The organism is Leptospira ainlahdjerensis, assembly GCF_016919175.1.
GTDB classification, from domain to species: domain Bacteria; phylum Spirochaetota; class Leptospiria; order Leptospirales; family Leptospiraceae; genus Leptospira; species Leptospira ainlahdjerensis.
The window spans coordinates 1-57671 of record NZ_JAFFPU010000028.1; the positions used below are offsets into that span (position 1 = coordinate 1).

Genomic DNA, 57671 nt, shown 5'->3' on the forward strand with positions numbered 1-57671 from the left:
AAGAAGTTCGTATAAACGCCACGCTTTACAAAAACTCAGCGCAAAACCTGCATCTTCACGAAGTTCGTATAAACGCCACGCTTTACAAAAACTCAGCGCAAAACCTGCATCTTCACGAAGTTCGTATAAACGCCACGATTTACAAAAACCAGCGCAAACCTGCATCTTCATGAACTTCGTATAAACGCCACGCTTTACAAAAACTCAGTGCAAACCTACATCTTCACGAAGTTCGTATAAACGCCACGCTTTACAAAAACTACTTTAACGATGCGGCAATACGAATTTCATCTCTGCAAAGTTAGTTATGAGAGAAAAAAATACTTTCCCTCAGCTTTTTCTCTTTCATTCTATCCGCTATACAACGGAAAAAAAAACATCCTTCCTACGATACGATAACTTTTGATTCCAAGAAGAAAGAAATTCCACGGATTCCTATTCTCGAATTACATCTACTTCGACCTTCAATTTATGTTTTCCCCCGCCGAATAAAATTCCTTTCAGAGGAGAGACATCCGCGAAATCGCGACCGATCGATGTGAAAATATATTCTTCGCTTAGCATTTTTCCGTTTGTTGGATCGTAATCCACCCAACCGATTCCTGGAGAATAGATTGAGAACCAAGCATGGGAGGCATCCGATCCCTGAAGTTTAGTTTGCCCCGGAGGAGGAAAGGTTTCTATATAACCGGAAACGTATCTGCAAGGAATTCCAACGCTTCGTAGAGCCGAGATGGAAAGATGAGTAAAATCTTGACAAACGCCTTTCCTATTTTTCAAAACTTGGGCAGGCGGAGTTTGTATCGTCGTTGCGCCTGCTTTGAATTCAAACGTTTGATAAAATCGAACAGTATAATCCATCACGGCTTGTAAAAGCGGTTTTTCAAAATCCATCATTTCCTTTGCAAAATTAGCAAAGAGGGGATCACGGACCGCAAAAGCCGAATCTGCGATATATTCCAGCGCTTCCAAATCCTCTCTTAAGTGCGAAGAGGCTAAAAGAGTTGGGATTTCGGAAACCCTCGGAGAATGAGTCAGATCTCCGTAGTCAATCGGATGTGTGCTCACCCGACTCTCCGAAACGATCTCCAAGGATTGATGAGAATCCTCAACAGAAAACGAATATACTAAATTTCCAAAATAGTCCTTCCTATAACCGGAGACCGACGGCCCCGGATGAACTCTGAGCTTGAGATCTTTACAATCCTGATGGCGATTGGTTCCAGGACACATATGAGCGAGATTATGACAGTGGGAAACTTCTTCTTGATAGCTGTATCGTGTAACGTGTTTTACTCTATAGTCAGCCATTGTTATAATCCCCAAGCTGAATCTGTTCTTCCACATAACGGAAATATCTCGCACCGATCGAATCGGATAAGGAAGCGATCTGATAGTTGATATCGTTCAGCCAGCGCACGATGCTCAAAGAAGGATTCACGTATTCAAAAAGACGTTTCGCATCCTCTTGGATAAATCGGTTTCTTACCTCCGAAACGATTCTTTCCTCTGCGGTCGCTTCCTCTTTTTCGGAGTGAGGAAGATACGAAATATATTCTCCGAGTTTACGCAATTGATACGCCAAAGATCTCGGGTTCGTCTCGTCAAAAAGGAGAATGTCCAAAACGGACTCGGCTTCGATTCGATAACGATATCTTCTTCTATATGTGATCTTGATATCGTTGATATTCAAAAGAGCTTCGAACATACTCTTGTTATAAAGCGTAGATTGATTCAAAACCGTGGTCACAAGTCGGATCGTGTACGAGGCTCTCTCGATTCTTTTTCCGATGTTCATAAAATACCAGCCGGTTTCCCGGGACATACTTTCGATACCGAGACCCGACATGGACGCAAGTCTGGTAATCAGAAGAATCAGATATTCTAAAATTTCATCGTAAGAGCCATATTTATATGCGTCGTCCGTTTCTATCATCGAAAGAATATATCTGCTGTCCTCCGAAAGTCGATCTCTCACCGACTTGGAGGCTCTAACATAAGCGTTCAAATCTGAGCGGATGCTTCCGTTCTGTTGTTGAGAGAAAACTTGGGAGAACATCTGCGCCCGAGCCCCGTTCAGAGGATCCTCCAAATTGAGTTGTAAAAATCCAGGATAAGTCGCGGTTACGTGTGTCGCGATCTGAAGAAGGAGCTGGACTTGATCTTTCTCATAAGGCTCGTCCATATGAATCATATTCAAGATGACCTCGCGTAACAATCTTGCCTGGTTTTCAGAACGTTCCGCATAACGTCCCATCCAAAACATATTGTCCGCGACCCGACTCGGAATACCCGCGCCGCTACGTCTGATCTGCATCCTTTCCGTCTTTCCGGGAAGCAGAGTTACGTCTTTTTTCTCCTCCGAGGCAAGGATCCAAAGATCCTTCGAAATCGCGCCAGTCTGATTGGTGACCACGAGATCGTTCACATTCTCTGTTACACGCACCAAACCTCCGGACATCGTCATATAACCGTTTTCCGAAAGAGTCGTAAACGCTCTAAAAACCGATCTCCCTTGAATAAAACTTTCTCCGGAAAGAACCGGACAGGTGGAACCGTTTACGATTTCTTGAGCTACGTATTTTTCAGGATGGGCAAAAAGTTTTTTCCAGATCTGTTCTCTTTCACTATTCGGAAGCGAAGAAAGAAAAACCCCCGGTTCCATAGGATCTCGAACCGCACGTTTGAACACGAATCGATCCGGATAATCCAAAACTTCTTGCCTGGATTCCGAATTTCCCATCCAAAGAGTTCTCACGTTAGGCAAAATGAGATCCTCGGATAAATAATATCTGCAAAGAGAGGATAAAAACGGATGGATCGCCCTATTCTCCAGAAATCCTGAACCGATCGGGTTCGCAACGCGGACGTTTCCTTCCCGGATCACATTCAAGATTCCTGGTACACCCAAAAGAGAATCTCCTTTGAGTTCCAGAGGATCCATATACAAATCCACAACTCTTCTAAAGATCACGTCGACTTGTTGCAAACCTTCGACCGTTTTGATAAAGACAAAATTATTTCTTACGGTTAGGTCTTCCGCTTGTGCCAGGGTAAAGCCCAAGTAACCGGCAAGATACGCGTGTTCAAAATAGGTTTCGTTTCCGGCGCCGGGAGTTAATAATACTATGATAGGTTCTCTTTCTTGAACCTTGGATAAGGACTGAAGAGCCTTTCTTAAAGAACGGAAATAAAGCGCGACTCTATGCACTTGAGAATCTCTGTAGATCGAAGGAAAAATTCTGGAAAGAACGATCCGATTCTCCAAAGAATAACCCGAGCCGCTCGGAGCTTGAATCCGATCTCCGATAACGACAAAACTTCCGTTCTCTTGTCTCGCCAGATCCGAGGCCATAAAACAAAGTTCGTTCGAAGTCGAATGACCGAAGCCGTTGCACTGTCTTAAAAAATCGGGGGAACTAAAAAGAATCTCGGGCGGAATTTTTTTATCATAAAGCAATTTGCGCGGCCCGTAGACGTCCTTAAAAAGCGCGTCGAGAAGTTCGGCTCTTTGAACGAGTCCCCTTTCTACCCCTTCCCATTCCTTACTTTCCATAAGAACCGGAAAAAGATCCAAAGACCAGAGACGTTCTACGGCTCCGGGCTCCTCATAGACGTTATACGTCACACCGTTTTCTTGAAGAATTCGAAGCGAATCCCTTTTTCTTCGCATCAACTCCTCTTGAGATAAGGACTCTAGAGAATTGATTAGGAATTCGTATTTGGACCTAAGTTTGCCTTCTCCGTCATACAATTCGTCATAGGTGGATGGATTCGGGTTGTATCCTTCCCGCAGATTCAATCTTGCGTTGGCTGGGTTGACCATAAAATTCTGAACCATTTTTCAAAGTCCGTACATTTTGGCGATTCTTTACGAAGTCTTTTTTTTCCAACCGGGACCTGGAGCCAGACGTAGATCCAAGGTATAAGGAGAATGCGGATGTGCAAGATTCTTCGGGCGACTAGTAACTCCTGCAGTATGTCCTTGATCGGAAAAACGACTGATTCTTCTGCTTTCAGCTTCGAAAGAGTTTACAGGAAAAGTATCGTAAGATCGTCCGCCCGGATGGGAAATAAAATATTTACAACCTCCGATCGATCTTTCGCTCCACGTATCCCAGAGATCAAACACAAGAGGATTTGTGATCGGAAGATTCGGATGAAGGGTAAAAACGGGGGCCCAAGCTTTAAACCGAACGCCGGCGACTGCTTCTCCGTTTTTTCCCGTCGATTTGAGAGGGACCTCGTAGCCGTTGCACGAAAGGATATATCGGCCTTCAGTCCATCCCTCCATTTTGACCTGAATTCTTTCCAAAGCAGCGTCTACGGCTCTCGATGTTCCGAAAGAATTGGCTTCCTCACCTAAAACTTCCCAAGGTTCCAACGCCATTCTAATTTCCATTCTGATCGTATCCTTTTGAATGTGACCATATTCAGGAAATCTAAATTCAAAAAATGGAATAAAGTCTTCTTCATAAAAAGGATAACCATGTTCCTTTAGATCCCTTAGGACGTCCTTAAAATCCTCCCAGACATAGAACGGAAGAAGATATTTGTCGTGGAGTTCCGTACCTCTTCGAATCGGAGCGTGTTTGTAAGGTTTCTCCCAAAAACGACACAACAAGGAAAGAACAAACATTTGCTGTACAACGCTCATCTTATAGTGAGGCGGCATCTCAAATGCGCGAAATTCCACAAGACCCAAACGACCCGTCGAACCCGTCGGAGAATAAAGTTTATCGATCGAAATCTCCGAACGATGTGTGTTCCCCGTGATATCCACGAGAAGATTTCTAAAAAGACGATCGACAAGCCAAGGAGGAACGCTCTCCAAGTTGTCTACTTGCCTACAAGCGACTTCGAATTCGTAAAGGATGTCCTCTCTTCCTTCGTCCATTCGAGGGGACTGCGAAGTAGTTCCGATAAACAAACCCGAGAACAAATAGGAAAGAGAAGGATGGTGTTGCCAATAAGTAGTGAGGCTTCTCAATAGATCGGGTCGTATCAGAAACGGACTTTCTTCCGGCGTCAAGGCTCCTACGGTGATATGATTCCCTCCGCCCGTTCCGGAAGCCCTTCCGTCCACTTGAAATTTTTCCGTACTAAGTTTTGTTTCCAACGCTCTTTCATAAAGAATTTTAGTCTTACTTTCAAGTTCCGCAAACGAAGTAGAAGGATGCAGATTCACTTCGATGACACCGGGGTCCGGGGTGATTCTAAAAAGACCGATCCTTGCATCGCTCGCAGGCTCGTAACCTTCAAGACGTATTTGAAAGCCCGAATCAAGAGTCGCTTGTTCGATGCTGGCGATGAGATCCACCCAAACATCCGAAGAAGGAACCGGAGGTAGGAATACATGAAGAATCCCTTCCCTCACCTCCACAACAAGAGTTGATTGAATCGGTAATTCCTTTTCCGCGAACATCTTAGGAGAAGAATTTGCCCTCTTTCGGATTTTTTCCTCTAACACTTTTCGGGAAGGAAGTTTGTCTTTTTTTTCAATCGAAGTAAATTCCGGAATCTCTCGAAAACGATCACTGATGGAAGAAAACGGGATTCGAAGACCCGCCGGAGAATCACCCGGAATCAAAAAGAGTTTTTCCCTTCTAAAATCCCATACCGAACTCTCCCATTCATTATTAACATAATTATAATATACTGGAATAGCAAAAGCAACTTCCTTTTTGAACCCCTTATCGAGTAGTTTCAACAATCTTTGTCTTTCCAAAGTGTCGAACGCGGTCGCGGGGTTTTTTTTGAGTTCAAACGGAAGATTGGCTTCTTTCCAAAGATAATAAAGATTATCCTCATACAACGGAATCATATACGAAAGATCGATTCCGAGAGTTCTACAGATCGCGCACGCGAGAGTCTCCGAAGCTTTGTGAGCGTCGATCTCTTCCTTTTTCTTTTTTGGAGAATCGGGAGTATCGACCAAAAGAGATTCGTCGTTCCAGAGCGAGGCCCCGTCCTTTCTCCAGAGACAATTCATACTCCAACGAGGAAGAGGTTCTCCGGGATACCATTTTCCCTGAGAGAATTGCAAGAGTGAACCTTCGGTAAAGTCCTTCTTCAAACGAAACATAAGCTCTTTGGAGAGTTTGAACTTCTCTTCTCCAAGAGCCTCGTGATTCCATTCCGCTGCTTCCCTATCTTCGTCGGATATAAACGTCGGCTCTCCTCCGATTGAAATTTTCAAACCGAGGTCTTGGATCCTATGATCGAGAGCCTTTCCTCTCCTGAGAATATCGTTCCATTTGGATTCGGAGTAAGGAAGAGTGACCCGGGGACTTTCCAGAATCCTTTCGACTTCCATTCTAAAACCGAAAGTAGTCTCGGCGGGATCCGCATAACCGAAGATAGGCGCCGCGCTCATGGGCTCCGGTGTGGCGGCTAACGGAATATGACCTTCTCCGGTGAGAAGTCCGGAGGTCGGATCCATTCCGACCCAACCCGCACCGGGAAGGAAAACCTCGGCCCAAGCGTGCAGATCGGTGAAATCTTTTTCCGGTCCCTGTGGACCTTTCAAGGGAGCCTGGTCCGCTTTCAACTGAATGAGATAACCGGAAACAAAACGAGCCGCTAAACCGAAATGCCTCAGAATCTGAACCAGCAAAAAAGAAGAATCCCTGCAAGAGCCCGTTCTTTTTTGAAGAGAATCCTCGCAGGTCTGAACACCCGGTTCCAAACGGATGATATAACCGATGTCAGACGAAATCCTTCGATTGAGTTCGACAATAAAATCGATGATCCTTTTTTTTTCGGTGATCCCGTCCGCTCTCAATGTTCTCAGATAGGATTGCAAGAGTGTTCCATTTTCGGAGGGAGTCGAATAAGGAGCCAATTCTAACTTAAGAATTTCCTCATATTCGAACGGATAATCCTCGGCATAAGCTTCCACAAAGAAGTCGAAGGGATTGATCACCTTCATATCGACTACGAGATCTACGAGGACGCTTAGTTTGTCCGCCTTTTCCGGAAACACAAGCCTCGCCTGAAAATTTCCGAAAGGATCCTGTTGCCAGTTTAAAAATTGTTTCTCCGGTTCCACTTTTAAGGAATAGGAAACGATATTTGTTTTACAATGCGGCGCCGGACGAAGACGAATCACATGCGGTGAAAGCGAAATCTTTTTATCATATTGATAGATCGTTTCGTGAGTAAGAGCAACTCGAATGGACATAGAATGTTTTCCGCCTAAGTTTCGATTCTAAAAAAATCGGTTACAATCGAAAATAACGTTCATCGATACGATCGTGAATCCCGTTGATCTGAAGCTGAAGACGATCCAGATATTCGTGCATTCCCGAACTGAAAATTTCGTCGACCGAAGTATAACTGAGTTCGGATAACAAAACCCCTACCCTTTTTTCGGCTTCGCAGGAATATTCGTCCATGTCGGTTCCGCTCAAAAGTTTCAAACTTTCGAATATTTTCCTTAGGGAAAAACGGACCGCTCTCGGAAACTGCCGATCAAGAATCAAAAACTCAGCTATGTTTTTAGGAGTGATCTTTTGATACATCCGATTGAACATCTCGTGCGCGCTCGTGGATTTTAAAAGAGAAAGCCACTGAAGAAGATCCAAATTCGAACCCACGTCGTGCGAAGGAAGAAGAATAAAATACTTCATATCCAAGATACGCGCGGTTTTATCTGCCCTTTCCAAAAATCTTCCGAGCTGGGCAAAATACCAGACCTCGTCTTGAGAGATCGTCGCTTCTTGACACCCGTAAAACAAAAGACATTGATTTCGGATTGTCTTAAAGAACTCGCCTAACGCGGAAAGATCCGTATCGGAAAAATGTTTTTTCGATTTAAAGTTGAGATAGAATTCGTTGATCACTTCCCACATCGGAGTGGAAATATTTTCACGGATCGTTCTCGCGTTTTCCCTCGCACGCACCAGACAATTGATAATCGAATTCGGATTGTCCGTCTCAAAAGTCATAAAATGAATCACGTTCTCTTTGGAAGCTTCCTCGAACTTTTTTTGAAAGAGTTCGTTGTCGCCCGTAGTAAATACGAGGGGCATCCACTGCCTGTTTACGTCTTCGTTTAGATCCAAGGACAATTGAAAATTCACGTCGATGAAGCGGGAATAATTCTCCGCCCTCTCCATATATCGGTTCATCCAATATACGGACTCAGCTACTCTGCTCAGCATAGCAACCTCTCTCGTTCTGATTTATGTGTATCTTTTTAGCCTTCGCCCATCACCCAGGTGTCTTTTGATCCTCCCCCTTGGGAGGAGTTGACCACAAGAGATCCCTTTCTGAGCGCAACACGAGTCAAACCGCCCGGCATCACATAGATGTCTTCTCCATAGAGAATAAACGGTCTGAGATCCACGTGCCTCCCTTCCAATTTGTCTTCGATCAGAGTGGGAACCCTGGAAAGACTGAGAACCGGCTGCGCGATATAATTTCTCGGATTCCGATCAATAAGATCGCAGAACTCTTCCTGTTCCTTTTTGCTAGAACGAGGACCGATCAACATCCCGTAACCACCGGCTCCGTTGGCCGCCTTTACTACGAGATTTTCTATATTCTCTTTTACGAATATTCTATCTTCCTCATTCGAACAAAGATAAGTCGGAACATTAGGAATGATCGCTTCTTCTCCGAGATAATACTTGATCATCGCAGGAACAAAAGTGTATAAAACCTTATCGTCGGCAACACCCGCTCCCGGAGCGTTTACGATCGCTACATTTCCTTTTTTATACGCTTCGAAAATTCCGGGAACACCCAAAAGAGAATCCTTGTTAAAAACAAGAGGATCCAAAAAAGAGTCGTCAATCCTTCTGTAGATCACGTCCACGATCTTGAGTCCGCGGGTGGTTCTCATATAAACCTTCTCGTCTTTGACTACGAGATCGTTTCCTTCCACGAGAGGAACTCCCATCTTTTGGGCGAGAAAAGAATGTTCGTAGTATGCCGAGTTATAGATTCCCGGAGTCAAAACCGTTATCGAAGGATTGGATTTACCGCTCATATATTCGAGCATTCCCCGGAGGCGGATCGGATAATCATAGGTAGGACGTACGGAGAGACTCGCAAAAAGTTCAGGAAAAGTCTTTTTCATCACTTCACGATTTTCTAATACATAAGAAACTCCGGAAGGACATCTGAGATTGTCTTCGAGAACGTGGACCGTGCCGTCTCCGTTGCGGACCAAGTCGGTTCCCGAAATATGAATCCAAGTTCCTTGAGGCGGATTAATTCCTTTACATTCTTTAAGATAGCCGGGAGAAGAATAGACGTATTCCGCCGGAACGATTCCATCCTTGATGATCTTTTCATCGTGATAGATATCGTTGATAAAAAGATTAAGAGCCCTCGTTCTTTGTTTGAGCCCTTCTTCCAGTTTTCTCCACTCGTGCGCGGTGATGATGCGAGGAATGATATCAAAAGGCATGATCCTTTCTTCCTCTTCTTCGTCCCCATAGACGTTAAAAGTGATTCCAAGAGAAAGAAGGGCTTTTTCCGCGCTCGTCTTTCTTCGAACCAATTCCCGATCGTCCATGGTTTCGATTCTCGATTTTAAAAAATGATAACTTTGGCGAATCCCGCCTTCCGGGGAAAACATCTCATCATAGAAAGATTCTGTCTGGTAATTGGTCAGAAGCATGGTCGTACCCTCAAAAAGAACCTCCCACACAAAGCCCATTTTGCAAGCAGTTTTTAATTTTATTGTTTAATATTTAAAATAAGAAAGCAATATTGATTATTTTTTAATCATTTTGCTAATTTTATGTTCTATTTTTCTTCAAATGCAGCATGTTTTCGGGTCTTCTTTGCTGAAGAAGCAAACCTTAGATTCTTAAGAAATGAAATTATCTTACGAAACTTCTATTTATAAAAAGAGATATGAAGATAGAAAGAGTGTTTGGAACAAATTTTTAAGAACCCACTTTTTTCGTTCCGTATCCGAAATTCGCGAAAATAAAAAAACAAAACGCGTAAAAGAGAAGAATGTTCGAGATTAGAAATTTCTTTCTGGAAATGGCATCCTTTCAACGTTACCTGATCACGCTTCCATCAGAACGGAACAGCGACTTTCAAAGCAGCGTGTTCAACGATTTCATTTCTTTTCCTTAAACATTTTCTCAAATTATATCGTATTTACTGTGGATTGACTTCAAAGCCCGGCTTGACGGACCTGTTACAAAAATTTTCCCAGAACCAAAAGTGTTTTTTAAAACAAGCATTCTCGTGATTTAAAATAGAATCGAAAAGGCCGTCAGTTTCCGATTCAAATCCGACTGGCAAATTGCAGTCGAACAAAAAATCCCGCGCGTAGGCTCTTTGAACCGACTAGGGAAAACTCGCCTCGGTTCTATCTTTTCCTTGGAATTAGAGGATAACGGAAATACAAACAATGGCTCGGAGATCTTTACAGGGCTCACTCTCTATGTGTTTCCAAGCACAGCGAGTGATCATTTCAAATTAACGCTGAATGTTTTGGATAGTAACGAGGCAAAAATAGGAACGGTTATCAAAGAAGAAAAAGTCGTTCTTTGGCAGCAACTCTTTCCGATCTTCGCACTTCCTTTTTACTACTTTCCCTCAGTCGTAAAACAGACTCAGGATGATTTGATCACATCCGTTTTTGCTGAGGCTTATCATCAAGGTTATTTTTTCAAAAATAAAGCTAAGAAAAAGTAGTTTTACATTCATGATCGACATCCACTTCTAAAAGTCAATGTTGATCATGAGAATATTCTAAAATGCGTGATTAAAATCCAAAAACATCTGTGTGTCTTCCTTTGATTTTGCAAAATCGAGGAGAATCACGGTGGCCTGGTTCCAGATAATTCTCAAACCCGTTCCCCAGGAATACTTGTAACCCGTCAAGCTCAGGTTTTTTTCCGAATTCCAAACCCTTCCAACGTCGAAAAAAGGAACTAAACTCATCGTAAAAAGTTGGTCTCCGATTTTAAAAGTTGTAAACCTCCATCGAAGTTCCACACTCCCAAAACCGACTACGGGCGCGACAAATCGATCCTGTCGATAGCCCCTCATCGTTTGAAGCCCTCCGATCCCCGTCATCGGGCCGTCCAAACTCCAAAGATAACGGACTTCGGAAAACGGAGCCCCCGAAGATGTGTAGCCTAACGCGCCTCTGGCTGCGAACACCAATTCTTCGAATAAGCTCGGAAACAGTTTATGAAAATACTTAGTTTGAAAAAAAAGTTTATTATAATCAAAGTCGGATCCCGTTCTTTTGGATACGTTTGCTATATTGAATTCTACTAATATACCTCGATCCGGATCCGGTTCGAAATCCCGGGTATCATACGCGATCCCAGCCCTTAGATAGACGATCTCGCCGCCGTTGTATCCTTTGATCCTTCCCGCGTGATAGTCTTCCGTGAGTTTCGATTCTCCGTTGGGAACCGAGGTTTCCCAGACATTCCCCGCGAGATATGGATCCTTGGACGGATTCCATTTTCCATCGGAATGACCGATGATGTTTTTAGAGATCTCGTTCGCTACAACCCATTTGAATGCTTTCCAGAAAGTAAAATCGATGCTGTTAAAAAAAGTTGTCGAATTGAATAGATATTGATTGTATCCCTGATCACTTATACTCGGTGTAATCTCTGAACCCGCCCTCGCCGGACGGATAAACGATTGGGAAGCTTCATAATCGTCGAAGTTTGCATTGCCCACCAGACTCATTCCCGGTTGATTTCGGGGTCGATAGGAAAGAGTATGCAAAGAGGATTCTCCGATTCCAAAGTATTGAGAATTGGGATTATAATCAAATCCGAGACTGCTCTTCCATCGGAAAGCGGTATTGGCGATATAAGGAGAATCGAACTGTATAAAATGATTCTTCACCCCTTGGTTCGTTTGGAAAAGTTGAATCGTGAGTTTTCTTCGATAGGGCTCGTATTCGTAATACGGTTCGTCTTTTTTTCCGTTAAAAAAGATGCTGGCTCGGATTCCTCCTCCTTGCCCGCGGACGGGATCCGAACTGAAAAGAGGAAGCGCCGTTACATACATCCCTTCCTTCTTTTCCGCGAGTTCTCCCGGATCGAGCCGTTTACTCTCATCCAAAGGGATTCTTGCGCTCGGCAGATTTTGTAACCCTTCCGCAAAGAGAGAATTGGTGTTTCCAAATATTACAAGAATCCAAGTAAAAAGAAAAATTCTAAATTTATAAAACATGGGCTCGGATTCTTTTACACCAAATGGGGAAAAGAATTTTGTTTGTATAGGTTATTCTTATCCGATTTCTACTTTCTTAAGGTTCCGAACCGCTCCCGTTCCGCAAGATTCCCCTCCGGTCTTTTTTTGAAAATTTCATTTTAGAGCCGATCCGCCGGTAAATCCAGTCTTCGAGAACAAAAACGGAATTTCTAAAATTTTTGATTTCGTTTAACAAAGAAATGGAAAAAAATTTCTTCTTATTTCTATTCCTCCTTCTTTGTTTTCTTGTGAACCCGAATCGGCGCTCCTCCTAAACAGAACCTATTTCTGGCGCATTTTCGATCCAGAAGAGAAGTTCGTTATCTTTCGATCTATTTTATCGAATTATAATGCAAGCAAGACTCTTCGTTATAATTGTGCTACTATATTCAGTCTCAAAACGCATTGAAAACATGTGCGGGGACTTTTCTATGAAACATTTTTTATTCTTATCTTTGATTTTCGTTTTATCCTTTTTCTGCCTTGTGGATTGTTTAAATCGAGGTTCCAACAACCTCCCTCCGATCTTTTCCTATATCGATCTCAAAAGTGGAAGCTCTCCGATTCCTTTCGGAGTTTCGCAAATCAGTCCGGGTTCGAGCATTAACGGCGTAAATCTAAATACTTCGATTCAAGTTGGCTTCAATCGTAATTTAGATTCTTCCACGATTCACTCGTCCACGTTTCGTTTGTTCCAGGGTTCGATTCAGATTCCCGGCTCCTTCCATCTGACAAACAACGGCGTCGTATTCACACCTTCTTCTTCCCTAGCCTCTGCAACCGTTTATACGGTCACTCTTTCCAAGGAAGTCAAAGCGGCGGACGGTGCGCCACTCGGAGAGGAGTTTTCCTGGAGCTTTACAACTTCCTCCACCGTGGACACGGTCGCTCCGATCGTTTCTCTTTCGGCCCCCTTCACTTCCGCAGTTTCGGTTCCAGTCAATACCTCGGTCAGCGTTGCTTTTAGCGAGACGATGAACTGCGCCACCTTAAACACTGTCTCGTTTCAGTTAAACAATGGAGCTGTCGTCGCGGGAACGGTTTCTTGTTCCGGATCCACGGCGACGTTCACTCCTAGTTCGAATCTTCTCTTTAACACGAGTTATACGGCAACGATTTCGGTCGGAGCACAAGATCTCGCCGGAAATTCGATCGTTTCTGCGTTTAGCTGGAATTTTACGACCGGATCGGCTCCGGATTCCACCCCGCCGACGGTTTCTTTTGCGAATCCTTTGAACAATTCTGTCGGTTTTGCGGTCAACTCTTCTCTCGGAGTTGCGTTTAGCGAAACTCTCAACTGCTCCACTTTGACTACGGCGAGTTTTGTTTTAAACGACGGCTCCGCCGTCGCAGGAACAGTCTCCTGTCTTGGAACCACCGCTACGTTTACTCCTGCTTCCGCTCTTTCGTATAACACTTCTTATACGGCTACGATCACCACTGCCGTCCAGGACCTCTCGGGGAATTCGATCGTTGGAAACTACATTTGGATCTTTACAACCGGTTCCGCTCCGGACGTTGCGGCCCCGAGCGTATCCATCGTCAATCCGATCCATTCATCAACGGGTATTGCGACGAACACGACGATCACGGCGGCGTTTAGCGAAGGAATGGATTGTATTACCTTAACGACCGCGACGTTTACGCTCAACAACGGAGCCGGTGTCGCAGGAAACGTTTCCTGTTCCGGAACGAACGCGGTTTTTACTCCGAGCGCGAGTCTTCTTCCGGGAACTCTTTACACGGCAACGATTTTAACCGGGGCCAAGGACTTGGCCAACAATTCGATTCTTACCAACTATAACTGGAGTTTTACCACGGGAGTCCTACCGGATACGACTGCTCCTTCCGTTTCCATTCAGAATCTTATGAACAAAAGTCTTTTAGAAACCGGATTTGTCATCGGAACCGCTTCGGATACCGGAGGGGTTGTTCTTGTACAAGTTTCCGTCGACGGGGGCGCATATACGACCGCATCGGGAACCACGACCTGGAACTTCAAACTTCCCTCCGGAGCTGCTACTTGGTCGACGGGGTCGCAACATACGATTTCGGTTCGAAGCACGGACGCGTCCGGAAACGTTTCCGTCGTAACTTCCGTACAGGTAAGAAAGGGAACCAACAAAGACGTAAACGGAGACGGTTATGTCGATCTCGTAAGCGGAGAATACGGACAAGGTCTCGTTTATATCTTTCATTCTTCCGGAACCGGAGGAATCACGGCGACGAATGCAAGTTTAGCAAATCGTTATATTGTTGGAACGGTAGCGGAAGAATTCGGTAGAACCGTTTCCTTAGGAGATCTCAACGGAGACGGATACTCGGACGTGATCGTAGGAGCGCCTGCGGCAAACACCTTTGCGGGAAGGGTGTATGCGTTTTATTCTTCGGGAAGTTCGGGAATCAATATATCCTTCGTGGCCTTCGCATCGGCAAGAATCGACGGCGCCGCCGCCGGTGAAAAATTCGGAGCTTCGGTCGATACGGGAGACGTGGACGGAAACGGCTACGCGGATCTCATCGTAGGGGCTCCGAACTCGACAACTTCTCGGGGAAGGGTCTATATCTTTCACTCTGCGGGAGCCGCGGGGATCGTAAATTCCAGTGCGACTACCGCGTCCTGCACTCTGACCGGAACGGCTTCCAACGATTTATTCGGAAATGCGGTTGCATCCGGAAATATCAACGGGGATATCTATGACGACATAGCCATCGGTTCTTACGGATACAACAGCCAAAGAGGAAGAATTTATATCTATCACGGAAGTTCCACGGGACTCGGCGCCGTTAGCACGACACTCACGAATGGAACCGGGGCCGTAGGAGATCAATTCGGATTCTCCCTCGCGGTTGCGGACGTAAGCGGGGACGGTTACTCGGATCTAATCGGAGGCGCCCCCTTTCTCAACAACGGCCGCGGTCACGTAGTCATCTACTCTTCCAGTTCTACACCCGCAGGAATTTCCACGTTCACAGGATTGGGGGCCGCGAATTATATCATCCAAGGAGTCACCGTGAATGATCATTTCGGTTATTCTTTGACGGCGCGGGATCTGGACAACGACGGAAGGGCCGATATCATCGCGAATTCCACTCCGAATTCTCCCGCACAAGGAATGGTTTCTGTTTTTATGACCCCTCTCGTGGGTTTTACGAACGCGGGAACCGCGACGCTGACGATGACCGGACCGATGAGTGACCTCTACGGATGGGGACTCGCGACGGGAGATGTGAACGGAGATGGATACTCGGATCTTTTGGTGGGTTCTCCGGGTTACAACAACGGAACGTTTCAAGGAAGGGCCTATATCTTCCATTCTTCAGCGACAGGATTGACAACGAATGCCCCCGCTTCCGCGTCGAGAATCATCGATGGCTCCGGACTCAATGGTGGAGCCGGGAACTGGTTTGGGATGAGCCTCTATTGAAACAACTTTTGCGAAGGGCTTTCGAAATTCTAAGAAGAATGAAAAAGCCTTTCCGCTTCCTCACGTAGAGGTAAAAAATAGAAAACCCTTTTCCATTCTTATCTTAGAATCCAAACGGATTTCTCAATCGAAATCATTTCGAACCTTTCTAAAAAAACAAAAATGGAAGGATGAATCTTTTTTCTTCGAGAAAAAAAACCGAAAGAAAAGAACGGATTTCCATTCTGCAAAAAAAAAGTTAAGAATCAAAAAACGAAACTTCCTTACTAAAGAATTGGTTCCATTCCGTTAGGCACTTTATCTTTCGAACAATAAATCCTTCGGTTTAAAATCAACAATGCTTTACAAATTCAAACCAAACGTGTCGTCGGTCCTTAAAGATTTCACGTTATAACGCAACCGGATTTTAACGTGTAAATTTGATATTCTTTCGGTCTGGTGAGCAGGAATCACAATTCTTGCAATGAGAGAGGAGAATATTTTATGCAACGTTCAACAAAACTAATTTTGGTACTTTTCTTATTCGTATTTCAAAATTGTGTGAAAGGTTCGAATTCTCAAAACCCACTTTATGCTTTCCTTACCTTCCCCGGCGGTGATGCTGTTTTTGGGGTTTCGCAAATCACGCCGGGTTCGGGAGTTACTGGAATTCCTCTGAATACCTCCGTCCAGGTCGGGTTTAATCAAGAAATCGATCCTTCCTCCATAAGCAATTCTTCATTTCGCATGACCCAAGGTTCGACGCCCGTTGTCGGAACTATCACAACAACTTCCACCACAGCGATGTTTACTCCTTCTAATCTTTTATCGTCTTCCACGATTTACACGGTAACCCTCAGCAAAGAAATTTTGGCAACGGATGGTTCCACGCTGACGGAAGATTATTCTTGGAATTTTACGACTGCCTCAACGGTGGATGGGATTGCCCCCGTAGTTTCTCTTGTGGCGCCGGCAAATTTATTCACCAATGTCGGAGTGAATTCGAATATAAGCGCTGTTTTTTCAGAGGTGATCAACTGCGCGACTCTCACCACGGCAAGCTTTACTCTCACTGGCGGAGCCGCCGTCGCAGGAACCGTAAATTGCTCCGGGACTTCGGCGACCTTCGATCCAACACCGACTCTTGCTTACAATACAAACTATACGGCTACGCTTACAACGGCGGTCAAAGACCTTGCTGGAAACTCGATACCTGCTACCTACTCTTGGTCCTTTACAACCGGTCCCGCTCCGGATTTGACTCCTCCCGTCGTTTCCTTAGTCACTCCTACAAACCTTTCCACGGGTGCTGGAATCAATACAAACATAAGCGCCGTCTTTAGCGAAGCCATGGATTGTACTACAATCTCGACCGCAAATTTTACGTTGAGCGATGGCGCTGCTGTTGCAGGAACCGTAAATTGTTCCGGAACTTCGGCAACCTTCGATCCAACGGCGGCACTTGCTTACAATACAAACTATACGGCTACGATTACGACAACGGTAAAGGATGTGGCCGGGAATCCAATGGCTGTAAATTATTCTTGGAGTTTCACGACAAGCACAGGACCGGAAATGATCGCCCCCGTAGTTTCTCTTGTGGCGCCGGCAAATCTACTTACCAATGTCGGAGTGAATTCGAATGTAACCGCAGTTTTCAGCGAAACGATGGATTGTTTGACTCTCAACGCCGTAAGTTTTACTCTCACTGGCGGAGCCGCCGTCGCAGGAACCGTAAATTGTTCCGGGACTTCGGCGACCTTCGATCCAACACCGACTCTTGCTTACAATACAAACTATACGGCTACGCTTACAACGGCGGTCAAAGACCTTGCTGGAAACTCAATACCTGCTACCTACTCTTGGTCCTTTACAACCGGTCCCGCTCCGGATTTGACTCCTCCCGTCGTTTCCTTAGTCACTCCTACAAACCTTTCCACGGGTGCTGGAATCAATACAAACATAAGCGCCGTCTTTAGCGAAGCCATGGATTGTACTACAATCTCGACCGCAAATTTTACGTTGAGCGATGGCGCCGCTGTTGCAGGAACCGTAAATTGTTCCGGAACCTTCGCGACCTTCGATCCAACGGCGGCACTTGCTTACAATACAAACTATACGGCTACGATTACGACCACGGTAAAGGACGTGGCCGGAAATCCAATGGCTGTAAATTATTCTTGGAGTTTCACGACCGGAAATACCCCGGATATCACTCCCCCTACGGTCGTCTTAGCAAGTCCTATCAACGGAGCCACTGGAGTTGCGACCAATGCAAATGTCATTGTTGCATTCAGTGAGTCCATGGATTGTACCACCCTGAACACGATCACATTTTCTTTGAGTGCCGGAGCCGCAATTCCTGGAACCGTGACCTGCTCCGGAGCTTCGGCCACGTTCGCTCCGACTGCTGCGTTTGCTCCCGGAACTTTAGTTACCGCAACCTTAACGGTCGGAGCAATGGATCTCACGGGAAATCCGATCGCCGCTCCTTATTCCTGGACGTTCACTACGGGCCCAGCACCTGATGTGACTCCACCCACGGTCGCGATTCAAAATCTTAGAAACAATAGCATCGTAGAATCCGGATTTGTAATCGGAACCATGACCGATGCTGGAGGAATCGCCTCCGTCGCTTTCAAGATCGATGGCGGGGCTTTCGGAGCAGCAACTCTGATTGGTCCCAACTCTTGGAAGTTTCAGTTACCCATAACGTGGTCTCAGAATTCTCAACACACTTTGACGGCAAGGGCAACCGATATTTCCGGTAACCAAACCACAACTGCCGTCATTACAGTGCGAAAAGGAACAAACAAGGACATCAACGGGGATGGATATGTGGATTTAGTCACTTCCGAATATGGACAAGGCCTAGTTTACATTTTCCATTCTTCCGGAACTTTGGGAATTACGACAACCAATGCGGGCTTAGCGAATAGAATCATCGTAGGAAATGCCGCCGATGAATTTGGCAGAACTGTTTCGATGGGCGACCTCAACGGTGATAGTTACGCCGATGTCGTCGTTGGCTCACCTGCTTGGAATGGCGGCATGGGCCGCACCTTCGTATTTCATTCTTCCGGAAACTTAGGCGTGAATACTTCTTTCAGTGCATTCGCCTCTTCTCGAATCGACGGAGCCACAGCCGGAGATAGATTCGGTATGAGCCTTGCAACGGGAGATATCAACGGAGATGGATATACTGACTTGATCGTCGGTTCTCCGAATTTCAACGGCTCCAGAGGAAGAGTTTACGTTTTTCTTTCTACGGGAGTCACTGGAATTACTGTGACAAATACGGCCGCTGCGGCAACCAATCGAACCGGAGCGTCCGCAAACGAACTCCTCGGCTCTTCGATTGGGGTTGGGGATATCAACGGAGACGGACTCGCAGACCTTGCGGTCGGTTCCCCCGGTTATTCTTTTCCTGGTCCACCAGCCGTAATTCCAAGCTCGGGAAGGATTTACATCTATTATGGGGGGGCTGGAGTTTTGACAGGCGTGACCAATACCCTGACCAACCAGTCTGGCATAAGTACCAATGCTCAGTTCGGATTGGCTCTCGCAGTCGCGGATATCAACGGAGATGGTTTTTCGGATGTAGTGGGAAGCGCTCCTTTACTTGATACAGATGGAACAGTTGGAAATGGGATCGGAGACGGAGTTGGAACAGTCCGCGCTTTCATGTCTGCCGGCGGAGCGGGTATTGCAAACGATACCATTGGAAACGCCCCGCTCGTTATCAACGGGGTCACAATGCTGGATATATTCGGTGTTTCAGTTACAGCCCGTGATCTCGATGGAGATGGAAGAGCGGACATAGCGATCAGCGCGACACAACAACTGCTCCCCTCCAGTGCAGTTTATATCTTCATGACCCCAACCGCAGGTCCAATCGGAAATTTCTTCAACAAGACGAACGCTACTGCGAGCATCGCAGGATCATCCGGATTAGGAGTCTCTGTGGGAAAAGGTCTTTCCACAGGAGATACAAACGGAGACGGATTCCCGGATTTATTGATCGGTGGAAGCGCCATCTCTGTTTACGGATTCCATTCTTCAGCGGCCGGTTTAGTTACAAATAACCCGGCTTTCGCTGAGACTCGAATCAACGATCCAGGCTTGCTGGGAGGAGCACCCGTCAACACTTACGGTAACTGCGTCTATTGATCTCAAATTCTGGATTTGAAATTGTCCCCTCCAATGGCAATTTCGAATCCAGAAACTCAGGAATTAGAATCCGATCCTGCAAAACAAAGACGGGATCGCGATTCGCGGCGACACGCTTAGAAAATTCAAGCATTCATTTTTGCGATCGACCCTAAAAGAGAAAAACCCATTCCAATAAAACCTATCCCAAACAAAACTCCCGCAAACACAAACAACCAAGTCCATTCGCTCCTAAAAAAACCGAGGCCGCCGATTACAACGGAAAAGCACCAAAAACTCGGAATCCACTTGGAAAGAACTTTTTTTTTCCAAGAATCCGTTCCGATCAAAATCAAACCGAAGGAAAGAATTCCCGCTCCGTAAGGATACACGTTCCAACCCGAGGTGGACTCATCCGGTCCGATGAGAAGACCGACACCGATCATGGATAAAATAAAGCCGATCCACGCATAAATTCTAAGCTCTTCGTAATAACGAAAATAAAAACCCAAAACCGCAAAAAGAATACAAATATCGGTAGCTGAATAAAGGACTTCCAAGAAGAATCCTGAGAAAAATTCCCCCGCAAAAGATGCTACACCGCGCAAACATCCCGCCGTAATCGCAGAGTAGGCCCCGAATTTTACAAAAAATTCCTTTTTCACAACCCCTTCCCATTCATTGTTATTTTAGAATATTCTAATGGACTGTATACCTTGGATACGAAAAACAAGGCGGCAATGTTAAAGGCGACGGCAAAAATTCCGACAACTTCGAAATTCTGATAAGGGGAATGGACGTCTTTGACCGTAAGAACCGCTCCTCCGATGGAAGCTCCTATCCCGGAGGCAAGATTTTGAATCGCGGAAACGATCGTCATAAATCTTCCTCTTTGCTTTTGATCCGCGCTGGAAGTGATCAACGCCATCGCTGGGATCAAACGTGCGGAAACCAAAACGAAAAAACCGCTTGTACAAAAAACCGTCAACAAGATCGAGCCGGGTTTTAGATTCGTGAAAAATAAAATCGGCAGACAAGCAAGAGGAACCAAAATATAGAACATTCTTTTTTTACCGTAACGGTCGCAAAGAGATCCGATCGCCCTAGCAGAAAAAAAAGTGATCGATCCACCGATGAGATAGATAAGAGAAAGGTGATCCTTGGAAACTCCAACGTTTCTTTCCAGATAAGGAGCGAAAAAAGGAATCACGGTAAATCCGCCGAGAATCACGGAACCGATCAGCAGATACGATGGCAGATAACGTTTCGAACCGACGATTTCTCGAAGTCCTTGCAGATTCGATTCTTCCTTGTTTTGCCTGACTCCTGCCTTTGGAAGAATCAAAAACATCGCCAAAAGAATCAAGAGACTTACAAAAACGATCGAAAGAAAGATCGCGTTCCATCCGAAAAGACTTGAAATTTTCAAACTCACCGGAACTCCGATGACCGCAGAAGCCGAAAAAGCGGCCATGATCACACCCGTCGCCCTTCCCCTTCTCTCCTCCGGAATCAAATCTCCCACAAAGGAAAAAAGGACGGAACTGATGATTCCCCCAAAGGCTCCCGCGAGAATTCTTCCTATAAATAAAATCCAATAAGAATTTGCGATTCCACAAAGAAGAGTTCCCAGAATAAAACCCGAATACAAAAAAAGCGCGGAAGTCTTTCTATGAAATCGATCGATAAACAAAGAACTCAAAATTCCCGCAAAAAAAGCGCTGTAAGTATAGGAAGAAATCAAAATCGAAAATTCTTTCGGAGTGATTTGAAACTGATTTTCAAAGTTTCTTCCCAGAGGCATCATAATCATAAAATCGAGGATGTGAGTAAACTGGATCAAAGATAAAAGGAAAACAAAAGAACCTTCGGAGGAAAAAAAATCTTTAGCTTTCCTAAACCAAGGCACCGGTTCGGATCTGGATTCCATTCGATCCCGTTTTGATATATCGTTAAATCGAAATCGATCCCCCGCGTTCGTCGCGGTGAGGAGTTTTATCTTGTCGTTCATATTCTTGACTCCGTTATTCATTGAGTGAAGAATACTTCGAAAAGACGGGTTTATCGTTGAATCGTATAAAACGAAAGATGGCTTTGGATAAAAAGCAAGAAATTGACCGTTGTAAAAAACCAAATTCACTTGTAAGTTTGCTTCGATCCGATTTATATCGAATTCCTCTATGTTAGAATTCTATTCCTCCTTTGCGGATACCTTGATTCAATTCGGCGGCGGACTCGGTTTGCTCATGGGTTTGGGACGTTACCCGGCCCTCAAAGAAAAAAACCTCCGGACTTTTTTTGTCTCAATTCTTTTTATTTCGATTGGAATCGTTCAATGTATTCTTTCCGGTTTTTTCTACGGATGGATCTTTCGTTTTCCAACTTGGATCGTTCTTCTTCCGATCTCGATCGCTATGTACGGCCCGATCGAACACTTTTACACAAACTCCCTCTTAAAGGAAAAGTTCGATTTCGGCTGGAAGGAAAGCCTTCATCTGATTCCTCTAATTTTGATTTTTCTTTTTGAAATTCCATTCCTTCTAAAAACTGAAGATGAAAAGATAAATATCGTCCAAGAAGTCTGGTTTCAAAATCGATTGGATCCGATCAATCTCCTTCTCTATTTTTCCGCTCTTTGTGCAACCGGTTACAATCTTTTTCTTTTTTGGATCTACTTCCGGAACTCGAAAAGCGCTCCAATCTTACCGGCGTTTCGTATCGGAATTTTTTTGATTCCTTTTCGTTTGATCGCAACGTTGTTTCTTATCTACGGACACTTTTCTTTGAACTTCACCCTTCTAAGAACCGGAGCGGTTTTAATCAGCATTCTTCTTATCCAATTGTATATCTTCTCGGTGGGAAATCCTGAATCTCTCGCCTTGTTGATTCAAGAGGTAAGAAAGAATCGTTACGAACGTTCCCTTTTGATCGGAGTGGATATGGAAGCGGTTCAAAAAAAATTGAATGAGTTTATGGAGGTACATCAACTCTACAAACGCGAGGATCTAAGTCTAAAGGAACTGGCGGATTCGCTTTCTTTGACGGGTCATCAACTCTCGGAATTCTTAAACGAAAAAATAAGAATGAACTTTCCGAGTTTTATCAATCAGTATAGAATCACGGAAGCTCAAAAAATTCTTCTCAAAGAACCGAAACGAACGATTCTTTCGATCGCCTACGAAGTCGGCTTCAATTCAAAGTCCTCTTTCAACCAAGCCTTTCTTCGTTTTACGGGAATCACACCGAAGGAATTCCGCAAAAAAAGATCGGGTTTATAAATCCTTCCGTCATTTTTCGTATTCATTGATAGATCCGGCCGAATCGACCTCCAAGGAGAGTTAGAATGTAGAGAAAGAAAATTTTTCTTTTTTAAAAGCGAGGTTTCTATGAGACAAAACGTTTTCATCTCTTATCTTGCGGACTCCAATCTTGTCTTCTTACTGCTTTCGACTTTTGGAATGGTCCTTGTCTCCGAACCGTTTCTTTTTTCGGTTTTCGTTTTGTCCTTGCTTATGAATTGGAAGTGGATTTTTTCCTTTTTGGAAATTCGGAATTCCTACGTTTCGGTATTCGGAAGAACCGATCTAAAGACGGAAAATTTTCCGCTCCCGGAGAAAAGATCCTTATCGGAAAACGTTACGATTCCCGAAAAAAGAAATTCTCTCCTGGATGGTTTGGATTTGGAGAAACAAAAAGAAAAATTGGAACGTTTGATGATTCAAGAAAAACTTTTTTTGGACGAAGAACTCAGGCTCCCGTCTCTGGCGGAGGAAATGAATCTTTCCGTACACCGTCTTTCCGCGTTGTTAAACGAATTCATCGGAAAAAGTTTTCACGAGTTCGTTAACGGTTTTCGAATCGAAGAAGCCAAACAGATGCTCTTGGAAGAAAAAGAGCGATCCGTATTATCGATCGGACTTGCGGTAGGTTTTAATTCCTATTCCGCATTCTTGAGATCTTTTATGAAATCGGAATTACAAACGCCTAAAAAATTCAGAAGTAGATCAAAACTTCCACAATAGAAATCTGCGAATGAATTTCATCTTGTTCAGAAAAAAAAATCATCTTATATTTCTATGAGATACGAGCGCTGGTACAGGTTACTATTTTACCATGATTCAAGACTATCTATTTAAAGAGGAAGATGGCTCATTACGATTCTGGCAGACCGAAATCTATGAAAAAAATCTGGTGATCACCGAAGGCCGATTAGGAATCGATCGGAAGATTGAAATTAAAAAGTATTTCAATGAGAAGGAAGTTTTTCAGAATTTGGAAAGTTTACGAAACGATACATTCAAAGAAGGATTTAGGAGAGCTTCCCAACTCGACCCAAACATGGAAAACGAGATCCTAATAAAAATCGAAAAAGAATCCGATTTTCATATTCGACTTGAAATAGCAGAATCCCTACTCTTGAACGTCAGCGATTCCAATCGAAAAAAACTTTTGAAATCTCTTGTACGGGATTGTGATTGTATCCTTATGGGACTCGGAACGTCCGACGGAGAGGATTACGACGGCGAAGACGAATATTATCCTCAAATGATTCAGGAAGAAACGGGACTGACACCCGAAAATGCTCGAAACATTTATAAAAAGAAATTTTTCGCTTACGGAAACTTATTAGAATCAGAATAATTTTTCAAATTGAATCCGTTCATTTTGTTAACTGAGATATCCCATTCTTAAAGACACATCCTTGGAATCTCAAAGGAAATCTGTCGGAACTCCGACAATCTTTCCGTAAAACTCGCGCGCCCCGCCCGATTTTCGGGTGGAGGGGCGGGTGGTGGAAAAAACCACGGAGGACTTTCCTCTATCATAAAATCAAACTTTTTGCAAGTACAAAACTTTCTTGTCGGAACTACGACAGTCTTTCCGTAAAACTCGCGCGCCCCGCCCGATTTTCGGGTGGAGGGGTGGGTGGTGGAAAAAACCACGGAGGACTTTCCTCTATCATAAAATCAAACTTTTTGCAAGCCCAAAACCGCCGTGTAGGAACTCTAACAAAACCCTTCCATTCCGCGGATGACTCTCTTTTTTAGCACTCTCAACTAAAAGAGGAAGAAGTCCCAACTAAGAACCCGGCATTCAAACCGATTCAAATCAGGATAAAATTTTCGTTCCTGGAATTTCCAAAACGAACTTGGAACCGAAAACCGAAGCTGGAGTCGTAAAACCAGCTTGTATTTTTCCCTTCTCCACCTTGGCAATGGCGGCTAACGCGGATTCCATCGTGAACTCGTAACCTTCCGAGCAACGCATCCGAATCGAAACTTTTTTCGAACTCGCTTCCGTCCAGGCCTCTCCCCAGAGAAGGATCGAACCACTTTTTCTTTTTTCATCCCCCGGTCCGCTGACCGTAAGTTCCACGAGTTTTTGTAAACCTTTCAAAACGAGTGAACTTTTGAGAAGCGCAGTCGTAGGTTGAAACCATCTAAGAAGTTTTGCCTGAGAAGGCGGCAAAGAAGAATAGACCGTGATATTGGGAATCGCAGTCGATACAAAGGCGGTAAACACGTCCCCCCAGGGAATCGCAAAAAACTCAGCATAACTTCCGCTGATCTCCACGATCTTTTTTAAACTCAACTGTGGAATGTTTTCTATCTTTCCATTCCTTCTCACCTTGCTTCCGTAGGGTAATTGAGCAAGCGCGCTTTTGAGAGTACCTCGGGAGATATCGGTGAATCCGGAAAATCCGAGTTCTAAAAAATGAGCCTTAGGAAGTTTCTCTTTGAGCATCACCGCAAGACAATCGGTGGGAACGATGTCAAAACCGACCCCCGGAAGAAGCATTACCTTTTTTGCAAGTGCCTTGGAAGAAAGAGCGTAGAGTTTTTCGTAAACCGGGATTTCTCCCGTGATATCCAAATAATGAACACCGGCAGCAATACAAGCATTCGCCATAGGAACCGCAGTTTCCACAAACGGGCCCGCGCAGTGCAAAACTGCAAAACAATCAGCGATTTGACTTTCGACTTCGGTCGTATTCTCCAAAGAAAAAATCCGATAGGAAAGACCGAGTTCCTCGGCGAGAGGGCGAATCTTGAGTTCAGATCTTCCCGCAAGAATGGGTTTGAATCCCCTTTCCGCAGCTTTTCTCGCGATCAACTCGCCCGTATAACCGTTCGCTCCGTAAAGGAGCCAGTTCTTTTTCTTAGCCGCCATAAAGACCAGGTATAACGTTTGCGGAAGAATTAGTCAAGTTTTGAGAGGAATTTCTAACTGGAAGAAGAAAGAATATTACGAAGAGAATTGACGATCAAAAGTTTTATGAATTCTTTGGGTGAGAATCGAATTCTCAATCCTCCTTTCAAATCACAATGAATCTTCTTTTAGAACCCATATCCGAAAAACACGCGGAATCGATCACGATTCACGCAAATTCCGAAAATGTATTTTCCGGATTGAGAGGTGCGTTTCCCTTTCCCTATCTCATCCAAGACGCGCTCGACTATATACATTCCTGTCTTCGCGACTCTAGATCCAGAACCTTTGCGATCGTCTTTGAAGAAAAGGCAATCGGCGTCGTCAATCTGTTATTCAAGGAGGACGTCTATCGATTCAACGCGGAGATCGGATATTGGATCGGGGAGCAATATTGGAATCGAGGAATTACCACACAGGCGATTTCGTCCATTATAAAGATTGCATATACGGAACACGGACTTCACAGAATCTACGCCGAAGTTTTTTCCAACCGCCCCGCCTCTGCAAGGGCTCTCGAAAAAAACGGTTTCAGATTGGAAGGAACCCAGAAAGAAGCGGTTTTTAAGAATGGGGTATTTCTCGATCAATGGATCTACGCCCGTCTCCGGTCCTTCAGATAAACGATTCATTTTTCCAAAAAACTTCCTCAGACGAGGAAAGATTCCGGAATTTACGGAAGAATCCCTTTTCGGAAACGGTCATTCGAGAAGGTAGAGGCAAAAACTTTCTCGAAAAGACGGGAAAGGATCTGTTCCTTCAGTGAGTTTCAAAAAGAACCGAAAATCCGACCGAAAACGTTCCGTTATGCGAAATCGAAAAAAAAAAGCTCCTTAATTATAACAAACGTAATCTTAAAAACTTGTCGATTGAACACTGTTCTCTTTTTTGAATTGACTGATTCGGAATTCGAAGAATAAACTCAAACCAGAACTTATTGGGGCGGCTTTATGGAAATCAATCTAGTCACGATCGCAATTCCATTCTTCTTTTTACTCATTTTTATAGAAATGGGATATTCTGCGTATCGAAAACGGAAACTCTATCGATTGAACGATTCAATCAACGATCTCTCTGCAGGAACAGCCAGCGAGGTGATCGGTGTTTTTATGAAGACGGTCACCTTAACCGCTTACATTTACATCTATCACAATTTTAGAATTTTCAACCTTCCTTCCTGGCCGGGAGAAGCGATGTCCATCGTTCCTGCGGGTGCAATCGGACTCAGTTCCACGACTTGGGCCTGGATCCTTGTGGTAGGAGTTTGGATTCTTTGCGGAATCGGATACGATCTGGCCTATTACTGGAACCACCGTCTCAGTCACGAAATCAATTTTCTCTGGGCGGGACACGTTGTGCACCATCAGAGCGAAGAATACAATCTCACGGTCGCTCTCAGACAGGCGAGTTTTCACGGGATTTTTACTTGGGTATTTTACCTTCCCTTGGCGCTCATCGGTTTTTCGCCGATCGTCCTCATCCTCAACGGACAAATCAGCCTCATCTATCAATTTTGGATTCACACAAAAGCGATCGATAAACTCCCCCGTTGGTTTGAAGCGGTTTTCAACACACCTTCTCACCATAGGGTTCACCACGGAATCAATCCGAAATACATCGATAAGAATCACGCAGGAATTTTAATCATCTTCGATAAGATGTTCGGAACCTTCGAACCTGAAACCGAAGAACCAGTTTATGGAACCGTAAAACCCCTCCAGAGTTTCAATCCTATCTGGGCAAACCTTCAGTATTGGTCGGAAATCTTCGAACTCGCTTGGAAATCACCCCGCTGGTCCGATAAAATCAAAGCCTTTTTTGCGGCTCCCGGCTGGAGACCCAAAGAACTCGGAGGGCAATATCCGATACCGGAAGTTTCTCCGAAAACATTCCATAAATATGATATAGAACTTCCGAAAGGATTGAATATTTATTCTTTGGTTTGGTTTATTCTTACTGTCGGGCTCGCGTTCGGAATGCTTTTAAAAGTAAAAAGCCTTCCTTGGTTCAACATCGGAGTAATCAGCGCAATCACGCTCCTTTCACTTCTTACGTTAGGCGGAATCCTGGAAAGAAAACGTTGGGCCTTGTTCGTGGAGCCGATTCGTCTCGCGATCTTAGTCGCTGGGGCTTATACACTTTCCGGGGCAATGAATGTCACGATCGGAACCTTGGCGTTGAGTGCGATTTCAGGGGTTTGGTTTTTGAGTTATCGTTCTTCTTTTATCGAAGGAAAGGAAATCGACCCGGTCCAAGATATCCTCAGGAGAACCGCCTAATATCTGTTAGGCGTCTTTTGTCCTATGGTGGAACCAGACGTTCGGTTCCACATACTCTCCCAAGTTCGAGTCTCGGTCGATGATGACCGGGACGAGACCTCCCGGAATTGCGAACTCACCCGATTTCGGAAAACTCAAGCCGGTCCATTTTTCCCATTCCGGAATCGTTCCGCGGATCACCATCGATTTTTTTTCGATTCGGATTAGTTCTGCACCCGCCCTTTCGTGAACGCGAATCCAAGGGTCTTGTGCAAAACCGTCCTCCCTTCTTCTTTCTAAATATTCTTCCAAGGATAAGAACGGAAATTTTTCCTTTTGATTCGGTCTTACGCAGGCGAACAAATGAAGAATGTTCTGGGACGCCGCATTTTTTTTGAGCGCGGAAAGAATGGAATGAGACAAAGCGGAGCCTCTAAATTCAGGAAGAATTTCGATCGACCATGCGCTCGCAGAATTGGAATCGATTCCGGTTTCAAGATCTTTTACACCTTTTAGAACCGCTTCTCCCCAACCTTTCGGCAAAGTGTTTTCTTCCCCGTTCCAATAAAAAGGAATCATCTTTCCCGTGCCGGCGACTCTTCGATCCGTTGTAAGAGCGGCACAGTGCAACGTCGGAAATTTCTCCACAACCCAAGGGTAAAATTCTTTTCCGATCGGATCTTGGTTTAGAAAAACAGGCCAAACGTCTATATCCAACTCTTCTTTGGAAATTCCTTCGGCAAAGGCTTGGGCAAATGTGATCAGTCGAAATTCCATTCTTAGATTCAAAAAAGAAATGGGTGAAGAATTGAAAACAAAAAAGCCTCCGATGTCCGAAGGCTTTCCAAAAGAAACCACCGATGAAAAAGAGGAGTTTTTCCCAAAATCCGAAATGTGGGAACTCCCTCCCTTTTCGATCACACTTCGATCTCTCGGAAGCTAAAAATAGCGAAATCTTCGGCTTTTGTGGGAACTCTTACGAACTTTCTTTCCGATTTTTTGAGACAAACTTTAAGGAACCGTCGCGAACGTCACCGTAATCGCGTCCACATAGGCTTTCGTCAGAGTGTCCCAACTAGAACCGACCGGACTTGTGGTGGCCGCCGATTTTCCATCCGTTCCGACTCGATCATACAACGAATCCACTCTGGAGGCAGCAACGTAATCCGAAGGAATCGCAGTGGAAGCGACACCTTCCGCGACAAATCCGTTAAAATTGAACAGACCGTAAGTAGGAGTAAACGGTATAAACTGATTCACGGTCGGAGTACAGGTAATCGCCTGTCCCGAAGTGATCGCTGCTTGTTCCAATCCACCTTTTGCGGTAACGTTTAGATTTCCGTCCAACTTTTGGCTGTAAGCAAGTTTGTAATATTCTCTTCCGGCTCCGGGACAAAGACCTTGGTTGTGCGCGTATCCGAGCGCCGTAGTCCCCGAGTTGATCGGAATCAGATCCGTATTCCCCGCAAAACTAACGACCGACTTGAAACAAAAAATCGTTCGATTGTCCATTTCTTCCAAAATCACCCTTCCCGTGTCCACGTCTTGACCGAGCGCATCGGCACCGAGAGTTCCCTTCCAAGAATAAGTCTGGATCAATCCTTGGTTGGCAAATCCGGTCACAACGGGCTGCACAACATAACTTTCGATGATCGCGGTCGCCCCGGTCCATCGAAGCGGATCCAGACGACTCAATTGATAGAGAAGTACAGCCCCGTCTCCGGAAGCTTCTCTTGGATTATCATCGAAGAAAAATTGGAGCGCGGGTTGATTGTCGCTCGTAGAACGAAGTTCAAAAAAATTAGTAAAAGATGCCGCCGCGGCCAAAGTAGTCGGTTTGTAGGCGACCGCTCCCGAATTCAATTTCAAACGGAGGGTAAAGGATTGTCCGTTCATAATTTGATTGGGAAGAGTGAGGTTGACCGTAGTGCCCAAAGGAAAATTTTTACGGATCGCAGAAATCAAATCGTCCATAAAAAGGGAATTCCCTCTCGCCCAAGTCGCGGACTGACGTACAAATCCCCAGGTGTCGGCGCTCGCCTTCAGAGGTTGTAACATCTCCAGATGAACCGGAAACGGTTTTGGAGAATCCTCTCTTACAAAAAAAGGAACTCGATCCGATCGAAACGTAAGTCCGGTTCCAAAAAAAAGAAACGCTACAAAAGAAAAATAGATCCAAGATTTTTTCATACTCGGCTTCCTCATTGAGCGATTCCTTTAGGAACGATGATAAAAAAACCGGTCTTACTTTGTTCCACGTAAGGCTGACTTACGATCCAAAGAAGAGCCCCGATCTGGAGATCGTTATTTTTTTCTTCCTTCTTACACGCTCCGAAAAAGAGGGAAACTAAAACCGCTGCGAGCAAAATTCCCGCAGAAAAAAACATACGAAATTTCTTCATAAATATCCTCCCCCACAACTTGAGGTTTGTATTAAAGTAACATTCGATGGATTTTCTTTTTTCCAATGGAAAGAATTTGTATCCCTATAAAAGTATCCACAACCGAACGATAGTCAATCAAGATTCTTACCGGTCGGTTTGTATCTTTTTTGTAATTTATAAAAAGCTCTCCATGCACTCAGACAAATCCTTGATTCTATTCTTAAGAAATCCGGCGTTTGGCCGGGTGAAAACCAGACTCGCCAAAACTCTCGGTGATAAAAACGCCCTGAAAGTCTACGAACAACTTTTGGAGATCACAAAAGAACAAATCAAAAAGTTGGACGCTCCGGTTCGGCTTTACTTTGATTCGATTCCGGATTCCGACTTTTCGGATTGGGGAAACAAAACGAGCATTCATCTTCAAACCGGAGAAGACCTCGGAGCAAGAATGCAGAATGCGTTTTTGGAAACGTTTCAAAGCGGAGCCGAAAAAGTTTTGATCATCGGAAGCGACTGCCCCGATCTCCAAACAAAACATATCAACGAAGCGTTTTCGGCTTTAGGATCCAAAGACGCTGTAATCGGTCCCGCAAAAGACGGAGGGTATTATTTGTTGGGTTTAAAATCAATTTCCCTCGATATTTTTAAAAACATTCCGTGGAGTAGCGAACGGGTTTTTGCAATGACATTAGAAAAATTGCAATTAGAGAGAAAGGATGTTTGGATTCTTCCGATATTAAACGACATCGACGAAGAAACCGATTTGGAGCCTTATCTCCGATCGGGAAAGCTGAAGATCTAACGGGGACAAAGGATCATTCCTTAAGAGATCGGTTCGGATTCCCATTAAAGGGTTTTCTTTTGAAATCGGTTCCCGAGAATACGTCCATGCGATTTTTCGAAAACAAACCGGTCTTTTTTTGGATTTCTTTTTTTTTAGGAATCGGAATCGCAGCGCCGAACATCTCCGCGGAAAATCGGAAAGTCTCCGCAAACGCGTTCCTCAAACTCAAAAACGTAAAGTTTCGTCTGGAAGATGAAATCTACTTTACGGTGAATAAACTAACCGTGGAAGCGATCTCGAATCGACAAGGTTCGCCGGTGAACTTCAACGATCCTTCCTCTTTTCATCTCAATCTTTTTCAAGGAGAAACCGAATTTGAAATTTCGGTCTTGGAATTTTTATTCAACGAAAACATAAAAACGTTTCCGAACTTTCCATTACGAAAATTGAAACTATCCTCCGTCGAAATCGAAGGAAAAAGAAAAATCAGAATTACGGGTGAATACAAACTTGTTTTCTGGGTGGACGTGGAAATGATCTGCAATCTGGAATTGGTTCCGAACAGTTCCACGTTGATCCTAAAATCGGAATCGATGAGCGCCGCTGGAATTCCGGGAGCCGGTGATTTTCTTTCCTATGTCGGAGTCGGTCTCAAAACTCTTCTTCCGATTCCGGAAGGCCGAGGATTGAAAATCATAGAAAAAAGTTTTCGTATTCAATCCTTTCTTCTCTTACCTCCTCCGCGTATCGAGGGAACGATCGTCCATCTCGAATTGTTTCCCGATCGAATCCTTGTTCGTTTCGATTCTCAAAAAATTCCTTCGCTTCCCCGGCTTTCATTTCTTCCGGGAATTCCCAATCAGATTGCGATGTCCGGAGGTGAGATCCGAGTCGGTTCCGTTTTTTTAAAGAATACGGATCTTCACCTGATCGATCAGGATCCTTCCGATCCACTCGACTTTCACATAAAAAATCTTCTCTTACAACTTTCCTCGGGAAATCTCAATCTCAATACAAAGGGAGAACTGAAAGTATTTCTTCCGGATTATGAAGATTTAAAAAAGTAGAATTTAGATCCAAAGCTACTTATAGAAAGATCATCCTCGAGCCGCCGCTTTCCCATTTATTCCGTTGACTTCCCCGACCGTTCAAGAAAGCTGTAGGAAGTCCAATTCCGTTCTTCAGGAACCGTTTCTGGATCCATACAACTATAAAACAACAGGTAACGTGTTGTGAAAAAAATAATTTCCATTCTTTTCCTTTTCTCCTTGTTCCTTCCCAATCTGCTTTTTTCTCAAAATTCCGCAGACCCGAATCCGTCCACCCAAGAAGGTTCACCCCCCGCTCCTCCGGAAGAAACTCCGTCCGACGAGGAACTGATTTCTTCCACCGTAAAAAAATTGATCGGCTTTATTCGTTATAAGAAAAACGAAAAGGCGATCGCAATCATTCACGTAAAACAATTCAGCAATCAACTCCTGAAATCATCGGGCAAAATTGCGGACGCGGATCGAAAGGAATTCGAGGAAGCGATTTCGGATTTTATCGTTCACCGCAGCTTTCCGATCGCTCACAAATATTTCGATAAGATCGATATCAACTACGAAAAACCTGTAATTAAAGGTGAGAATGCAACGCTCGCTTCTTCCATCATCTGGAACGGTTCGGAACGAATCACTTTCTCTTGGATCCTAAGTAAGATCGATGGAACTTGGTATGTCACAGACTTCTTAAACGAAGGCAAATACGCTTCCGAAACCAATCGAACCAAATCAGTCGATCCTTCCATCAAAAAGAACGGTATCAAACAAACCATCGCGCTTATCAAAAGAGAAGCAAAGAACTAAACAAACATGAGAAAGCTTCTTTCCGGACTTACAGACTCCATCCTCCTCAATCCGATTCGTTCGTGTAGCGTTTTGGCCGTTCTTCTGATTCTTTCTTTGTGGCAGGCGTCCAAACTTACGGTCAACAGCAACAACTTGGATCTTCTTCCTAAAAGTAATCCTTCGGTGATCAAAACACAGAAGGTCATCGAGATGATCGGCGGGAACGGGTTTTACATCCTCAGTATCAAGTTTAAAGACGAAAAGGGAATGACGGAACATCTGACCAAGGCCTTTGTCGCGAAAAAAAAAGGTCAGAACGAGGTTTGGGAACAGGAACTGAAAGAAGCCGAAAAGGTAAAACAGAAAAACGCGAGCTACTATAAAGAAAGAGAACTCGCAATCAAAAACGCTTCCGATCTTTTAAACGAAAGACTTCTCAAAGAAAAAGAATACGTTCAATATATCTCCTATCGATACAACGTTTCGTTTCTACAGAACCGCCTTCCCCTCTTTTTAAAAACCGAAGACCTTTTGGAAGTCCGCAAACGCGTCAAACGAAAGATCGACGAAGAAGTAGAAAGAGCCAATCCGTTTTTTATCAAACTTACGGACGAAGAATACAACCCGGACTTTAGCGACATCCTTTCCAAATATCAAAAACTTGCAAAAAGAGATATATTCGACGAATATAATATTTCACCGGACAAGGGAATGTTGATTTTTTTGATCAAACCCGCCGGGTCTTTTACAAACATCGAATTCAACATCGCACTCGACAAAAAAATCAAGGAAGTCGTAGCGGATCTAAACCTGGACAAAAAAGGAATTCTCGTCGGTTATACTGGAACTTATCGTCTTCACCTGGACGACTACGAAACACTGATGGCCGCTCTCAAACCGATCGCCGTCACGTCCCTCATCGGCATCGCGGTTTTATTACTTTTCTTTTTTAGAAATCCTCTCTTTATCCTCATTCTCATTGTATCCCTTCTTTCGGGAATTTTATTCTCGTTCGGTTTGACCACGATCGTGATCGGACAACTCAACTCGGTCACGAGCATCATCGCTTCGATTTTGATGGGACTAGGGATCGACTACGGAATCCAATTCTTATATCGATTCCGAGAAGAATACACTCGTAAACAGGATATGCTCCGTTCGATCAAGGACACGATCTATCATACGGGAATCGCCTCCTTTATCTCCGCGTTAACCACAACTTCGGCGTTCGTAGTTCTCGCCTTCTCCGAGTTTAGAGGGTTCAGCGAATTCGGAATCATCGCGACCTATGGAATTTTAATTATCGCGGTTTCGATGTATGGAGTGACGGCTCTTCAGATCACTCTTCTTTTCCGTCTTTTCCCTTCTCTGAAAAAACAATTTATTCTTTCCACAAAGGACCAGACGACTTCCCCTCTTTTGTATCGCTTTTACAAAAAGCCGGGGCTCCTAACGTTAATCGTCATTGCCCTGGTCGCGATGATTTCCTTTTTTAGTTTTAGTCCGGGAATCCACTTCAATTACAACGGACGCGATCTGATGGTCGACAATTTGGACTCCGTAAATCTCTACGACGAAATCGGAGATAGATTCGATATTAGTTCCGATCCTCAGGTGATCGTTGTGGACACTCTGGAAGAATCCGAAGCCGTTTTTGATTACATGACTCCCGTTCCGAATGAGATCGCCGGCTCCGTAGATCAGGTGGTTTCTCTTTGGAACTTCGTTCCTCCGAAAGGGCAACAAAGGGCAAATCTCAAAATTCTAAAACAATTACAAACGGATATGAAACCGGTTAAAGCTGGATTTCTCAAACCGGAACAAAGAAAATATCTTCCGGTCGTGAAAAAATACCTGAGTGTAAAGGAATATTCTTTGGCGGAAGTTCCGACCTACTTCAGTTCTCAGTTCAAGGAAGTAAAAGGTTCCAAAGAAAAAGGACATCTCGTTTTTATTTATCCCAAGGTGGCCCTCTGGCACGGACAAAAACTTCTGAAGTTTTTCGATGCGGTCGGAGAATTACACTACCCGAAACTTTCCAGAAGAGTTTTGAATACGCTCCTCTACGACAGGAACGGAAACGTAAGCGTCGATCAAGTCAAAGACAATTGGACTCCGACGGAAGAACGTCTAATCGTAAAGGCTCTCAATTCTTATTCCGCTTCTCAATTTAAGAATCTGGGTCTATTGGACGGAACCGTCGATTTTATCCTGAAAACGAGACCGTTTAACACGTTAAAAGACGCTAGATCGCATCAGTATGTTTCGAACACCGCGGGAAGTTTGATTCTTTTTGCGAACCTCATTAAGATCGTTCAAAGAGAAGGAATCGCTGCATTTCTCATCACCTTAGTTTTAGTCGTGGTGGTTTTGATTCTATTCTTTCGAGGAATCGTTCCCGCATTGATTTCTTTGATTCCCCTCGTCCTCGGAATTTTTGTGACTCTGGGAATTATGGCTTTGTTCCGGATTCAATTGAACTTTATGAACGTCCTTGTCTTTCCTGTCATCGTAGGATATGGAATTCAAAACGGGATTTATATCTACTACCGATTTAGAGAAGATCACGATGTCGTCCGCGCGATGTCCATGGTCGGTCCTGCGATCATCGCGTCCACGTTAACCACTCTTGTCGGATGGAGTTCTCTTCTGATCGCGGATCAGAAGGGGCTTAAATCGATCGGAGTGGTCGCAAGTATTGGAATCGCGTCTTCTCTTATCATCGCTCTTACTTTAGTTCCGGCAGTTTTGGAGATGGTCTATCGTTCCCGAAAAGAAGAGGAAAAAGAATCCAAGCCTCTGGGCTTTAGCGAAGAAGACGAAAATGCTTCCTCTTCTTTCGTCGCCGAAAAAGAAAACGCCCCCTCTTCTTCAAAAAAGAAAGCCGCGAAGAAAAAAACTCCAGTCTCCAAAAAGACGACTCTTAAAAAGAAAAAAGGATAACTTGAGAATGATCAAAAACGGAATCTTCTTAATCGCTCTGGCTTTTGTTACGGCAAATTGTACGGTAAAATATATCAGAACAGGAGCGACCTGGGAAAAGGAACTTGGGACGTTCAAGCGTCTGGCCGTCCAGGTCCCTGCGGAAAGCGAAGCCGGAGAATCCGAAAAAAAATTGGCCGCGAAGATTTCCGAAAATTATCTTTCGCACCATAAGGAATTTATCATCTATCCTTACAAAGCCGGAGCTTCCGTCTGCGGAAGTTCCGATAAAAAAGTACAGGGAATCTTTCAGCTAAAAATCATCGAAACGGAAACTCCGGAAAAAGTGAATCTAACTGCACTCGGAAAGGTGATCCACTGCAAAAAAGGAGAAATTCTCTGGGAAGGTTTGGCTCAAAATTCTTATACAAAGAATACGGAAGAGAATTTATCTCTGATCAACACCTACACTCAACTGTACGGAAAGGAAATCGCGGGAAAAGTAAATCCTTACTTCTTTCTGCTCCAGACTCTCTTGGAAAAATTGGACAGCCCGATTCTTACCGAAGACGAAAAGGACGAAAAGATAGAAGTGGAAGCGAGATAAAAAATTTATTTCGTAGAGGAAGGAACCGAGAGGGATTCGAGAAACGTGTTGTATTCCACACATTCCGGAATTTGATACGTAACGATGGAACCGCAGTCGGCTCGTTCCACACTCTTGATGCAGAGTTCCGCATCCAGTTTTAGATTGTCGCTTAATTTTTTAAGAACGATCGGCTCTGATTTATCCAGATCATAGTTGAAATCACTGTAACACTGTGCGTTATCCGGATAACTAAGGCTCGCTTCTTTGCGATGAGGCCCTTCCAGAGAAGAAAGATAAGACTCCTTACAACGACTCATCTGTAAACAATACGCGTCGGCGACCTTTTTATAGACTTCCGCAGAAGCGGCTTGAGAGACGGCTCCCCCTTTTTCGCAATGAATCACAAAAACTGCGATCAAGACGATTCCGGAAACTTTTGGTAAAAGGGCGCGCATATCGAAAGAATAAAGAAAGAACCCTCGTTGGCAAGTTTTTTCCTAACTGGGGAATCGGATTCAAGAAGAAGAATTTCAGTAAGAAAACGCCGAGCGTAAACGTCAGCTTTCGATTTCCAACCCAAAAAGATTCGCGCTGTTTTTCAAAAAGACCTTTCGTTTTATTTCCTCGGACAAAGAAGAATTGAGGAGATTTGAAATCGGATGACTGAGCGCGTAAGGAATGCTCGGAAAATCGGAACCGAAATGAACTCGGTCCGGAAATTTTTCAAGGATCGCGAGATACGGATCCGTTTCTTCTCCCGTAGCAAGAAAATCCACGAAGACCATCGTCGTGTCCAAACGAAGTTCCGGATAAATCGACATCAGCTCCACGTATTCCCAGACCTCACTCGCCCCCATGTGCGCCACGACGACCTTCAATTCCGGATAACGTTGAATAAACGACCGAAAATAACGAATGTTCGTATAAACTCCGGGAAGAGGAGCGTCGCCGGAGTGGATCACAAGAGGGATTTTCTTTTTTTCCAAATAAGAAAACGTATCGGAAAGTTCGGATCTCGTCAGATCGAGTCTTCCCACTTCACAATGAAGTTTAAAACCGCGAAAACCGTAATCTTCCACTGCTCGTTTTACATATTCAAGACAACCCGTTTCCGGAAAGAACGTCCCAAAAAGAATGGCACCTCTTGTATTCGAATGATTCTCAAACACCCAGCGATTCAGACCTTCGGCCATTCTTTCCTTATGCGCATAATTCAGGGTCGTAAAAAAACGAACCTGATTTTTAGCCAACGATTCCAGACGTTGTGCCTCCGTTTCCCGGTAAGCGATCTCCCAGTTTACCCCGTCGAACCACTTCCAAATCTGTTTCATCACGTATTCCGGAAAAAAATGAGTATGAATATCGATGATAAACGGAAGTCCGTATTTTTTTAGAAGTGGAAGATGGGACGGAGAGGATTCGTCTCGAAGGGGTGGACGATGCTCGGGATGTTTCCAGGGAAAGGGCGAAGGAAGAATCGAATGAGAATCCGAAGAAAGAATATGATGACAGCAAGGAAGCATACCGAGAGTTTCTTTTCCCCCTAACGTGCGTCAATCGATTGTCTCTTTTTTCCTTGACTGATCCTAAAGAGAAGGTTTCCATAATTGAAATTTTCGGGAGGATTTATGAATCCAATTTTTCAGGCATTGAAGATAGGAACCGTATTTTTTTGGGTCTTAGTCGGAGCCAGTCTTTCGGGTGCTCTTCTTTTCGGCGAACCTTTGGACTTTCTCATACGCGCGGTCGGGATCGGAACGCTTGTAGTACATCTTTTCGAGATCGTATATTTCTGGATTACTCTCAAACATAAGTCTTCGAACCCGATTTTAGACGCGTTTCAGATTTTCATCTTCGGCGTTTTTCACATGATACCGCTGAAAAACAAAAAAGTTTAAAAATCGATTTCAAAAAGAAGCGGATTTGATCCCAACAAATGTCGCGGAGTTAAAGTTTAGGAACAAGAATTCACGAAAATTTCTCGATTGGATCCAAACGAAACAAAAGAGATTTTTTTAAATCAACGTACAAGTTTCTCAGAAGAAAGACTTTAGGAAGTATTTATGGAGTATGAAAACTTCGAAATCTCTCCATAAAACATTTCTTAGGTTTAGGGAGAATTCGATCCTGTTTTCAGAGAGTATCTTTCTAAAACAAAACCTTCTACGACCTTTTTCTCTTCCAAAAGATACGATTTCGACTCCAGAGAATATTTTGTATCAATCCATTCTTCGTAAAAATCCTGAGGCGCGTTGATGTCCTTGGGAGGTGTTAAACCGAAATAAAAAACTTGAATTCCAGGAACGCGATTTTTTACCAAAATGGATTCAAGGTGTTCCCAGGATTTTTCGTTGTTTGCCACAAAATGATTCTTTTCCAAATAAGAAGTGGAGATCAAAAACATATCGAATAAACTTTTGTGGACCACAGGATAAGTCGGATACCGATTCCATTCTCCTTGAAGAATTTCGAGGTGCTTTTTGACGAAGTCCACAACTTGAATATTCTTACGGGTATGATACAAACCGAAAAATATCTGCAATACGCATAAAAGGTAAACGATCGAATTTGCGATCACCTTTTCCCGAATTTGAATGGATTGAAAAACTATCGCGAGCAATAAAACAAAACAATAATAAGAAATTTCGGTAAATCGCAAACCTGCATACAAACCTCCCGGATTGTATGGACTAAACGTCTGCACTAGCAAAAGTCCGAGAACGCTCACGAAGAACAACAAACGGTAAACGTCGGTTTTATTTCTTTTCAATATGAAAAATCCTACAATTCCAAAAATCATCGGGGCGCAGTAGGAAAACAAACCTACCTGAATCGGCGTGCCTAAAAAATATCCCTTTAAAAGTTCGATCTTTGTAAGAAGGTTTAACTTTAGAAAATCCGAATATGTAATTTTACTTCGAATTCCGAGCGCAGTCCCGAATTCTATGTAATTGAGAGATGCAAAGAATATGATTCCCGCCAAAAAACCGAACAAAAGATAACGAAACTTCCAAAAAAGATCTTTCAGAGAATTTTTGAAAAATAAAATCGAACCCAACCCCAGCGAAAAATAATAAAACACCGTTTCCGATCTGAGAAACAACGCCAAGGATCCGATCAGTCCGTAAAGAACGCCGATCTTGGTAGATTGCCCTTGTAGCAAAATCGCGAGGGTAGAATTCAAAAACAACAAAAAGCAAAGATTGGAAATTACGGTTTCCGAATATTCAAATCCCGAGTTTTGCGGATAACCGGTGAGGGCGAGTATAAAAACGACAAGACCAATCGACTGATTCTGGATTTCCAACCGAAGAGTCGCGATTTTATAAACCAGGAATGCGACCAAAAAGTAAAAAAGTAAAATGGCTCCGTTTAAAAAACGAGTTCCGGTCAGAAGATACAATCCGGAAAAACCCTGAGCAAAAAAAGCGGGATATTGAAATCTACAAGTATCCGCAGACCTCTTAGAATCCGTATAAATCACCCAAGGATAGTGAAACGGAAAGTGTTTGAACTCCGGGTCAATCGCTTCTGCTCCATACAAACAATTGTGGTTTTTGATTCCTTTTTGGGCATACTGAGCCGTTTGATAGAGTTTGATCTGGGCATCCGTCTGAATGAGAGGAGAAACTCCTCGATCCCATTGAACTCTTTTCCAAACAAAAAACAAAACAAGAAAGATCGAAAGGATCCAAAGAGTTCTATGAATGACTTTATGAAACGTATGATTTTGAAACAAAGGGATCTCCATTCTAAAGTAAAAAAATCGACTATAGCCAGTGACTTCCCTTGGGAATATATTTTTCAGGAAGTCCTTTCTGAAAAAAGTTTTTCTTGGGCTGAATCAAATTGTAATAAAGAATATGGCGTAACGCGGCTACCCCGTCCTTCCAAGTGATTTTTTTTCCTTCCAAATAATTTCTTGGGTAATAAGAAATCGGAAATTCCTGCACTCGAATTTTGAGTCTGGCGATCTTCGCGGTGACTTCCGGTTCAAATCCGAAACGTTTGGATTCTAAGTTTATGTTCTTGATGATTTCGGACCGAAACGCCTTATAACAGGTTTCCATATCGGTGAGATACAATCCACTAAATACGTTAGACGCAACCGTAAGGAATCGATTGATCATATAGTGGAACGTTCTGTGAACCTGTCTTCCGTCTTTTTTGAATCTGGAACCGAACACTACGTCGGCCTTTCCCGAAACGAGTGGCCCGAGCAAAACTGCGACCTCGTCCATATCGTATTCGAAGTCCGCATCTTGAATGATCAAAAAATTTCCGGTCGCAGACTGAATTCCTCTTTGTAAGGCGGCGCCCTTTCCTTGGTTTTTATCCTGGAGAAGAATCTGATGTGGGGATCGAAACGAAAAGGATTCTAAAATGGAAAGAGAATCGTCCTTGGAACAGTCGTCGATAAAGACAAGTTCTTTCTCGGTCGGCAATACGAGAGAATCCACTTTTTCTAAGAATTCCCGCAAATGACCCGATTCGTTATAGATCGGTATGATCAGAGACGTCTTATCTCCCGATTTTTTCTTTTTGAGAGGAGAGCTCTTTTTTTTCTTAGCGGAAACCATTTACTATAACATTTCTGAGAAAGTTTTGAAATCGTCAACGGTTTAAACCGTTGGGATATGTTCTCGATTCATTGAATTTATGTTCTCTGTTTATAGATCGATTCCAATGAAAACTTCTACTTGAAGAACGCCCCTCAGCCCGCGACCTCGAAAATTTTTTTACAAAAAAAACAGAGATCCGAGCGAGGCGAATTTTAAGACATCTAACGCGGCAAACGATTTAGAATATCGTGATATTCTTTTGCCATCCCTAAGACCACTTCTTTTGCGGGAATCAATCCTTCGATCTGTGCGACCCCGTGTCCGGCGGACCAGATATCCCGCCAACGTTTGTATTCCTGATCCAGATTCTGAGACTCTCCGCTGTGAGAAAGGTCCCCCGCCTTCTCCACGGATTTTTTGAGCCAGTTTGCAGGAATCCCCGAAATCTTTTCGGTATAGACGATTTCTTCGGGCCCGGATTCGATGAGCATCTGTTTGTAACCTTCGGACGCCATCGCTTCCGGAGTCGCGATCAACCTTGTTCCCACATAAACCGCATCCGCACCCAACGCGAGCGCCGCGACCATCTGAGCGCCGCTGGAAATCGCTCCCGCTGCAACGATCGGAAGTCCCGTTTCTTTTTTTAAATAAGGAAAAAGACTAAATGGAGAAATGTTTCCCGCGTGCCCACCCGCACCTTGTGCGACTGCAATCAAAGCGTCCGCACCCGCTTTTGCGACGATACTTGCGTGCTTCAAGGTCGTCACGTCACAAAACACTTTGGACCCTACGCTTTTTGCTTCGCTCACGACGGTCCGGGGACTTCCCAAGCTCGTGATCAAAAGTTCGACCTTGGCATCCAGAACCACTTCCAACTGCTTGGACCAAATCGGATTATGCGATTTGTGAAGGATCAAATTTACACCGATCGGTTTTTTTGTTTTGGAACGGATCTCTTGCAACGCGTCTTTGAGTTGTTCCGGAGAACGATAATTGAGAGAAGGAAAACATCCGATTCCGCCAGCTTCGGAAACCGCAACGACCAGATCCGGATAGGAGACCAAAAACATAGGAGCTCCGATAATCGGCAAATCGATTCCGAGCATTTCCGTAATTCGAGTATTCAATTTCATTCTGAGAATTCTTTGGATAACTCTCGTTTTAAGCAAGGAGGATTTTTCTTCCCAAAATGAAACCGTTTTGAAATTCTGAGCGTATGATCGTGATTGCGTCCTCCTATAAAATTTTCGAAGAGAAGATAGAAGATTTCAAAAAAGTCAGTCAAGAGATGGCAAAAGAATCTCTCGAAACCGAGGAAGGTGTCCTAAGACTCGACGTTCTCCAAGTGGATGGAGATCCCGGAAAATTCTTATTTATGGAAGTGTATAAGAGCGAGGCCGTAAGAAAAGCTCATCTCGAAACTCCTCAATTTATTTCCTGGAGAAGAGCCGTTCCGGAATGGTTAAGCCAGGGAAGCACTTCGATTCAATATCTTCCGATTCACATCGACCTTCCCGGCTAACATGTGTTTTATCCGGATAAAAAGTAAGTAGAAACCGTTCCCTTTCCTTTGATATCGACCTCTCCTCTTTTTTCCAATCGGAAGATGGAAGAAGCTGCCAAAAAGTATTCTTCCGTAACGTGAATTTTTCCGGGAAGTCCGTGAGATTCCATTCTAGACGCGAGATTGACCGAATCTCCCCAAAGATCGTAGATGAACTTTTTTCTTCCGATCACACCGGCCACGACCGGGCCGGAATGAATCCCGATTCGGATGTTGAGATTTTCACGGATCAGCTCCTCGTTCGTATTCACTTCTTCTAATATATCCAAGGCTAGATTTCCGATTCTTTCGATATGATCCTCGCAGGCGATCGGGATTCCGGCCGCAGCCATGTATGCGTCTCCGATCGTTTTGATCTTTTCGACTCCTCTGTTTTCGGCGAGTTCGTCGAGTCTGGAAAAAAAACGATCCAAAAGTCCCGCGAGTTCATCCGGAGTTTTGCGCGCGGCAAGAAGCGTAAAACCGACGATATCCGCAAAAAGAATAGAACACTCGGAAAAGTATTCCGAAATCTGAGAATTTTCGTTTTTGAGTCGATTGGCGATCGCGTCCGGAAGAATGTTTCGCAGAAGAAGATCGGATTTTTCCTTTTCATTCTCCAGATCTTTGGTTTGTGTTTCGATTGTTCTTGCTTGAAGAAACAATTTTCGGGTAGTCAGTTCCAAAGTATAACCGGCAATTACCGCGAAAAATTCGGAGAACCATATTAGAAAACTATAAATCGTTTTTTCTTGTCTTGGCATACCGTTGTCCGTAAAAAGGGTGTATTGATACGCCGCCAAATAGAACGAGGTTATAAGAAAAGCGGGAAGGGTTCGGATTCTTAAAACCAAAAACGCATAGTAAGAAATGATGATCAAAATTGTGAGAAGAATCGCGTGCTGATCTCTGATAAAAGCATATCCCACGTAAACCGCGGTTATTCCTCCGAGCGCATTGCTGAACATCGACATGGGGACCATAAATTTTCTAAATCTTTGAAACGTGGTAAGAATCAAAACGGATCCTAAGACCGCACTTGCGATCAGGATCCAGAGAACCATTTTATCCCTGATCAGGAGGACGTCGTAAAATAGGAGAAAGATCGCCCCATATCCCAAGGCGGCGGAAACCGCTCCGATCCGAACAAAAGAAGCGATATGATCCGTTAGGAAAGATCGAAATTCTTTTTCCAAACCCGGATCTAAGAATCGAAGAATATAACTTTGAAACATCGGGGTATTCTGACTATAAAAGCGAGTGAGTGCAAGACCTTTTCGATGGGGAGCTTTGGACTTGACAGGGAATTTTGATTCTTATATTCTGTAACCAGACACTTTACAGATATGACCAGCCGGTTTACAGTCGCGATTCACATTCTTTCCCTGCTTTCGTTAAGCGAAGGCAAAACCAGAACGTCCGAAGAGCTTGCGGAAAGTGTGAACACAAATCCCGTGGTGATCCGTAAAATTCTTTCCCTTTTGAAAAATCAAGGAATCGTCCGAAATCAGATGGGCCCCAACGGCGGTTACATTCTGGCAAAACCTTCCTCCGAGATCAACCTAAAGGAAATCTACGAAGCGATCGACGAGAAGATCTTTCAGATGCACTCGAAAACTCCCAACAAGAAATGTATCTGCGGTCATTCCATTCAACCGATTTTGACAAAGGTTTATGAAAAGGCCGAACGCGTGTTAGAAGACGAGCTCGGTTCCACCAATTTGGATTCGATCACGAAAGAGATTCTGACCTTTTCTAAGAAATGATTTTGCCCGAGTAACCGTGTCGCGCATCCCTTCGTGTCTTTTATAAAACCGTTATAGAAATTCGATACAATGCTCTGGAAGCTCCGATAAAATGTAGGAATTCCTTCGGATTTACGCCCCTTTTTTGGGATGCAAGTTTCCAACAGACGGATCGCCGCCGGATTTTTTATTGGAGTTCCTACGTTCTGAGATTTTGAAAAAGTATCTCGTTTCCTATTCTTTCTCCGACATTCACCTGAATCTGCGGCCGCTCGGCAAAGGAGAAGAAGCAAACCTTTTTTGAGCCAAGAGCGTGTAGGAACTCCCCAAAGGATTTAAAAAAAGCTCGCTGACATTCCGCTTTTGGGATTTGAAAAATTCTTCACTTCTTTCTTTATTTTGTAACTTTTCTAAATACATTTAAAGGCTATCGGGTCTAAGAAAAAGCCGGAGGTTTTTTATGATTCAATGGGTTCAATCTGGTTCCCAAGATCCTGTTTCGGACAACGTCTCCCGATTTTCTTCTTCGGAAAGAGAAGAAGATCCGATGGATGCCTATTCCAGAGCGGTCACCAACGCGGTGGAAACCGTAAGTCCGGCGGTTGTTCATCTCAAAGTAAGCGGGAATCGCGGAGGTGGGGCCGGTTCCGGATTCTTAATTTCACCCGACGGTTTTGTCGTAACGAATCAACATGTAGTCGAAAACGCGTCCGAGATCAACGCTGAATTTCCCGATGGAAGAAGCCTCAAGGCGATGAAGATCGGAGAAGACCCCATGACCGATATCGCCGTATTAAAAGTCACGAGCGATCCTTTTCCTTATCTGCATTTTTCAAAACCGACTTCCGTAAAAGTCGGACAACTCGCGATCGCGATCGGAAATCCCCTGGGTTACGAATCCACCGTAACGGCCGGGGTAGTCAGTGCATTGGGAAGGAGCCTTCGCTCCCGTTCGGGAAGATTGATCGAGGATGTGATCCAAACCGACGCCGCTCTCAATCCCGGAAACTCAGGCGGACCTTTGGTGAATTCAAGAGGAGAATTGATCGGAATCAACACCGCGATCATTCCATCGGCTCAGGGAATTTGTTTTGCGGTCGGCTCCGGCACGGCGGAATACGTGATTACCCGTCTGATGAAAAACGGTTTTGTAAAACGAGGTTATCTCGGAATTGCGGGGCAGAACCAGATTATTTCCAATCGATTGAAAATCTTCAATAAGTTGGAACAGAGTTCGGGGGTTCTTGTGATCGAAGTGGAGAATTCTTCTCCTGCTGCTTACAGTCTATTAAGAAAAGGTGATATGATTCTTTCTCTAAACGATACCACCATCCGTTCCATCGACGACATGCACCGAACCCTGGATGAATCTACGATCCATAAGACTCTACCGATTCGAGTTTTAAGGGAAGGCTCTTTGAGGACCTTTTCCATCCAGACCGGGGAAATTTGATCGAGGAATCGACAATGATTTCTTAAAAACGGTCTTTGTAGGAACTCTCACCTTTTTTGACGGAAGCTCCTTCCGGTCGGCGCGTGTAAGACGCCTTTGGGTTTTTCGATCCATGTTTTTTTTTGAGAATTCTAAGAATCTGCGGGAGTTCCTACGTTTTTTTGTACAAAAAAGGCTCTGAAAAAATCGGGGCCAAAGCTTGTTAAAAAAAGGAGTTCCTCAAAATAAGAAGTAGTCCAGAAAACTTAAAAATGTGGGAACTCTCACATTTTTTGGATAATGAAGAACGATTCAAAATCTCAGACAAAAATCTATGCGACGTAATCTGTGGGAACTCACACAGTTACATTCGAATTTTATAAAGTGAGAATCTTTTACCCTCTCAGGTTTTTGGCCTGCTCTAAATTCTCATTGGAGTTCCCACGTTTTTTGTATAAAAAGGCTCTGAAAAAATCGGGGCCAAAGCTTGTTAAAAAAAAAGGAGTTCCTCAAAATAAGAACTCCTCGGAAAAAGTTCAAAATAGAAATTTTGTAGGAACTCTTACTTCGGCGTATCGATCGCGAGAAGTTCGGATTCTTCCAAAAACTTCACTTCCATTTTGGAGGAAGTCGGAAGTCCCAAGCCGTCCCTTGCCGACATTTTATTTCCCTCGATTTCGACGGAGCCTGAAATCAGAAAAAAATAAACGCCTCCATTTTTATTTTTTGGAATATAATCGATTCTTAAATCTTTGTTCCCGTGTGCGAGAGAAAAAGTAACGTTCTGATTGATCCAAACAGCTCCATTGCCTTTTTCTGGAGATACGACCGTTTGAAATTTCCCCTGACGATCCTCCACGTTAAACTTCCTCTGCTCATAACGGGGAGTGATACCGATCTTTTCCGGTAGAATCCAGATTTGTAAAAAATTGACGGAATCTTTTGTGGAAGCGTTGTATTCGGAATGTACGATTCCGGTTCCCGCAGACATGATTTGCACTTCTCCTGCTTCGATGACGGTGCTGTTCCCTTCGCTGTCCTTATGTTCCAGACTTCCCGAAAGTGGAATCGAAACGATTTCCATATTCTCATGCGGGTGCGGCGGAAAACCCTTTCCCGCGATTACTATATCGTCGTTTAGAACCCTGAGTTTACCGAATTGAACCCGATTCGGTTCATAATAAGAACTGAAACTGAAAGTATGTCTGCTCTTCAGCCAACCAAAGTCCGCCTTTCCTCTTGTTTCCTGCGCGTGGTATACTGCTTCCATATATCTCCTGAAAATTAGACTCTCTGAATGTAAATTTGTAGAAGATCCCGCGCATTTTCGAAATCAAAGCCGGATTTTTTATGTAAGAATTTTTGCTAAAAGAAGAATCGAATAAAACCCGTAACACAACCCAGAAAGAATCCGAGGATACTTCCGTTGATCCGAATCGTTTCCAGAACGTTTCGAGTTTTCCATTCTAAATTTTTTCTGAGATCTTTCGGATCCAGACTTTGTAGTCTAGTCGTGATCTGTTTTCCGATATAACCGGAAACTCCTTCGTCCACGCGTTTTTCCACGAATTCCAAAACTGAACGAAGCGGCGCGTATTCTTGCAGGGTTTTGATCTCGCCGATTTCTTTGAGATGAGTTTGAATCAGAGCTCCCAGAAGTCGGCTTGCTTGATCCTTTAAAAATCCCATCAGGGAACGAACCGCCTTTTCCCTTTGTTCCAAGGGCAGTTCGTTCCAAGAGGATATATATGTTTCCGTGGAAGCTGCCATCAGGTTTACGAGTTTTTCTATCGTCTTCTCGTCTTTGGATTCTATTACAAGTCCTTGTTTGACGTGATTTCCGTATTCCTTCAATTTTTTCGGAAAGTCTACGACAAGACTCAGGACCACCTGGGCTACTAAATTCATCTTTCCTAATATTTCTTGCAGAAGTGATCTGAATTCCTCAGTATCGGCGACGCGGATCATGGATTCCCCAATCAGAAGTTTGATCGTATCCATAATCTCTTTTTGTCGGTTTAATTCTTTCAATAAAGCGACATCGGTTCCCGAAAACTGGTAATGAACGATATATCCCACTATGTCCTCCTCCACCTTTTCAAAAAGTTGATTTAGGACCTCCTTGGTTTTAACTTCGTTACCGAAAGTCTCCAAAAGAACTTCGTGTACGTCGTCTCTGGTTGTGGGGTCTTCCAAAACCATTCGAATCCTGGAACGAATCACCTCGTGATGTAATAGATCGCCTGCCACCCAGTTTCCGATTTCGCCTGCGAGTGTAAAACTGTCCTCTTCGATCGCCTTGTATGTTTTCCAAACTGCAAACCAATCACAAAGTCCTCCGATCAATCCACCCTCTAACGCCGATAATACGATTTTGGAAGCGGGAGATTCCGGATTTCCGAAGAATAAAATCCCGAGGATCGAGACTGAAAACGCGACCAGGAGAGAATTGGAAAATATCTGTCTTTTTCGAAACGGAGTTTTGGCGGATCTTGAAGACGCAAAAAAAATCAATTGGATAATTTCCTTCGGTTTAAGAACGTCGCCCCGAGAAACAAAAGAGGCAGGAGCAATTGAAGAAAGGTAATTAGGTAGGATCGAATATCATAAAATACGAATCGATTCAGCTTTTGTCTGGAACAAAAATAAAACTGACCTTCCAGAGTTCGATAACTGATTTCTCCGTTTTCCGATTTCCAAAGGGGGAAGAATCCTGATCGGATGAGAACCGGAGAACAAACGTTCTCGTCTTGGATCGACGGGAGCTCCCAAGCAATCAGGGAATCATCCCATGAAAACGGATGAATTTCCGTTCCTGCCCCGCTCATTTCTTTTTCGAAATCAATCTTAACCTTCGATTTTTTTTTCGTATTCTCCTCTTCTCGGAGCGAAACGAGTCTCTGAAGTTCCGACTTCAACCGGGAAAACGGAACCGCACCGGAAAAAGCATTCTCGTCCTTTTTATATTCTTCCGTCGTGATCGGAATCAAAGAAATTGAAAGTGTATAAAGAGAATGTAATGCGAACTCGGAAATATCCTCGGATCGAACCGATGTTCTCCTTTCCTGTCCGGCGTCGTCGATCAATAAAGCCCAAGGTTTCGAGGACAAAAGTTCTAACGGCGGTTTGGCGATGTTCAACTTCCAAAGAATCCATTCTCCTTTTTTTGCGATCAGAGTAAAAGAATCCGGAAGATTCACGGCGAACTGATTGAGCGCTTCCGACTTTAAAAACAGATGAGTCACACCTCTTTCTTGAAGTAGGTTTAAAAACAAATCCGAAAGTTTGTCCCTTTCCTGCACCGGACGTAGATTGGATTGTTTCCCGTAAGTGACCAAAGAACTTTTAGGCCCTTGTGACGGAAAGAGTTGGATGATTTCCTCCGGAGACGAAGGTAAAGAATTTTCAAAACGGTTTTGTAAAACGAGATTTCGTCTAACGGACTGTCTCACAAAAACGGAGGCCCATTTCGAATCTAAAGAATTGGCTCCTCCCGTAATTTCTTCGGAAGCAATGAGGGAAGAATACGGAGTTTCCTTTAGAATCCCGATCCATTCTTCTTTTTGGCTCCAGATCGCGGAAGGCGTTTTGGAAAGGTCTTCGATTCCCGTGGAAGGACCGGGGATCGTGACGATAAAACGAATCATTCCTAATATAAAAAGAATCAGCCCCGTCCATAGTTTCCATTTTCCCGGCGCGAGATTTTTGAGAAAAAAACGGGCCGTGACCAAAGCGGCAAATGTGAGAAAGACGAGAGAAACATTGAGAGCGGTATACCACTTAACGTGTAACCAAGGAAAAATCAAGGACAATGAAGAATCGGTGGCCATCCAATAAAATAGAAGGGCTCCAAAAATCAGAAATCTCGAAATCGGAGGAAGCAATTTGCGGATAAACAACAAGCGAATTCCGATCACAAAAAGAATCGGGAATAAAAGATGAATCCAATACTGATCGATCAAAATCTGTTTAAAAACGTCCAAAAACTTTTCAGGTCTTGCGACCGAATTCGAAAATTCTTCTCCCAAAAGAGAAAGAAGTCCGTTGATCGGATAAGAAACGGGAGGGTTTTGCTGAAACGGAACGTATGCAAAGTAATTCCAAAGAACGGGTAACGCGACAAGAACCGGTAAAAGAAAGATAAAAAGAATTTCTAAAAATTCAAACTCGTCTTTGTAAAAAAGAAAATAGATCCCGAGCGAAACCGCGTAAAAAAGCGACATCTCGTAATGAGTGTAAAACACGAGTGAACCGGTTATCAGATTCTTCGCAAAAGACGAAACTTTACCCGTATAACGAAACTTTTCCAGATAGTAGATCGCAAGAATCGCAAACCCGAGACCTAACACCGATGAGATGGAATTCTGAAAAACTCCTATCACACCCGCGCCGACGACACGATCCCCGGGATACAAAAAATAAAACATCAAACCGGTCATCGCAAGAAGTGCGTTTCCTGGACTGAGATTGGTTTCGGTGAGAAAGAGAAAGCCCAGTTTTAAAAAGGCGTAAGAAAACAAAAAGAGAGTCAGAAGAATCCCCAAATTGAAGGCGACGCCAAAAGGAAGAAAAAAAAGAAAAAATGTGTGTAAGAAGGAAACTAAAAAAAAGAAAAACGGAGATTGAAAGTAGAATGTAGGACTCCCTCCGTGAAGAGAACGATCGTAACCTGAGGATAAAAAATTCTTAAAAAGAACCTGATAGTCCTGGGCGATCAGATATTGATTCTGCAAGGAGACCGAATCGGGAACGGAATCCGAAAACAAAAATCTAAACTGAATGGAAAGAAAAAGGAGAACTAAAAAAAATACGAGAGGCTTTCTTGCGGCGTGGGGAATTTTCCATTTCCCCGTGATGATTTGCATGGGATGATTCTTACGAAACCCGCTTTCCTGACAAGCAAAACGGATAAGGGCCGATCCGTCTTTGGTCCGCAGAAAAGGACCAAAGACAAAGAAATCATTCCTTCTTTGCGTTTTCTTGAACGTATTTTTTAAAGTCGGCTTCGGACATTTTATCGGCGTAAAGGGGATAGAGGGCGGCGATCAATTCTTCTAAGGTTGGAAATTTGGCGCCATCAAGTTTGTAAGCCATAGAGACTCCTCGGGATTCTAAAATCTAAGAAAGATCCGTTTTGAATCCGCGTATTGTCATCTTTTTTTCGAACCCATTTCTATAAATCGAAAAACCGTCTTTATCCCAAATTCGATCTTTCGATTCCGAGCAAAGTTATATCATCCTTCTTAAAATCGGGTATAACCAAAGAATTCGCCAAGGCCAGCAATTCTTCACAAACTTTTTCCAATGGTTGATCCACTCGATTTCGAATCCATTCTTCGATAGAAAAATGTTCGTACGGATCTCCGGAAAACAAAAAACGATCCGGCAATCCATCGGTGAAAAGAATCAATCGAAAGTTCTTCGGTAAGTCATAAGATAACTCGGCATAACGATGTTGCGGAAGCATTCCTGCATACGGACCGACGAGTACGAGCGACTCGGACTTTCCGTCTCCGGTCAGAATACAGGCCGGATTTCCGGAACTGGAAAAAAGGATCCGATTTGCGCTCAAATCCAGATCCAAAATCAGACCGGAAAAAAAAGGACTTACATCCCCGATTCTGGACGCGAACTTTTGGGAAAGTTTTGTGAGAAGTTCTCCGGGGGAAAGATTCCAATCAAAGATCGAATTGTATTCGCTCTGAATCACCATCGTTATCAGAGAAGCCTGGATGCCGTGACCGATCGCATCCGCGATAAAAATTCGAATTCCGTTTTTTCCGCTTCTTCGAACATTGTAAAAGTCGCCGCCGACACTCGAAATCGGTTGATAAAAAGTATAAAGACGAAGCCCGATCTCTTGAAAAGAGGAATCTTCAGGGACTTCCAAAAAGTCTTCCTGAATTTTCGCGGCCATCTCCAGATCTTCCTGGATGGAGCGCAGAGCCAGTTTCAGTCGATGAGTTCTTTCCTCGACTTTTTTCTCCAAGTTGCGCGAAAGATCCAAAAGCCTTTGCATGTTCTTAGAATTTCGTACCGAAAGTGAGACGGACTGCGCCGCCAAAAAAACAAAAGTTCCGATCGAACTGTAATATCCGGTTTCCAAAAAATAACTCACATACAAAAGGTCGTTGATCATCGCGAGATAGATAAATAAAAATCCGGTCAGAAGAATGATTGCTCCTTCCCTTTTTTTACGAACTGCCCGAATCAGAGTATAAAGTCCGAGACTCCCCGCGAAAAAGGCATTCAAATAATAAATCGGAATCGTATAGGTAAAAACTTTCATCGGAAACAATAAAACGATCGCCGAGGCGACCGAGGAAATCCACCAAAGAATATCCACAAAGATTCTTTTTAAATCCCTCGGATATAGGGAAAGAATGTAGTTTAAAAAAATGGGAACCGAAAGATAAAACGTAAGATACTCGACTCGTATTATAGTTTCATAATTTAGAAAATCCGTGTATTCGAGAATCAATCGATTCCCCGGAAAAAGACTTCTAAATCCCATCAAAAGACAAAAAAGTCCGAAATAAAGGGACTGAGTTTCCTTTTTTCTCATCAAAAAAAAAGAAAGGTGGAGAAAGGCCATAATAAACAAACCTCCCACCAAAAAAGAATCCAGACGAAGACTTCGATTCCAATCGGAACGTAAAGAATCCGCGTCTCCTAAAATGATCGGGGACCAAAATCCGCCCAATCTCAAATCTTCATTCGCGATTTGTAATACGATTTCCAGATTTTTCCCGGAGGATTCGAACTCAAAAAACAAGGGGCGTATCCCCTCTTTTACTTCCTTTAAGGAGAAATCTTCGTTTCGAAGAATTTCTCCGGAATTCAAAACCGGTTTTCCGTTTAAAAAGAGCTCATAGGAAGAACTTTGATCGGGAAGAATCAAACCCAGTCTTTGGACCTGGTCCGGTAGTTTCACTTCGAGTATGTAGGAACCAAATCCCTTCCCCGCTCTCGAACCTCCGTTCCAAGTGGACGGCACATATACGATTTCGCCCGATCTCAATTGATTCGGTTTCGAATCTCCTTCTTCGGATAGATATTTCCATCCTCCCCAGTGAAACATCCATTCTCCGCGAAGAGTCAAACTTCCGTTTTTTCGAAAGTCCCAAGAAGACGCGTCCAGAACTCCGGATCTCCCGAGCGGCGCTTTCGACCCCGTTCCCGCACAGGATAAGAAGAGAAAAGGAAGAATCCAGAGGCAAAAAAGAAATCGAAAGGATTTTAGTAAACGCAACGGCCGAATTTTTAAGGAAAGAATTTCATACCGTAAAACGTTTCCGAACATAGAGGAAAGATCTTTCCAAGATTTCAAAACTGTTCAAATTCTTTTTATTAAGATTGTGAAGAAATGAAAGGTATCTTTGGATTCTTTCCAAGGGCCTGGTTCCCAAGAAATAGCGATGGGAACAATCATACGAATTTCTATCGGATCAGCCGTGATCTTTTTTTGTAGTAGTATTTTCTCGGAAAAACATTTCAGAACACCAACATCTGAGTAGTTCCATTCCTTTCCAGCTTTTGCTTTTCAGAAAGAATTCTTCTCTTTTTTTAGAAATATTACTATAATAACAAACAAGTTTCTATAAAATTTGAAAAAATATCCAATATAACAGATTTTATATTGACTATAACGTGAAATCTTCTTTCTTAGTAAAAAATTTCGCAAGGAGGGATTTAAGTGAAACGCACGACAACAAAAATTATTACCGGAGTTTTTTTCCTTTGTACTCTTACATTTGGCCTCTTTTCTCAAGAAACAAAAAAGACGAAAGCTTCCGATTCTGGTCCGGTTCTGAACTTGGATCCTCCTTCGGATGTAAAGTATGAGGAACAACCGAATGACGGAAAAGGGATTCCTGAAATTCAGCAAGAACTCGCAAAAGAAGAACCTTACAAAAGTCCTTACAAAGGAAAACTTCCGGGGGAGTTTATGAAATCGATGCTCCTCTCTCCGGAACACCAAGATGCGGTTCGAAAGGTCGATCGTCTCTGGTTCGGAGATATCTTCCGAGTCGGTTTCCAAGTCCGCCCGCGCTTTGACTACAGCCACAATGCGGATTTTGATAAACGAACTCAGGACGATCGAAACTTTGCGACTCAGAATTCTCAGGTTTCTTTTATCATCGATCCAAGTCCCTATGTCGCTGCTAAGGTTACGATCCAGGACGTTCGCGTTTTCGGCGGAGAACAATCCCGTAAGGACGGTCAGTTGGGTTATCTCGGACTTTCCAACTCTGCCGGTGTGGAACTCAGTTCCGCTCCAACCGCCACCAACTCGGTGAGCATTAAGAATAACACCGATCTGAGAGAAGGTTTTATTCAGTTAAAAAACTTCGCCAACGGTTTCGAGGTTTTCATCGGAAGACAAATTTTCGGTTTTGGAGACAACCGATATATCGGCGGAAGAAACGACGGCCAGACCGGTAACTCTTTCGACGGCGCCCGTGTGAAATACAATTCCAAATATTTTAACTCGGAAGCTTTTACTTCCATCGTTGCGGAAGACTCAAACGCCGGAAGCGGGAACAACACCGCAAACGGAGTCAAAAGAGGAACCGTAAACGATACTTATCTTTCAGGTTTATACAACACTCTCAAGTTCGAAGACTTTCTTATCGATTTCTATTACTTTAACATAGACAAAAAATGGGAACAAGGTCCGAACCCTATCACGAGCCAGGATCGAACTAGACAAAGGGACGATTTGAATACAGTAGGATTTCGCTTATCAAATCGAACGGATAATAACCGTTTGCCGAAGGCGAAATCATGGGATTGGACTCTGGAAGGTTCTTGGCAATACGGATTCAATGGCCAAAGGGTGAACGCAGGCTGGGATCAACTCAAACAAACCGTGGACGGAAAATCGAACTCCTCAAGAATATACACCGAAAACGTTCAATATGACGCGAAGTATTTCATCGCTCAGACGGGTTACACTTTCTTTGATCGATTCAGAATAGGAATTCAATATTCGATCGCTTCGGGGGATCCGAACAGAACCGATAACAAGGTTGCAACCTATGACGCGTCCTTCGCTACAAGATCGGGCGGGTTTCCCTATTTCGATTCCGGAAACGGTATCGTAAACGCAACGTTCTGGTCGAACACTAGAACGAAATCGATTCATCTTATGTATAATTCTGCAAATTACGGAAGATTTATATTCGTCGCCTACGACGTTCAAAAAGCTTCTGAAAACGACGCTTGGTATTCTTCCGGAGGAACGCCTAATACCGGTTTAACCACGGAGAATGTTTCGGGTTCCGCGTTTGGCGGTTACAAGCTCGGCGAAAGAGGCGGTAAACGTCTGTTCTACGAATTCGACGTAATCTATCAATACTATCTTAAAGACTATGTTTCGATTTGGACGGGAGCGTCGTATCTCCTCGCGGGAGACTCAGTCCGAAACGCAAGGGTCAATCCATGGGCGACTAACGTAAACGACCGATATACGCTGGACGGAAAGTCTTACAGTTTCTTTCTCTTTGTCCAATTTGCTATGTGATTTAATATTAGAAGTTAGGAAAATAAAACGATGAAAACTAAAATATCCAAAATCGCCGCGATCTTATTCTTTTGGATCGCGGGAAACACAACACTCTCTGCAAAAGACGTAAATCTCCTGAATGTTTCCTACGATCCGACCAGGGAATTGTATGCGGAGTATAACAAACTTTTTGCGAACTACTGGAAGTCCAAAACCGGAGACGAAGTAAGAATCAATCAGTCGCACGGTGGAAGCGGGAAACAGGCAAGATCGGTCATCGACGGACTCGAAGCGGATATCGTAACTCTCGCCCTCGCCTATGACATAGACATCATCGCTTCGAAAGGTTTGATCGCGAGAGATTGGTTGAAAAGCCTACCGAACAACAGTACACCTTATACTTCGACGATCGTGTTCGTTGTTAGGAAGGGAAACCCTAAGAATATCAAAGATTGGGACGATCTTGTAAAATCGAAAGTCGGCGTGATCACTCCGAATCCGAAAACGAGCGGAGGTGCGCGATGGAACTATCTCGCTGCTTGGGCATTCGCTCAGAAAAAATTCAGCAACGACAACTCTAAGGTTCAGGACTTTATAAAAACATTATTTAAGAATGTTCCGGTTCTCGATTCCGGAGCTCGTGGTTCGAGCAACACCTTTGCACAGAACGGAATCGGAGACGTCCTGATCGCCTGGGAAAACGAATCCTTTCTCATCTTGGAAGAATTTGGAAAAGACAAATACGAAGTGGTATTTCCTTCCCTAAGTATTCTTGCCGAACCTCCCGTGGCAATTGTTGAAAAGAACGCGGAAAAACACGGAACCTTGGAAACAGCAAAGGCATATCTCAAGTCTTTGTATTCGGAAGCAGCTCAAGAAATTATTGCCAAGCACGGATATCGTCCGAGAAGTCTGACGGTTTTAAAAAAATACGAATCTAAATTCCCAAAGTTGGAGCTAATCACTGTCGATGGTCATTTTGGAGGATGGCATAGGGCACAGAAGGATCATTTTGCCGATGGGGCCTCTTTCGACCAACTCTACGTGAAATAACCCTCCAACCGCTAAGGACGCAAAGAAAAATTCCCTTTGGAGGCTTTTCTTTGCGATTATTTCCACAAGAAGCGGATTTTTCACGCTTGAGGTCGCAGAATCCAAAGCGGCCTTTCTCAAAAAAGGAACCTGCCATCTTAAGAAAATCCGTCGTAGTTACGACGCTCTTCCCGTAAAAAGTCGCGCGCCCCACCCTGATTTTGGGTGGAGGGGAGCGGAGGCGGGGAAAACTCCGGTGGAATTTGCTATATCACAAAATCCTAATTTTGCAAGCGCAAATTTCCGTGTAGGAACTCCTAAGAAAATTCCGCTTCTCGGAACGATTCTCGTTGCATCTCTCCTCACTTTTGGGTAAGGTTCTTGTCCCGAACCCAAGCGCAGGAGTCCCGATTCGAACGTCTTTACTCCCGCTCGGTCTATTTTACTCGGAAAGAATTCGATCCCCGATTGTATGAAAAAAAAACGTTTCGGAGATATCGAAGAACGGAGATCATTCTGATCTTAAAAACCTAAAAGCGCGAAAAAAAATCCGACCAACTTCGCTTTCCAAATATCCGCTTACCAAGCATTGATCCGTTCGTCGGGACGAAAATGAAAAATCAAATTCCGAATCCACTCGTTTGGTAGGATTTTTTTATCAGAAGATTCGTAAAAGGAACCATTCGAAAGAAATCCGCTGCAAGCAAAATATTTAACACTCCTATTCTTTAAATTAAAGCATCCTCTTTATTAAATGATAAATTCTCAATTCACAATATTCTTGATCTCCGGGAAATACTCGTAAGATTCGAGCCATGAACAATACAAAGTATATTACAGTCTTTGCAACTTTTTGTTGCATTCTTGTGTTTTCCGCCTGCAATACGCAGGATCCGGTCGCTTATAACAATAAGATCATCGATACGGTCAACAAAGCAAGCGAAGACTTAGAGGCTATGAACGACGCAATGTCGAAGGAAGATTTTGCGACAGCCGAAACGGTTCGCAAACAATGGGAAGAAAAACTGACAAAGGCCCTCGAAGAGCTCAAGTCGACAAAGGAATTCAAAGGAAAGAATGATTTAAAAAATGCAGGAATCGCTTCGATAGAATTGTATC

42 protein-coding genes and 1 pseudogene (1 of these 43 running past the window's edge) are annotated in these 57671 nt (G+C 43.8%); 20 read left to right on the forward strand and 23 right to left on the reverse strand.

What is annotated here, in order from left to right:
- Positions 1-435 precede the first annotated feature (435 nt).
- Genes JWG45_RS06900 through JWG45_RS06920 form a run of 5 tightly spaced genes read right to left on the reverse strand, consistent with a single transcriptional unit; the run spans position 436 to position 9631 of the window.
- Entirely contained in the window at positions 436-1311 is an 876-nt protein-coding gene (locus tag JWG45_RS06900; RefSeq protein ID WP_205279031.1) for a transglutaminase family protein, read from the reverse strand.
- Positions 1304-3841: a circularly permuted type 2 ATP-grasp protein gene (locus JWG45_RS06905; RefSeq protein ID WP_205279032.1), complete on the reverse strand. Its 2538-nt coding sequence runs from the start codon at positions 3839-3841 to the stop codon at positions 1304-1306. Before JWG45_RS06905 ends, JWG45_RS06900 begins: the two co-directional genes overlap by 8 nt.
- 30 nt (positions 3842-3871) lie before the next feature.
- Complete coding sequence (locus JWG45_RS06910; RefSeq protein WP_205279033.1) at positions 3872-7183, reverse strand: transglutaminase family protein; 3312 nt, start codon at positions 7181-7183, stop codon at positions 3872-3874.
- Positions 7184-7223: 40 nt separating this feature from the next.
- Positions 7224-8165 carry an alpha-E domain-containing protein gene (locus JWG45_RS06915; RefSeq protein ID WP_205279034.1) on the reverse strand — a complete coding sequence of 314 codons (942 nt, stop codon included), beginning with the start codon at positions 8163-8165 and terminating at the stop codon, positions 7224-7226.
- A gap of 35 nt (positions 8166-8200) precedes the next feature.
- A complete protein-coding gene (locus tag JWG45_RS06920; RefSeq protein ID WP_205279035.1) occupies positions 8201-9631 on the reverse strand; it encodes a circularly permuted type 2 ATP-grasp protein in 1431 nt (476 codons plus the stop codon).
- Between the two features lie 719 nt (positions 9632-10350).
- Here JWG45_RS06920 and JWG45_RS06925 point away from each other — a divergent pair.
- Complete coding sequence (locus tag JWG45_RS06925) at positions 10351-10668, forward strand: hypothetical protein (RefSeq protein ID WP_205279036.1); 318 nt, start codon at positions 10351-10353, stop codon at positions 10666-10668.
- 57 nt (positions 10669-10725) lie between these two features.
- On the opposite strand, the gene omp85 is transcribed toward JWG45_RS06925, so the two are convergent.
- A complete protein-coding gene (omp85, locus tag JWG45_RS06930; RefSeq protein ID WP_205279037.1) occupies positions 10726-12177 on the reverse strand; it encodes an Omp85 family outer membrane protein in 1452 nt (483 codons plus the stop codon).
- Positions 12178-12629: 452 nt separating this feature from the next.
- Between omp85 and JWG45_RS06935 the strand changes: the two genes are divergently transcribed.
- Both JWG45_RS06935 and JWG45_RS06940 read left to right on the forward strand, forming a co-directional pair.
- The gene (locus JWG45_RS06935) at positions 12630-15626 is read left to right on the forward strand and encodes an Ig-like domain-containing protein (RefSeq protein ID WP_205279038.1); all 2997 of its coding nucleotides are present in this window, start codon (positions 12630-12632) and stop codon (positions 15624-15626) included.
- 483 nt (positions 15627-16109) lie between these two features.
- Positions 16110-19775, forward strand: coding sequence for an Ig-like domain-containing protein (locus tag JWG45_RS06940; RefSeq protein WP_205279039.1), 3666 nt, complete (start codon positions 16110-16112; stop codon positions 19773-19775).
- Positions 19776-19900: 125 nt separating this feature from the next.
- On the opposite strand, the gene JWG45_RS06945 is transcribed toward JWG45_RS06940, so the two are convergent.
- Both JWG45_RS06945 and JWG45_RS06950 read right to left on the reverse strand, forming a co-directional pair.
- Entirely contained in the window at positions 19901-20419 is a 519-nt protein-coding gene (locus JWG45_RS06945; RefSeq protein ID WP_205279040.1) for a hypothetical protein, read from the reverse strand.
- Positions 20416-21684 (reverse strand): MFS transporter, encoded by a 1269-nt coding sequence (locus JWG45_RS06950; RefSeq protein WP_205279083.1) that lies wholly within the window; start codon positions 21682-21684, stop codon positions 20416-20418. Before JWG45_RS06950 ends, JWG45_RS06945 begins: the two co-directional genes overlap by 4 nt.
- Positions 21685-21934: 250 nt before the next feature.
- Here JWG45_RS06950 and JWG45_RS06955 point away from each other — a divergent pair, with 250 nt between their 5' ends.
- The 3 genes from JWG45_RS06955 (at position 21935) to JWG45_RS06965 (ending at position 24395) form a co-directional block, all read left to right on the forward strand.
- Entirely contained in the window at positions 21935-23032 is a 1098-nt protein-coding gene (locus JWG45_RS06955) for a helix-turn-helix domain-containing protein (protein ID WP_205279041.1), read from the forward strand.
- A gap of 108 nt (positions 23033-23140) precedes the next feature.
- On the forward strand, positions 23141-23776 hold the full coding sequence (locus tag JWG45_RS06960) for a helix-turn-helix domain-containing protein (RefSeq protein ID WP_232380569.1): 636 nt from the start codon (positions 23141-23143) through the stop codon (positions 23774-23776).
- Positions 23777-23867: 91 nt separating this feature from the next.
- The gene (locus JWG45_RS06965) at positions 23868-24395 is read left to right on the forward strand and encodes a molybdate metabolism regulator (RefSeq protein WP_232380570.1); all 528 of its coding nucleotides are present in this window, start codon (positions 23868-23870) and stop codon (positions 24393-24395) included.
- A gap of 468 nt (positions 24396-24863) precedes the next feature.
- Here the strand turns inward: JWG45_RS06965 and JWG45_RS06970 are convergent, their stop codons facing one another.
- Complete coding sequence (locus JWG45_RS06970; RefSeq protein ID WP_205279042.1) at positions 24864-25925, reverse strand: saccharopine dehydrogenase family protein; 1062 nt, start codon at positions 25923-25925, stop codon at positions 24864-24866.
- Between the two features lie 155 nt (positions 25926-26080).
- Between JWG45_RS06970 and JWG45_RS06975 the strand changes: the two genes are divergently transcribed.
- Entirely contained in the window at positions 26081-26587 is a 507-nt protein-coding gene (locus JWG45_RS06975; protein WP_205279043.1) for a GNAT family N-acetyltransferase, read from the forward strand.
- A gap of 327 nt (positions 26588-26914) precedes the next feature.
- Complete coding sequence (locus tag JWG45_RS06980; RefSeq protein WP_205279044.1) at positions 26915-28243, forward strand: sterol desaturase family protein; 1329 nt, start codon at positions 26915-26917, stop codon at positions 28241-28243.
- A gap of 6 nt (positions 28244-28249) precedes the next feature.
- Here the strand turns inward: JWG45_RS06980 and JWG45_RS06985 are convergent, their stop codons facing one another.
- The 3 genes from JWG45_RS06985 to JWG45_RS06995 form a co-directional block, all read right to left on the reverse strand.
- Complete coding sequence (locus JWG45_RS06985) at positions 28250-28999, reverse strand: hypothetical protein (RefSeq protein ID WP_205279045.1); 750 nt, start codon at positions 28997-28999, stop codon at positions 28250-28252.
- Positions 29000-29233: 234 nt separating this feature from the next.
- Positions 29234-30412: an LIC_12337 family protein gene (locus tag JWG45_RS06990; RefSeq protein ID WP_205279046.1), complete on the reverse strand. Its 1179-nt coding sequence runs from the start codon at positions 30410-30412 to the stop codon at positions 29234-29236.
- 11 nt (positions 30413-30423) lie between these two features.
- Positions 30424-30624 carry an LIC12338 family lipoprotein gene (locus JWG45_RS06995; protein ID WP_205279047.1) on the reverse strand — a complete coding sequence of 67 codons (201 nt, stop codon included), beginning with the start codon at positions 30622-30624 and terminating at the stop codon, positions 30424-30426.
- Between the two features lie 172 nt (positions 30625-30796).
- Between JWG45_RS06995 and JWG45_RS07000 the strand changes: the two genes are divergently transcribed.
- The 5 genes from JWG45_RS07000 (at position 30797) to JWG45_RS07020 (ending at position 36748) form a co-directional block, all read left to right on the forward strand.
- Complete coding sequence (locus JWG45_RS07000; RefSeq protein ID WP_205279048.1) at positions 30797-31408, forward strand: TIGR04282 family arsenosugar biosynthesis glycosyltransferase; 612 nt, start codon at positions 30797-30799, stop codon at positions 31406-31408.
- Between the two features lie 86 nt (positions 31409-31494).
- Complete coding sequence (locus tag JWG45_RS07005; RefSeq protein ID WP_205279049.1) at positions 31495-32457, forward strand: hypothetical protein; 963 nt, start codon at positions 31495-31497, stop codon at positions 32455-32457.
- A gap of 165 nt (positions 32458-32622) precedes the next feature.
- On the forward strand, positions 32623-33237 hold the full coding sequence (locus JWG45_RS07010) for an ABC transporter substrate-binding protein (RefSeq protein WP_205279050.1): 615 nt from the start codon (positions 32623-32625) through the stop codon (positions 33235-33237).
- 6 nt (positions 33238-33243) lie between these two features.
- The gene (locus JWG45_RS07015; protein ID WP_205279051.1) at positions 33244-36162 is read left to right on the forward strand and encodes an efflux RND transporter permease subunit; all 2919 of its coding nucleotides are present in this window, start codon (positions 33244-33246) and stop codon (positions 36160-36162) included.
- Between the two features lie 7 nt (positions 36163-36169).
- On the forward strand, positions 36170-36748 hold the full coding sequence (locus JWG45_RS07020; RefSeq protein WP_205279052.1) for an MXAN_6521/LA_1396 family lipoprotein: 579 nt from the start codon (positions 36170-36172) through the stop codon (positions 36746-36748).
- Between the two features lie 5 nt (positions 36749-36753).
- On the opposite strand, the gene JWG45_RS07025 is transcribed toward JWG45_RS07020, so the two are convergent.
- Entirely contained in the window at positions 36754-37185 is a 432-nt protein-coding gene (locus JWG45_RS07025; RefSeq protein WP_205279053.1) for an LA_2478/LA_2722/LA_4182 family protein, read from the reverse strand.
- Positions 37186-37287: 102 nt separating this feature from the next.
- Positions 37288-38253, reverse strand: coding sequence for an amidohydrolase family protein (locus JWG45_RS07030; protein WP_205279054.1), 966 nt, complete (start codon positions 38251-38253; stop codon positions 37288-37290).
- 105 nt (positions 38254-38358) lie between these two features.
- Here JWG45_RS07030 and JWG45_RS07035 point away from each other — a divergent pair, with 105 nt between their 5' ends.
- Positions 38359-38628: a DUF1145 domain-containing protein gene (locus tag JWG45_RS07035; RefSeq protein WP_205279055.1), complete on the forward strand. Its 270-nt coding sequence runs from the start codon at positions 38359-38361 to the stop codon at positions 38626-38628.
- Between the two features lie 212 nt (positions 38629-38840).
- On the opposite strand, the gene JWG45_RS07040 is transcribed toward JWG45_RS07035, so the two are convergent.
- The 3 genes from JWG45_RS07040 to JWG45_RS07050 all read right to left on the reverse strand — a co-directional run bounded on the left by JWG45_RS07040 (position 38841) and on the right by JWG45_RS07050 (position 42425).
- Positions 38841-40469 (reverse strand): LA_3751/LA_3752 family putative glycosyltransferase, encoded by a 1629-nt coding sequence (locus JWG45_RS07040; protein ID WP_205279056.1) that lies wholly within the window; start codon positions 40467-40469, stop codon positions 38841-38843.
- A 31-nt stretch (positions 40470-40500) separates the two neighbouring features.
- Entirely contained in the window at positions 40501-41310 is an 810-nt protein-coding gene (locus JWG45_RS07045; RefSeq protein WP_205279057.1) for a glycosyltransferase family 2 protein, read from the reverse strand.
- Positions 41311-41513: 203 nt separating this feature from the next.
- Positions 41514-42425 (reverse strand): NAD(P)H-dependent flavin oxidoreductase, encoded by a 912-nt coding sequence (locus JWG45_RS07050; RefSeq protein ID WP_408611610.1) that lies wholly within the window; start codon positions 42423-42425, stop codon positions 41514-41516.
- Positions 42426-42508: 83 nt separating this feature from the next.
- Between JWG45_RS07050 and JWG45_RS07055 the strand changes: the two genes are divergently transcribed.
- Entirely contained in the window at positions 42509-42814 is a 306-nt protein-coding gene (locus JWG45_RS07055; RefSeq protein WP_205279059.1) for a putative quinol monooxygenase, read from the forward strand.
- Here JWG45_RS07055 and JWG45_RS07060 read toward each other — a convergent pair.
- Positions 42723-44070 (reverse strand): annotated as a pseudogene (locus JWG45_RS07060) (adenylate/guanylate cyclase domain-containing protein). The gene JWG45_RS07055 and the pseudogene JWG45_RS07060 overlap by 92 nt on opposite strands.
- 111 nt (positions 44071-44181) lie before the next feature.
- Between JWG45_RS07060 and JWG45_RS07065 the strand changes: the two are divergent.
- Both JWG45_RS07065 and JWG45_RS07070 read left to right on the forward strand, forming a co-directional pair.
- A complete protein-coding gene (locus JWG45_RS07065) occupies positions 44182-44601 on the forward strand; it encodes an Rrf2 family transcriptional regulator (RefSeq protein ID WP_205279060.1) in 420 nt (139 codons plus the stop codon).
- 439 nt (positions 44602-45040) lie between these two features.
- Complete coding sequence (locus tag JWG45_RS07070; protein WP_205279061.1) at positions 45041-46033, forward strand: S1C family serine protease; 993 nt, start codon at positions 45041-45043, stop codon at positions 46031-46033.
- Positions 46034-46574: 541 nt separating this feature from the next.
- Here the strand turns inward: JWG45_RS07070 and JWG45_RS07075 are convergent.
- The 5 genes from JWG45_RS07075 to JWG45_RS07090 all read right to left on the reverse strand — a co-directional run bounded on the left by JWG45_RS07075 (position 46575) and on the right by JWG45_RS07090 (position 53342).
- Positions 46575-47282: a pirin family protein gene (locus tag JWG45_RS07075; RefSeq protein WP_205279062.1), complete on the reverse strand. Its 708-nt coding sequence runs from the start codon at positions 47280-47282 to the stop codon at positions 46575-46577.
- Between the two features lie 95 nt (positions 47283-47377).
- The gene (locus JWG45_RS07080) at positions 47378-48523 is read right to left on the reverse strand and encodes a DUF445 family protein (RefSeq protein WP_408611613.1); all 1146 of its coding nucleotides are present in this window, start codon (positions 48521-48523) and stop codon (positions 47378-47380) included.
- A complete protein-coding gene (locus JWG45_RS07085) occupies positions 48523-50877 on the reverse strand; it encodes a hypothetical protein (RefSeq protein WP_205279064.1) in 2355 nt (784 codons plus the stop codon). Before JWG45_RS07085 ends, JWG45_RS07080 begins: the two co-directional genes overlap by 1 nt.
- Before the next feature lie 94 nt (positions 50878-50971).
- Complete coding sequence (locus tag JWG45_RS22405) at positions 50972-51106, reverse strand: hypothetical protein (protein WP_269750278.1); 135 nt, start codon at positions 51104-51106, stop codon at positions 50972-50974.
- Between the two features lie 100 nt (positions 51107-51206).
- A complete protein-coding gene (locus tag JWG45_RS07090) occupies positions 51207-53342 on the reverse strand; it encodes a PP2C family protein-serine/threonine phosphatase (protein WP_205279065.1) in 2136 nt (711 codons plus the stop codon).
- A 387-nt stretch (positions 53343-53729) separates the two neighbouring features.
- On the opposite strand from JWG45_RS07090, the gene JWG45_RS07095 reads away from it, so the two are divergent.
- The 3 genes from JWG45_RS07095 to JWG45_RS07105 form a co-directional block, all read left to right on the forward strand.
- A complete protein-coding gene (locus JWG45_RS07095; protein ID WP_332476347.1) occupies positions 53730-55538 on the forward strand; it encodes an alginate export family protein in 1809 nt (602 codons plus the stop codon).
- A gap of 30 nt (positions 55539-55568) precedes the next feature.
- Positions 55569-56573, forward strand: a complete 1005-nt coding sequence (locus JWG45_RS07100; RefSeq protein ID WP_205279067.1) for a sulfate ABC transporter substrate-binding protein — start codon at positions 55569-55571, stop codon at positions 56571-56573.
- 794 nt (positions 56574-57367) lie between these two features.
- Positions 57368-57671, forward strand: partial view of an LIC11966 family surface protein gene (locus JWG45_RS07105; protein WP_205279068.1) — the 5' portion only. Its footprint extends 182 nt past the window's final position; only the first 304 of its 486 coding nucleotides appear in the window; it begins with the start codon at positions 57368-57370; the stop codon falls past the right edge of the window.

Excerpts from the sequence above, each read along its gene's own strand:
- JWG45_RS06970 (WP_205279042.1), bottom strand. The coding sequence starts at position 25,925 with ATGGCGGCTAAGAAAAAGAACTGGCTCCTTTACGGAGCGAACGGTTAT.
- JWG45_RS07015 (WP_205279051.1), top strand. The coding sequence starts at position 33,244 with ATGAGAAAGCTTCTTTCCGGACTTACAGACTCCATCCTCCTCAATCCG.
- JWG45_RS06975 (WP_205279043.1), top strand. The coding sequence starts at position 26,081 with ATGAATCTTCTTTTAGAACCCATATCCGAAAAACACGCGGAATCGATC.
- JWG45_RS06980 (WP_205279044.1), top strand. The coding sequence starts at position 26,915 with ATGGAAATCAATCTAGTCACGATCGCAATTCCATTCTTCTTTTTACTC.
- JWG45_RS06910 (WP_205279033.1), bottom strand. The coding sequence starts at position 7,183 with ATGTCCATTCGAGTTGCTCTTACTCACGAAACGATCTATCAATATGAT.
- omp85 (WP_205279037.1), bottom strand. The coding sequence starts at position 12,177 with ATGTTTTATAAATTTAGAATTTTTCTTTTTACTTGGATTCTTGTAATA.
- JWG45_RS06990 (WP_205279046.1), bottom strand. The coding sequence starts at position 30,412 with ATGAAAAAATCTTGGATCTATTTTTCTTTTGTAGCGTTTCTTTTTTTT.
- JWG45_RS06985 (WP_205279045.1), bottom strand. The coding sequence starts at position 28,999 with ATGGAATTTCGACTGATCACATTTGCCCAAGCCTTTGCCGAAGGAATT.
- JWG45_RS06900 (WP_205279031.1), bottom strand. The coding sequence starts at position 1,311 with ATGGCTGACTATAGAGTAAAACACGTTACACGATACAGCTATCAAGAA.
- JWG45_RS07045 (WP_205279057.1), bottom strand. The coding sequence starts at position 41,310 with ATGGTTTCCGCTAAGAAAAAAAAGAGCTCTCCTCTCAAAAAGAAAAAA.
- JWG45_RS06995 (WP_205279047.1), bottom strand. The coding sequence starts at position 30,624 with ATGAAGAAATTTCGTATGTTTTTTTCTGCGGGAATTTTGCTCGCAGCG.
- JWG45_RS07065 (WP_205279060.1), top strand. The coding sequence starts at position 44,182 with ATGACCAGCCGGTTTACAGTCGCGATTCACATTCTTTCCCTGCTTTCG.
- JWG45_RS06960 (WP_232380569.1), top strand. The coding sequence starts at position 23,141 with ATGAGACAAAACGTTTTCATCTCTTATCTTGCGGACTCCAATCTTGTC.
- JWG45_RS22405 (WP_269750278.1), bottom strand. The coding sequence starts at position 51,106 with ATGGCTTACAAACTTGATGGCGCCAAATTTCCAACCTTAGAAGAATTG.
- JWG45_RS07020 (WP_205279052.1), top strand. The coding sequence starts at position 36,170 with ATGATCAAAAACGGAATCTTCTTAATCGCTCTGGCTTTTGTTACGGCA.
- JWG45_RS06940 (WP_205279039.1), top strand. The coding sequence starts at position 16,110 with ATGCAACGTTCAACAAAACTAATTTTGGTACTTTTCTTATTCGTATTT.
- JWG45_RS07000 (WP_205279048.1), top strand. The coding sequence starts at position 30,797 with ATGCACTCAGACAAATCCTTGATTCTATTCTTAAGAAATCCGGCGTTT.
- JWG45_RS06935 (WP_205279038.1), top strand. The coding sequence starts at position 12,630 with ATGAAACATTTTTTATTCTTATCTTTGATTTTCGTTTTATCCTTTTTC.
- JWG45_RS06905 (WP_205279032.1), bottom strand. The coding sequence starts at position 3,841 with ATGGTTCAGAATTTTATGGTCAACCCAGCCAACGCAAGATTGAATCTG.
- JWG45_RS07070 (WP_205279061.1), top strand. The coding sequence starts at position 45,041 with ATGATTCAATGGGTTCAATCTGGTTCCCAAGATCCTGTTTCGGACAAC.
- JWG45_RS07085 (WP_205279064.1), bottom strand. The coding sequence starts at position 50,877 with ATGCAAATCATCACGGGGAAATGGAAAATTCCCCACGCCGCAAGAAAG.
- JWG45_RS06965 (WP_232380570.1), top strand. The coding sequence starts at position 23,868 with ATGATTCAAGACTATCTATTTAAAGAGGAAGATGGCTCATTACGATTC.
- JWG45_RS07055 (WP_205279059.1), top strand. The coding sequence starts at position 42,509 with ATGATCGTGATTGCGTCCTCCTATAAAATTTTCGAAGAGAAGATAGAA.
- JWG45_RS07100 (WP_205279067.1), top strand. The coding sequence starts at position 55,569 with ATGAAAACTAAAATATCCAAAATCGCCGCGATCTTATTCTTTTGGATC.
- JWG45_RS06920 (WP_205279035.1), bottom strand. The coding sequence starts at position 9,631 with ATGCTTCTGACCAATTACCAGACAGAATCTTTCTATGATGAGATGTTT.
- JWG45_RS07075 (WP_205279062.1), bottom strand. The coding sequence starts at position 47,282 with ATGGAAGCAGTATACCACGCGCAGGAAACAAGAGGAAAGGCGGACTTT.
- JWG45_RS06955 (WP_205279041.1), top strand. The coding sequence starts at position 21,935 with ATGTTAGAATTCTATTCCTCCTTTGCGGATACCTTGATTCAATTCGGC.
- JWG45_RS07030 (WP_205279054.1), bottom strand. The coding sequence starts at position 38,253 with ATGCTTCCTTGCTGTCATCATATTCTTTCTTCGGATTCTCATTCGATT.
- JWG45_RS06915 (WP_205279034.1), bottom strand. The coding sequence starts at position 8,165 with ATGCTGAGCAGAGTAGCTGAGTCCGTATATTGGATGAACCGATATATG.
- JWG45_RS07005 (WP_205279049.1), top strand. The coding sequence starts at position 31,495 with ATGCGATTTTTCGAAAACAAACCGGTCTTTTTTTGGATTTCTTTTTTT.
- JWG45_RS07050 (WP_408611610.1), bottom strand. The coding sequence starts at position 42,425 with ATGAAATTGAATACTCGAATTACGGAAATGCTCGGAATCGATTTGCCG.
- JWG45_RS06950 (WP_205279083.1), bottom strand. The coding sequence starts at position 21,684 with ATGGAATCCAGATCCGAACCGGTGCCTTGGTTTAGGAAAGCTAAAGAT.
- JWG45_RS07025 (WP_205279053.1), bottom strand. The coding sequence starts at position 37,185 with ATGCGCGCCCTTTTACCAAAAGTTTCCGGAATCGTCTTGATCGCAGTT.
- JWG45_RS07035 (WP_205279055.1), top strand. The coding sequence starts at position 38,359 with ATGAATCCAATTTTTCAGGCATTGAAGATAGGAACCGTATTTTTTTGG.